This is a genomic window from Pseudomonas sp. P42 (assembly GCF_017973755.1).
Classification (GTDB): domain Bacteria; phylum Pseudomonadota; class Gammaproteobacteria; order Pseudomonadales; family Pseudomonadaceae; genus Aquipseudomonas; species Aquipseudomonas iridis.
In genome coordinates, this window is the sequence record NZ_JACOPU010000001.1 from 739,591 (window position 1) to 797,261 (window position 57,671).

A 57,671-nucleotide genomic window follows, 5' to 3' on the forward strand; every position below is an offset into this window, starting at 1 on the left:
GAGGACATTTGCCGTCAGCATCGGGTGGCAGCGGTGTATTGCACGCCAACGATCCAGAATCCTACAGCCGCTGTGATGTCCATCCCGCGGCGCGAAGCGATTGCCGAGGTGTGCCGCCAGCACAATCTGCTGATTATCGAAGACGAAGCCCATGCTGTGCTCGACCACCAGCGCCCGCTGCCATTGAGCTATTTCGCTCCTGAGCGTGCGGTGCTGATCGGCAGTCTCAGCAAGGCCGTTTCGGCGGGTCTGCGGGTCGGTTATCTGCATGCGCCGCAGGCTCTGATCGGGCGTATCAGTTCAGCCATTCGTGCGACGTGCTGGATGGCCAATCCGCTGTCGATGGAGGTGGCGAGCCTGTGGATCGAAAACGGCATGGCCGAACGTTTACTGGATGAGCAGATCACGGAGATTGGCCGCCGCAAGGCATTGGTTTCGGGTGTACTGGACGGCTTGAGCTACAAGACGCACACCTACAGTCCGCACTTTTGGGTAGAGGTGCCCGAGTTGTGGCGAGCGTCGCAGATTGCTGCGGAGTTGAAAGAAAACAACTATCTGGTGGCGACCGCCGAGGCGTTCGCGGTAGGACATGCGGCGGTGCCGCAGTTTATTCGGGTAGGCGTGTGTAACTCAGTCGGGGATGACAGCATGTTGCTCGCAGGCTTTGAGGCTATGAAGCACGCCTTGACGGAACTCAATCCCGTGTAGGAGCTGCCGAAGGCTGCGATCTTTTGATGTTGATGTTTAAAAACAAGATCAACAGATCGCAGCCTTCGGCAGCTCCTACAGGGGGCATGCGGGGTTACTTGAACCGCCGCTCGACGCCTTTCTCCACCAGAATCTTCGCCGAGATCTCTTCCACCGAAAAATGTGTGGAGTTGATGTTCGGAATGTTTTCGCGGCGGAACAGGTTTTCCACTTCGCGCACTTCGAATTCGCACTGGGCATAGCTCGAATAGCGGCTGTTGGGTTTGCGCTCGTTGCGGATCGCGGTGAGGCGGTCCGGGTCGATGGTCAGGCCGAACAGCTTGTGCTGATGAGCGCGCAGGGCGGGCGGCAATTGCAGGCGCTCCATGTCGTCTTCGGTCAGCGGGTAGTTGGCCGCGCGGATACCAAATTGCATGGCCATGTACAGACACGTCGGCGTCTTACCACATCGCGACACGCCCACTAGAATCAGATCGGCCTTGTCGTAATAGTGCGTGCGGGCACCGTCATCGTTGTCGAGGGCGAAATTCACAGCCTCGATCCGCTCCATGTAATTGGAGTTGTGCCCGATCGAATGCGACTTGCCCACGGTGTAGGAAGAATGCTCGGTCAGTTCCTGCTCAAGCGGGGCGAGGAAGGTCGAGAAAATATCGATCATGAAACCATTGGACGTTGCGAGAATCTCACGAATGTCCTGATTGACGATGGTGTCGAAGATGATCGGGCGAAAGCCGTCGGTTTCGGCGGCTTTATTGATTTGTTGTACCATGGCCCGCGCTTTATCCACGCTGTCGATGTACGGTCGCGTGAATTTGCTGAAGGTAATGTTTTCGAACTGCGCCAGGAGGCTTTGACCCAGGGTTTCGGCGGTAATGCCGGTGCCATCGGAGATAAAGAAAGCAGATCGTTTCATTTGCACCTTGGGCCTTAAGCTAATAACGAATCTTGGATATGATAGGCGCGATTTGCCGGCCGCCATTGGCCTGCATTCTCACTTATTTTCCAGGTCCAGGCCATACAACCGGCCAACGCTCCCCCGAGCAGCCGGTTTCTGAGCTTTTCCAACACAGTTAGTGGAGAGATCACCTTGGTAGAGTACGTAGTTTCCCTCGATAAGCTCGGCAAACACGATGTTGAGCATGTGGGGGGCAAGAACGCATCCCTGGGCGAGATGATCAGCAACCTGGCGGGTGCCGGTGTGTCGGTCCCCGGCGGCTTCGCCACCACCGCTCAGGCCTATCGCGACTTCCTCGAACTGAGTGGCCTCAACGACCAGATCCACCAGGCCCTTGACGCGCTCGACGTTGATGACGTCAACGCACTGGCCAGGACCGGCGCGCAGATTCGTCAATGGATCATGGACGCCGAATTCCCGGAAAAACTCAACGCCGAGATCCGCACCGCGTTCGCCACGCTGTCGGCCGGCAACCCTGATATGGCCGTGGCCGTGCGTTCTTCAGCCACTGCCGAAGACTTGCCGGACGCATCCTTCGCCGGTCAGCAGGAAACCTTCCTGAACATCCGTGGCGTGGAGAACGTTATCCGCGCTGCCAAGGAGGTTTTCGCCTCTTTGTTCAACGACCGTGCGATTTCCTACCGCGTGCATCAGGGCTTCGACCACAAACTGGTCGCCCTGTCTGCCGGCGTGCAGCGCATGGTACGTTCGGAAACCGGCACCGCCGGCGTGATGTTCACCCTCGACACCGAGTCCGGTTTCCGTGACGTGGTGTTTATCACCGGCGCTTACGGTCTGGGCGAAACCGTCGTTCAAGGCGCGGTGAACCCGGACGAATTCTATGTCCACAAGGGCACGCTGGAGGCCGGTCGTCCGGCGATCCTGCGTCGCAACCTGGGCAGCAAAGCCATCAAGATGATCTACGGCGAAGTCGCCACGGCCGGCAAGTCGGTCAAGACCATCGACGTCGACAAGGCTGATCGCGCGCGCTTCTGCCTGTCCGACGCCGAAGTCAGCGAGCTGGCCAAGCAAGCGATGATCATCGAGAAGCACTATCAGTGCCCGATGGACATCGAGTGGGCCAAGGACGGTGACGACGGCAAGCTGTATATCGTGCAGGCGCGTCCGGAAACCGTGAAGAGCCGTACCCAGGCCAACGTCATGGAACGTTACCTGTTGAAAGAAACCGGCACCGTGCTGGTTGAAGGTCGTGCCATCGGCCAGCGTATTGGTGCCGGTAAAGTGCGGATCATCAAGGACGTGTCCGAGATGGACAAAGTCCAGCCGGGCGACGTACTGGTTTCCGACATGACCGACCCGGACTGGGAACCGGTAATGAAGCGCGCCAGCGCCATCGTGACCAACCGGGGCGGGCGTACCTGCCACGCGGCGATCATCGCCCGTGAGCTGGGCATTCCAGCCGTTGTCGGTTGCGGCAACGCCACCCAGTTGCTTAAGGATGGCCAGGGCGTGACCGTGTCCTGCGCTGAAGGCGACACCGGTTACATCTTCGAAGGTGAACTGGGCTTCGACATCAAGAAGAACTCCGTGGACGCCATGCCTGATCTGCCGTTCAAGATCATGATGAACGTCGGCAACCCGGACCGCGCCTTCGACTTCGCGCAACTGCCGAACGCCGGTGTGGGCCTGGCCCGTCTGGAATTCATCATCAACCGCATGATCGGCGTGCACCCTAAAGCGCTGCTGAACTACGATGGCCTGCCGCAGGAAATCAAGGACAGCGTCGACAAGCGTATTGCCGGCTACGACGATCCGGTTGGCTTCTATGTCGACAAACTGGTCGAAGGCATCAGCACCCTGGCAGCAGCGTTCACACCGAAGAAGGTCATCGTGCGTCTGTCGGACTTCAAGTCCAACGAATACGCCAACCTGATCGGCGGCAAGCTGTACGAGCCGGAAGAAGAAAACCCGATGCTGGGCTTCCGTGGCGCTTCGCGTTACATCAGCGAATCGTTCCGCGATTGCTTCGAACTCGAATGCCGCGCGCTGAAACGCGTGCGCAACGAGATGGGCCTGACCAACGTCGAAATCATGGTGCCGTTCGTGCGCACCCTCGGCGAAGCCAGTCAGGTTGTTGATCTGCTCGCAGAGAACGGCCTGAAGCGTGGCGAGAACGGTCTGCGCGTGATCATGATGTGCGAATTGCCATCCAACGCGATTCTGGCTGAAGAGTTCCTCGAATTCTTCGACGGTTTCTCGATCGGTTCCAACGACCTGACTCAGCTGACGCTGGGCCTGGACCGTGACTCCGGGATCATTGCGCACCTGTTCGACGAGCGTAATCCGGCCGTCAAGAAGCTGCTGTCGAACGCGATTCAGGCATGCAACAAGGCTGGTAAATACATCGGTATCTGCGGTCAGGGCCCTTCCGATCACCCGGATCTGGCTCGCTGGCTGATGGAGCAGGGCATCGAAAGCGTGTCGCTGAACCCGGACACCGTGCTGGAAACCTGGTTCTTCCTCGCGGAAGGCCAAGCGCAGGCTTAACCAATATGTGAACGGTCCGCGTCCCCTGTGGGAGCGAGCCTGCTCGCGAAATCGGATTAACATTCGATATGAATGTTGGCAGATACACCGCTTTCGCGAGCAGGCTCGTGCCCGCACGACTCGGTTCTTTAGGTGATTCAAACAGGGCGAGCGCCTCCGGATGCCGCCCTTTTTTGTGCAAGAGCATTATGCAAAGCAGCAGCAACCTATTTCCTGTCGCCCTGATCAGCGCCGAGCGGCGCGGCGATCTGAGCGAAGACGTTTATCGTCTCAAACCCGGCAACAGCCCGGACTGGTCCGTAGAAATCGCCGTCACTCGTTTGGGTATGGCCGATGAACCGGCGGTGCGCGGTGTGCCGGTCATCCTGTTGCACGGCAGTTTTTCCAACCGACGCTTCTGGTTCTCGCCCAAAGGTCTGGGGCTCGGCGCTTATCTGGCGCGGCTGGGTTTCGACGTGTGGATTCCGGAGATGCGCGGTCACGGATTATCGCAGCGCAACGAGGAATACCGCAGAAACCGTGTCGCCGACTACGCCAGGTACGATTTGCCGGCAATCGCCGCATTCGTGCGTGAGCAGAGCGGGCAGGTGCCGCACTGGATCGGCCATTCGCTGGGCGGCATTACCCTGGCGGCGGCACTCGGGGGCGAGTATCTGGGCGAACCCGCCGTGGCGTCGGCGGCGTTTTTTGGCACTCAGGTCAGCCGTACTTACTGGCCGCTGAAGATTCCGCCGGTTGAATGGAGCGGTCGCTTCATTCTCAAGCGTTTCGCGCAGTTGTCGGGCTCACGTCTCAAGCGCGGACCGGAAGACGAGCCCATCGGCCTGGCCATCGAGAGCATGCGCTGGTACGGCTTGTTCGGCCGGTTTGGTGACAAGGACAAAGATTGGTGGGCCGGTCTGGCTAATGTTCAGGTGCCAGTGCTGGCGGTGAGTGCGGCCGGGGATCATCAGGATCCTGAGTGGGCTTGTCGCAAACTGTTCGAGCAGATTGGCTCTGAGCACAAGCAGTTCATCAATCTGGGGCGCGAGCAGGGCTTCAACGAGAATTTCGGCCATGTCGAAATGTTGGTAAGCAAGGCTGCACAGGCGCAAGTATGGCCACTGGTGGCGCGCTGGTTGAACGATCAGCAGACCCCGTTGCTGGGCGAGAAGCCGGATCTGGCGGCTGCAGTCTGAGTCGCGAGGCGCTGAAGAGGCCATTTCGTTCGGGGCGGCTTGCGGCTAAGATATGACGCATTGTGCGGTTCTGGTCATATTTAGTGGCTGATTTGCTATTAAGTATTCAGCGTTTGTTCAGGTTCGCTCAGCGAGCATTGTATGAACTAAGGTAAACAGCGACTGCCGGAACTCGTCTCACAAGAGTGCGTCATCCTTGATCGTCTTCCTTTTTACAGGAGTTTTTCGATGAACCATTACCTCACGCCTGACCTGTGCGATGCCTATCCGGAGCTGGTCCAGGTGCTGGAACCGATGTTCAGCAATTTCGGCGGACGTGATTCGTTCGGCGGCGAAATCGTGACCATCAAATGTTTCGAAGACAACTCGCTGGTCAAGGAGCAAGCCGAACTCAAGGGCAACGGCAAGGTACTCGTGGTCGACGGTGGCGGATCGCTGCGCCGTGCGCTGCTCGGAGACATGATCGCCGAGAAAGCCGCGAAAAACGGCTGGGAAGGGATGGTCATCTACGGTTGCATCCGTGACGTCGATGTCATCGCCCAGACCGATCTTGGCGTCCAGGCACTGGCCAGCCATCCGATGAAAACCGACAAGCGCGGCATCGGCGATCTCAACGTCGCGGTGACTTTCGCCGGAGTGACGTTCCACCCGGGCCACTACATTTATGCGGACAACAACGGCGTAATCATCTCGCCGAGTCCGCTGAAGATGCCTGAATAAGCTTTTGACAAAGGGATGAGGATGTTCGAGGAAGAAAACGCGCAATGGGGGCTGGTGCATGCCCTGGTGCTGGACGGTAGAGGCGGTGCGCGTTCGATAGCCCGGACTGAGCTCGACGATTTGCAGCTACAGGCTCATGAAAGTCTGTGGCTGCACTGGGATCGCAGTCATCCGCAAACGCAGACCTGGCTGCGCAAATCCAGTGGCCTGAACGAATTCACCTGCGACTTGCTGCTGGAAGAGAACACTCGACCGCGCCTGTTGCCGTTGCCGGATTCCGAGTTGCTGCTGTTTTTGCGCGGCGTCAACCTCAATCCGGGTGCCGAACCGGAAGACATGGTCTCGGTGCGGATTTTCGCGTCTGCCCAGCGCGTTATTTCCCTGCGTTTGCGCCCGTTGCGCGCCACGGATGAACTGCTGACGATTCTGGCGGAGGGCAAAGGCCCGAAAACGTCCTCTGAGCTGATCCTTTATCTGGCGCAATTCCTCACTAATAAAGTGCAGGACCTGGTCACTTGCCTCTCGGAAATCGCCGATGAGGAAGAAGAAAAAATGGATGCCGACGAACGGTATACCCCAGAGCACGGATCGATTTTGCACATCCGCCGAAGGGCGGCCGGACTGAAGCGGTTTCTCGCTCCACAGCGGGATATTTTCGGCCAGATGACGCGGATAAAACTGCCGTGGTTTGTCGATGATGATGCCGATTACTGGAACGAGTTGAACAACAGCCTGACCCGCTATCTGGAAGAACTCGAATTGACCCGAGAGCGCGTGGGACTTGTCCTGGAGGCAGAAGACCGGCGTTTGAGCGTGCGCATGAATCGCACGATGTACCGCTTCGGGATCATCACCTGCATCTTTTTGCCGATGAGTTTTATCACGGGGCTGTTGGGTATAAATGTTGGCGGAATTCCGTTCGCGAGCAGCCCTTATGGTTTCCTGATCGCCTGCTTGACGGTGCTCGCCATGGCCTTCGGCCAATGGTGGTTATTCCGTCGTTTGCGCTGGGTTTGAACATGGCGCATGTGACCCGACCAAATTTGCCCGCGTCTTTCACAGACATCACGAGAGGTGCGTATGCACGATCCGTTTGAACAGTCTTTGCGCGACATGCTCAACGCCTCGCCGTCCAGCCGCGACGACGATGCGTGTCTGGGCCGCGTACTCAAAACCGCCAACCGCCAGGTCGGCGCCGGCGATCTGTTCAGCCTGCTGGGCCGCTGGCTGCCCGCGCTGATGATCGCCCTGAATAACGGATCGGCCCATGTCTCGCCGGTTTCCCGTCTTCGTAAACCTACCGCTCGCACTGCTGATAAGGCTGATTGAATATGGAACTTGATCTCTGGACTCAGAGCCTCGTCACTGCAATGACTGCGTTGTGGACCAAAGTCGCCAACTTCATACCGAACCTGTTCGGCGCACTGGTGGTGCTGCTGTTGGGTTTCGTCGTGGCCAAGCTGCTCGATACCTTGCTGTCCAAACTGCTCGCTAAATTGGGCCTCGATCGCCTGATGGGCGGCACCGGACTGACTAAATTGCTGTCGCGCGCCGGGCTTCAGGTTCCGATCTCGACACTGATCGGCAAGATCGTTTACTGGTTCGTTCTGCTTATTTTTCTGGTTTCTGCAGCAGAATCCCTTGGCCTTGAGAGAGTTTCAGCTACGCTCGATATGCTGGCGCTGTATTTGCCAAAAGTATTTGGCGCAGCCTTGGTGTTGTTGGTGGGTGTTTTGCTCGCGCAACTGGCCAATGGGCTGGTGCGTGGGGCGGCAGAAGGTGTGGGCCTGGACTACGCTTCGGGGCTGGGGCGAATCGCTCAGGGGCTGGTGATTATCATCAGCATCTCGGTCGCGATCAGTCAGCTTGAGGTCAAGACCGACCTGCTGAATCATGTGATTGTCATCGTATTAATTACCGTTGGTCTGGCGGTTGCGCTGGCCATGGGGTTGGGAAGCCGGGAAATTGCCGGTCAGATTCTTGCGGGAATCTATGTGCGTGAGTTGTACCAGGTTGGGCAACAAGTGCGTGTTGGCGAGGTCGAAGGCCAGATCGAAGAGATCGGCACGGTTAAAACCACATTGCTGACCGATGAGGGTGAGCTAGTCTCTCTTTCCAATCGGATCCTGCTGGAACAGCATGTGAGTAGCCGCTAATCCGGCAAACCCTGCTAATGTATGCCGCCGCGAAATGCCAGCTGAAGCTGGTTGCGGCGGACATTGACCTGACTGTCGGCACGACTTGTTTTGAATAAAGCCCAAACGCTATCTACGCGCTACGACCCCCGCGAGCTCTCTGATGAGGAGTTGGTCGCGCGCTCGCATACCGAGCTGTTTCACGTGACGCGCGCCTATGAAGAGCTGATGCGGCGTTACCAGCGAACATTATTTAACGTCTGCGCGAGATATCTTGGGAACGATCGCGATGCAGACGATGTCTGTCAGGAAGTGATGTTGAAGGTGTTGTATGGCTTGAAGAATTTCGAGGGGAAATCGAAGTTCAAAACCTGGCTGTACAGCATCACTTACAACGAATGCATCACGCAGTATCGGAAGGAACGGCGAAAGCGTCGCTTGATGGACGCATTGAGTCTTGACCCCCTCGAGGAAGCGTCCGAAGAAAAGGCGCCAAAACCCGAGGACAAGGGCGGGCTTGATCGCTGGCTGGTGTATGTGAACCCGATTGACCGCGAAATTCTGGTGCTACGATTTGTCGCAGAGCTGGAGTTTCAGGAAATCGCAGACATCATGCACATGGGTTTGAGTGCTACAAAAATGCGGTACAAACGCGCTCTAGATAAATTGCGTGAGAAATTTGCAGGCATTGCTGAAACTTAGTTCAGCGCAAATATCTCTTACGTGTAGGCAAGTTCTGATAGACTTGCCGCCGAGTTGTCCCCCGGTTTGCGGGACTGCTTCACAATCACCAGATGGGGATTTAACGGATGAAACTGAAAAACACCTTGGGCTTGGCCATTGGTTCTCTTATTGCTGCCACTTCGTTCGGCGCTCTGGCACAAGGCCAAGGCGCAGTTGAAATCGAAGGCTTCGCTAAGAAAGAACAATTCGACAGCGCTCGTAACTTCAAGAACAACGGCAACCTGTTCGGCGGCTCGATCGGTTACTTCCTGACCGACGATGTTGAACTGCGTCTGGGCTACGACGAAGTGCACAACGTACGTGCCGACGACGGCAAGAACGTAAAAGGCGCTAACACCGCTCTGGACGCTCTGTACCACTTCAACAACCCGGGCGACATGCTGCGTCCGTACGTTTCGGCCGGTTTCTCTGACCAGAGCATCGACCAGAACGGTTCGAACGGTCGTAACCGTTCCACCTTCGCCAACGTTGGCGGCGGTGCCAAGCTGTACTTCACTGACAACTTCTACGCCCGTGCTGGCGTTGAAGCTCAGTACAACATCGACCAAGGCGACACCGAGTGGGCTCCAAGCGTCGGTATCGGTGTGAACTTCGGTGGCGGCTCCAAGCCTGCTGCTGCTCCAGTTCCAGCACCAGCTGAAGTCTGCTCCGACAGCGACAACGATGGCGTTTGCGACAACGTTGACAAGTGCCCAGACACCCCAGCCAACGTAACTGTTGACGCTGACGGCTGCCCGGCAGTTGCTGAAGTTGTTCGTGTTGAGCTGGACGTTAAATTTGACTTCGACAAATCTGTTGTTAAAACCAACAGCTACGGCGATATCAAAAACCTGGCTGACTTCATGAAGCAGTACCCATCCACCACCACTACTGTTGAAGGTCACACTGACTCCGTCGGTCCTGACGCTTACAACCAGAAACTGTCCGAGCGTCGTGCAAACGCCGTTAAGCAAGTTCTGACCAACCAGTACGGTGTTGAATCGTCCCGCGTTCAGTCTGTTGGCTACGGCGAATCCCGCCCAGTTGCTGACAACAAAACTGAAGCTGGCCGCGCTGTAAACCGTCGCGTAGAAGCGCAGGTTGAAGCTCAAGCTAAGTAATTAGCTGCCGCTCCGAGAAAAGCCCGGCTTAGGCCGGGCTTTTCTTTGTCTGCGATTTGGTAAGGCGCCAGCGCTTACAAGGCGCAAGCACTTCCAATGTAGGAGCTGCCGCAGGCTGCGATCTCTTGATCTTGCGCAACAGCAGCAACAGCACCAATCACCAGGATGGCCGGACTTTTCAGCTCAAACGCAGAGGCATCCAGCTCCATCGCCATCAGATCACTGCGGCACTCGCGCTGATGTGGCAACGAGGCGTTTTCGATCATCGCTACCGGCGTATCCTTCGCCATTCCCCCCGCCAACAATTGCTCACGAATCTCGCCAAGCTTGGCCACACCCATGTAGATCACCAGCGTCGTCCCGCCTTGCGCCAGTGCCTGCCAATTCAATTGGCTGTCATCCTGCGTATGCGCAGTCACCAGCGTCACGCCGCGCGCGACACCGCGCAGGGTCAGGGGGATATCGCATTGCGTCGCACCGGCCAGCCCGGCAGTGATGCCGTTGACCAACTCGACCTCGACGCCACGCTCGCGTAACCATTGAGCCTCTTCACCGCCACGACCGAAGATGCACGGATCGCCGCCCTTGAGCCGCACCACGCATTTGCCGTGACGGGCGTAGCGCAGCATCAGACGATGGATGAAGGCCTGCGGCGTCGAGCGGCAGCCACCGCGCTTGCCCACCGCAATGATTCGCGCGGCGGGGCAGTGTTCCAGCACGGCGTCGTTGACCAGGTCATCAATCATCACCACATCGGCTTCACGCAAGGCGCGCACGGCTTTGAGGGTCAACAGTTCCGGATCACCAGGGCCAGCGCCCACCAACCAGACTTTCGCATTCATGGTGTCTTCCCTCATCAAATGACGGCAACCGGCTGCACGTTGGCGGCCAGCAAGCGCTTTATTTCCGGGATGCACGAGCCGCATTGCGTGCCGCATCCCAGTTGATTTTTCAAACCCTGCAGGTCAAGTCCTTGGCCAATACCGGCGCAGACTGCGCTGAGGCTGACGTTGTTGCAGTTGCACAAGGTTTTATCGCGACTGACCTGCGCCCCGGCGTTGCCCGGCGGCGCGCTCATTGGCGCCAGCAGCCAGCGTCGCAGTTGTTCATCCGCGCGACCTTCCAGCCACAAACCTTGCAGCCAGTGTTGCGCGAGGGTTTCGCCAGCCAGGCGAATGGCGGTAATCCGGCCGTTTTCAATGCGTACACGCTTGCCGATGGCCCGGCGCGGGTCGTCATAGGCCAGTACGGGGCCATTGATCAGCGACAGACATTCGTCGATCTCGCCAAGCAACTGCGGGTCCGGTGCTGCGCCGCTGGCAGCGCGTATCAGCAATGCCGGGCGTTCACGTCCGACGAGGCTCAGACTCACGTAGGAAAACGCCTCGCACAGTGGTCGTAGCGTCTGGATGTGCCGTTGAACATCACCTTCGATCAGTGCGAAGAGTTGCCAAGGCAGATTGACCGACTCCAAACGCACACCGCTGTGCTTGAGTTCAGGCTGCTTGGACAAAGGGTCGAAGGCCGGCAGCGTCACGCTGTTCACGCCACCCTTGAGAAAACGATCGCCCCAGTGCATCGGCAGAAAAGCCTGGCCCGGACGCACGCTGTCATCGCTGCCAACCGCAACGATCACGGCGCCGCGACGACTTTTAAGATTGACCAGATCGCCCGGCTGCAAACGGTGCCGGCGCAGTTCGTCCGGGTGCAGGCTCAATACCGCTTCGCTGACATGCCCGAACAGTTGCGCCGCCGTGCCGGTGCGGCTCATGCCGTGCCATTGATCGCGCAGGCGGCCGGTGATCAGCGTCAGCGGGAAGCGCGCATCACGCTGCTCCTTGGCGGCGCGGTAAGGCTCGGCAATGAACTGCGCGCGGCCATTAGCGGTAGGAAAAATCCCGTCGCTGTACAACCGCGCTGTTCCTTGCCGGGCGCCAGCGGGGAAGGGCCATTGCTGCGGCCCGATCTGGTCGAGCAGTGCATGACTGATACCGCAGAGATCCAGATCACGCCCGCGGGTAAGCAACTTGAATTCATCGAATAGCTGCGAAGGTTGATCGAAGGCAAACAGGCTCGGGTGCTGCGGGCGCAGACGTTTCTCCAGACGCTGTGCGAAATCCACCGTAATTGCCCAGTCTGGCCGCGCTTCACCCGGTGCGAGAATGGCTTTGCGTACGTGGGAAATGCGCCGCTCGGAATTGGTGACCGTGCCTTCCTTTTCGCCCCAACTGGCGGCGGGCAGTAACAGGTCGGCGAATGCAGCTGTTTCGGTGGTGCGGAAGGCTTCCTGCAATACCACGAACGGACACACCTGCAGTGCCGCGCGCACCGAGTGTTGATCCGGCATCGATTGCGCGGGGTTGGTGCAGGCTATCCACAACGCCTTTATCTTGCCGCTACGCACCTGTTCGAACAGTTCGATAGCACTGAGCCCGGTGCTTTCCGGTAACCGATCAACGCCCCAGTAAGCCGCGACTTCAGCACGGTGCTCGGGGTTGGCGGCATCACGATGGCCGGGCAGCAGATTGGACAGACTTCCGGTTTCCCGCCCGCCCATGGCATTTGGCTGACCGGTGAGAGAGAAAGGTCCTGCCCCCGGACGACCGATTTGTCCGGTAGCCAGGTGCAGGTTAATCAGTGCGCTGTTTTTTGCGCTGCCGGCGGTGGACTGGTTCAAGCCCATGCACCACAGCGACAGAAAACTCGGCGCAGTGCCCACCCATTCAGCGCATTGCTGCAGTTGCTCGACACTGATCCCGCACAGCTGCGACACCATCTGTGGCGTGTAATCACGTACCAGGCTTTTCAGCTCGGCCAGACCTTCGGTGTGGGCGTTGATGAAGTCGCGGTCGATCCATTCTTCCCACAACAGCAGGTGCAAAATCCCATGGAACAAAGCGACATCGGTGCCAGGCAGAATCGCCAGATGCAGATCGGCCAGCTCGCAGGTGTCGGTGCGCCGTGGGTCGATGACGATGACTTTCATCTGCGGACGGCGCGATTTAGCCTCTTCGAGCCGACGAAAAAGTACCGGATGGGCGTAGGCCATGTTACTGCCGACGATCATCACGCAATCACTGAGCTCCAGATCTTCATAGCTGCATGGCGGTGCATCGGCGCCGAGACTGCGTTTGTAGCCGACCACGGCCGAAGACATGCACAGGCGTGAATTGCTGTCGATGTTGTTGGTGCCGACCAGCGCCCGCGCCAGTTTGTTGAAGGCGTAATAGTCCTCGGTCAGCAGCTGTCCGGAAATGTAGAACGCGACGCTGTCCGGGCCGTGCTCGGCGATGGTCTGGGCGAACACATTGGCAGCATGGTCCAGCGCCGTGTCCCAATCGGCGCGGCTGCGCGCCAGACCTTTGCCCAGGCGCAGTTCTGGGTATAACGCTCGGGCTGCGAGGTCGCCGGTCAGGTGCAGGGTCGAGCCTTTGCTACAGAGTTTGCCGAGGTTGGCCGGATGCGTCGGATCGCCACTGACGCCGAGGATGCGCTCGCCGTCATGCTCGATCAGTACGCCGCAGCCGACCCCGCAATAACAGCAGGTCGAGGCGGTCGTCTGGCGGTTCATCAGATAGCGTCCCGCAGGGCCAATTGCACCCGGCCATTTTCAACCCGCGCCGCGTGATGGTGGGCGCATCCGATATCAGGCGCCTGGGCTTCACCGGATTGCAGGTCGATCTGCCAGTTGTGCAGCGGGCAGGCCACGCGTTTGCCGTAAATCAAACCTTGTGACAGCGGGCCGCCCTTGTGCGGGCAGCGGTCGTCGAGGGCGAATACTTCGTCGTCACTTGTACGAAAAATCGCGATGTCACCTTTGGGACCGGCAATGATCCGCGAACCGAGGGTATTGATCTCTTCCAGGGCACAGATATCGAGCCAGTTCATGCCGGCACCTCCAGGTTTTTCACAGGGATCACGTCAAATTCTTTCTTCAATTGCGGCTGCGCCAGTCGCTCTTTCCACGGATCCTGCTCAAACGACAGGGAGAATTGCAGGCGCTCGTTCAACGCTTTGCGACGCTCGGGGTCTTCAAGCACGGCTTTCTTGATGTGCTCCATGCCGACCCGTTGCAGGTAGTGCACGGTGCGCTCGAGGTAAAAGGCTTCTTCGCGATAGAGCTGCAGGAACGCGCCGTTGTATTCGCGAACTTCTTCGGCGGTTTTCAGCTTGACGAAGAATTCGGCGACTTCAGTTTTGATCCCGCCGTTGCCACCGATGTACATCTCCCATCCGGAATCGACGCCGATAATTCCTACGTCTTTGATCCCCGCTTCCGAGCAGTTGCGTGGGCAACCGGAGACAGCCAGTTTGACTTTGTGCGGCGACCACATATTGAACAGGTCATGTTCAAGCTCGATGCCCAGTTGCGTCGAATTCTGCGTGCCGAAGCGGCAGAACTCGCTGCCGACACAGGTTTTCACCGTGCGAATCGATTTGCCGTAGGCGTGGCCGGAGGGCATGTCGAGATCCTTCCAGACGCCGGGCAAATCCTGTTTCTTGATGCCCAGCAGGTCGATGCGTTGACCGCCGGTGACCTTGACCATCGGCACGTTGTACTTGTCGGCGACGTCGGCAATTCGGCGCAATTCCGAAGGGTTGGTCACACCGCCCCACATTCGTGGCACCACCGAGTAGGTGCCATCCTTCTGGATATTGGCGTGGGCGCGCTCGTTGATCAGGCGCGATTGCGGATCGTCCCTGGCCTCGCCCGGCCAGGTGGAAATCAGGTAGTAGTTGAGCGCCGGGCGGCATGTCGCGCAGCCGTTTGGCGTGCGCCAGTTGAGGTAGCTCATGGTGCCGGCGATGGTCAGTAGATGTTGCTCGCGGATCGCCTGGCGGATCTGGCCGTGATTGAGGTCGCTGCAACCGCAGATGGCCTTTTCGCTTTTCGGTTTGACGTCTGCTGCACCGCCGACGGTGTTGATCAGGATCTGCTCGACCAGCCCCGCGCAGGAGCCACAGGAACTGGCCGCTTTGGTGTGTTTCTTCACGTCATCGACGCTGAACAGGCCGTGTTCCTGAATGGCTTTGACGATGGTGCCCTTGCACACACCGTTGCAGCCGCAGACTTCGGCGGTGTCGGCCATGACCATTGCTTTGTCCTGGCCCTGATGTCCTACGTCGCCGAGGGCGTTTTCGCCAAACATCAGGTGATCGCGGATCTCGCCGATTACGTGATTCTCACGAATCTGTCGGAAATACCAACCGCCATCTGCCGTATCGCCGTACAGACAGGCGCCAACCAAAACGTCATCCTTGATCACCAGTTTTTTGTACACCCCGCCGATCGGATCAGAAAGGGTGATGGTTTCGGTGCCTTCGCCGCCCATGAAGTCGCCGGCGGAAAACAGGTCGATGCCGGTGACTTTCAATTTGGTCGATGTAACCGAGCCCTGATAGCGGGCGAAACCCAATTGCGCGAGGTGGTTGGCGCAGACCTTGGCCTGTTCGAACAACGGTGCGACCAGCCCATAAGCGATGCCGCGATGGCTGGCGCATTCGCCGATGGCATAGATGCGCGGGTCATAGGTTTGCAGGGTGTCGTTGACCAGAATGCCGCGATTGCACGGAATGCCGGCCTTTTCCGCGAGTTCGGTGTTGGGGCGTATGCCAGCGGCCATGACCACCATATCGGCAGGGATGATGTCGCCGTTCTTGAATTGCACCGAGCCGACCCGACCGTTTCCGGCATCGTGTAGGGCCTGGGTTTGTTCGCACAGACGGAAATGCAGGCCACGGGATTCCAGAGCGCTTTGCAGCAGTTGGCCGCTGGTCTTGTCCAGTTGCCGCTCCAGCAACCACTCACCGAGATGCACGACGGTGACGTGCATGCCGCGCAGCATCAGGCCGTTGGCAGCTTCGAGGCCGAGCAGGCCACCGCCGATCACGACGGCGTGTTTGTGGGTTTTGGCGGTGTCGATCATTGCCTGGGTGTCGGCAATGTCGCGGTAGCCGATCACGCCGTGCAAGGTATTGCCGGGAATTGGCAGAATGAACGGCGTCGAGCCGGTGGCGATCAGCAGTCTGTCGTACTCGGCTTCAGTGCCGTCCTCGGCAATCACCCGGCGCTTGATCCGGTCGATTTCCACCACTTTGCGATTGAGCAGCAGCTTGATGTTGTTTTCCAGGTACCAGTCGAGGTCGTTGAGCACGATCTCTTCGAAGGTTTGCTCACCGGCCAGCACCGGCGACAACAGGATGCGGTTGTAATTGGTATGCGGCTCGGCGCCGAAGACCGTGATGTCGTACAGCTCGTTGCTCAGCTTGAGCAGTTCTTCGAGGGTGCGGACTCCGGCCATGCCGTTGCCGATCATCACCAGTTTGAGTTTTTTCATCAGGTTCTCCGGGGAGCTGCGGCTGGCCTCTTGTGGGCTTCAGGCCTTGCTCGAGAAATTTTGCGCAAACAAAAAAAGGCGTCCCGCTAGTTGCCTAGCGAGGACGCCTTTGTCCTGGTCCCGTTCTCTCGGGGAGCACAACCCTCGTCGTTGAGGGTTGGGCTTTATGTGTGTGTTGAAAGGATTAATGCAGTGGTTGTGCCAAGTATTCCCAATCCGGTGATTACGGTACTTTTCTGGCAGGAATGGAATTTTTCTGCACTGTCTGGAGGCGTGTTGCGCGATTTTGAGGCGCAACGTCAAAAGATCGCAGCCTTCGGCATCTCCTACAGGGGAATCGTGCACATCCTTTAGGCGCTGCCGAAGGCTGCGATCTTTTCAAGGCTGATGAAACAACAAAACCAGTAGCACCAGATTCCCCAGCAATGCCACCAGCGCCATCGTCCGCCAAACCTTTACCGGCTCGCGCTCCAGTAGTGGTCTGAGGCGCACGCTCAAGCTGCGCCGCTCACCCTGTTCCAAAACCAGCAACCATTCTTCTGCCGTTTCAAAACGCTGTTGCGGATCGGCAGCAACGCCGCGCTCCAGGCTCTGCGCCAGCCACTCCGGCAGATCGGGGCGGTAGCGACTGGCACTGACCGGCAAGCCAAATCGCGGCCGTTGAAAGGCTTCGATCTCGCCATAGGGAAAATGCCCTGTGAGCAGAAAATACAGGGTCACGCCCAGCGCATACAGATCCTGTTGTGCGCCGGGCGGGTCACCGCGAAAGGCTTCCGGGGCGATATAGCTTGGGGTTCCCGGCAATGTCGAAACAGCGTCTTCGGACAGGCCAGGACAGTAGGCCAGACCAAAATCCAGCAGGCGCAACTCACCATCGTCACCCAGCAGCAGGTTCTCCGGTTTGATATCCCGGTGCAGAATCTGCCGCCGATGCAGCAAGCCCACCGCACGCAGCAGTCGCTCAGCCAGTTCATGCCACTTTGCCAATGGTAACGGCCCGCTTCGCTGGAAAAGCTGCGCCAGGGTCGTCCCCGAATATTCCCGCATCACGTAGTACAAATGCTGACGCTGAAGGCACGCATGGACTTCAGGAAAATGCCGACCGGCCACGCGCTTCAAAAACCACTCCTCCGAAAGAAGCGCTTGCCCGGTCTGTGGATCATCTGCAAGTCGTGCGGGCAGGGTTTTCAGCAACCATGGCTGACCTTGGTCGTCGTGCACGCGATAGAGCAGTGATTGCTGACTCTGGCTGACAACCTCTTGCACCTGCCAGCCTTCGAAAGACTGACCGGATTTCAGCGGCGGGGGCAGCGGCCACTGCTGAAGATGCATCAGCGCATCGCCGATGTTCGCTTCACCGACGGCATCTACCCGCACCAGCAAGGCGCTGGCGTTGTCCTGACTGCCGGCCAGATGCGCGGCGTTCACCAGAGTGTTTGCCGCGCTTTGCAGATCCGGCTGGTCGCGCAGGGTCGTTGCAATGGCGGTATCGCCCAACGTCGACCACACGCCGTCGCTGAGCAGCACGAAACACTCACCCGTGCGCAATTCGCCGTCGAGAAAATCCAGCACCAGATGCTGATCAAGCCCTAACGCACGCTTGAGCACATGCTGCATGCCCGGCTGCTCCCAGACATGATCGTTGGATATCCGCTGCAAGCTGTCGGCATGCCAACGATAGACCCGGCAATCGCCTACGTGGGCCAGGGTAAAGCGCCTGCCGCGCATGACCAAAGCGCTGACAGTGGTGAGCAACGGTTGCCCACCGCCATTGGCCTGCAACCAGCGATTTTGCGCCAGCAGCAAGCGATCCAGTGCCTGGGCCACGCTCCAGGTTTCCGGGGTGGCGTAGTAGTCGAGGGCCAGCGCCTGCAAGGTAGAGCGCGCCGCCAGTCCGCCATCGGCGCACTGGCTGACACCGTCAGCGATGGCGAACAGGTAACCCTTGCTAGCCGCCAGCGCCGGGGCGGGCGTGACCAGACGCAGGGCGTCCTGATTCTCCGCGCGCGGGCCGGTGGCGCTGGCTTCGGCGAAACTCAGTTGCAGGGCCATTCAGTCCTCAGACTCGAGCCGCAGTCACGGCAGCCGAACCCCAAGTGGTTCTCCAGCGCCGCTTGACGCCGTGCAGGCCGAACCACGCCAACACGCCAAGGCTGGCGAACAACCACAGGGCCAGTTGATAGCTGCCGGTGCTCTGTTTGATCGCGCCCATGCCTGCCGCCAGCGCGAAACCGCCGATGCCGCCAGCCATGCCGATCAGCCCGGTCATCACGCCGATCTCAAGACGAAAGCGCTGCGGCACCAGTTGGAAAACTGCCCCGTTGCCTGCCCCCAAACCGAGCATGGTGCAGACGAAAAGTGCCAGCGCCGCGTAGGAACTCGGCAGATTGAAGCCGACCGCTGCGATGCAGATAGCCGCCACGGTGTACATCGCCAGCAAGGTGCGAATGCCGCCGAAGCGATCCGCCAGTGCGCCCCCCAATGGCCGCATCAGGCTGCCACCGAATACGCAGGCAGCGGTGTAGTAACCGGCGGTGACCGGGCTCAAGCCGTATTGATCGTTGAAGTAGCCGGGCAGGGCGCTGGCCAGGCCGATAAAGCCGCCGAAGGTGACGCTGTAGAAAAACATGAACCACCAACTGTCGCGGTCACCGAGGGCTTTGAAGTAGTCGGCCATGGACTTGGCTTTCGGACGTTGCGGGGCATTTTTTGCCATCCAGGCGAACAGCACCAGCGTGAGGATCAATGGAATCACTGCGAAGCCGAAGACGTTGCTCCAGCCGAAGGATGCGGCCAGTACCGGCGCGAGCAGTGCAGCGAACACGGTGCCCGAGTTGCCCGCGCCGGCAATGCCCATGGCTTTGCCCTGGTGCTCAGGCGGGTACCACTGCGACGCCAGCGGCAGCGCCACGGCGAACGACGCGCCGGCCATGCCGAGGAACAGACCGAGGATCAGCGCCTGTTCGTAACTGTGAATGCCGAGTTTCCAGGCGCCGAACAGCGCGCAGATGACAATGACCTGGCCGATCAGCCCGGCGGTTTTCGGTGACAGCCGATCCGCCAGCATGCCCATCGCGAAGCGCAGCACGGCGCCGGCAAGGATTGGCGTGGCGACCACGAGCCCGCGCTGCTGCGTGGTCAGGTGCAGGTCGGCCGCGATCTGCACCGCCAGCGGGCCGAGCAGGTACCAGACCATGAAACTCAGGTCGAAGTAGAGGAAGGCCGCGAACAGGGTCGGGGTATGGCCGGATTTCCAGAAGCTTTTATTCATCGCGCACCTCAGCTGTAAAGAGTCTCGAGAAGGAGTCATGAGTCAGCAAAGTGGGGCGCCGCCACGGCCGCACCACCGGCCCCGGGCTGTGGGGCCAAAAACGCAAAAACGCCGCTACCTGATTCGCCGGGTGGGGCGAGCGGGTCAGCGACGTCTTTGTCGTAGGTGGGGCAACCGCCGTTGGTTACCTGTGTGGAATGTGTAGCGAGATTTGTGCCAAGGCTTAAAGATCGCTGCCTCGTTGCACTCGAAAGCTCCTACAGGGGGAGCATCGAACTCCTGTAGGCGCTGCCGAAGGCTGCGATCTTTTGATCTTGCTGGTTATTCAGCCGAGCAATTCACTCATCGCAATAATCTGCTCCGCCACCTGAATCAGCTTCTGCTGGCGGCTCATGGCCTGGCGCCGCATCAGGGTGTAGGCCTCTTCCTCATTGCAGTCCTTCATCTTCATCAACAAGCCTTTGGCCAGTTCGATGCGTTTGCGCTCAGCCAGCTGCTGGTCGCGGGCGTGCAACTGCGCACGCAACGCCTGATCACTCTCGAACCGCGCCATGGCCACATCGAGAATCGGCTGCAAACGTTGTGCGTGAATGCCTTCAACGATGTAGGCACTGACCCCGGACTTTATCGCCTGACGCATCACGCCGGGGTCATGCTCGTCGGTAAACATCACGATGGGGCGTGGCTGATCGCGGCTGACCAGCACCACTTGCTCCATTACATCGCGGCTCGGTGACTCGGTATCGATCAGGATGACGTCCGGGCGCACCGTTTCGACGCGTGCGGGCAGGTCGATAGTCAGACCAGACTCGTCAATCACCTCAAAACCGGCCTCGGTCAGCGCCGCTTTCAGGCGTCCGACTTTTTTCGCTGTGTCGTTGATCAGCAGAATGCGCAGCATGTTGGCGGTCTCCTGTCAGCGGCGGGCGAGAAGGGGAGCATCGTCGCTCAGGGTGTGCAGCTTGAAACTGCGCGCGTAACCGGCCGGATCACTGCCATCCCAGATTTTGCCGTCGAGCAACTGACTGCTGCGCATGTCCGTGCCCCGCGCGGTGACGCCAACAGCAGTCGCCGCGTCGCGATAGAGGCCCAATTGCTGAACCTGACGCGCCACGGCGAGGTAATCCGGGTCTTCTCGCAGCAAGCCCCAGCGGCGGAACTGGGTCATGAACCACATGCCGTCGGAGAGATACGGCAGATTGACTTCGCCGTTGCCGTGAAAGCGCAAGGCGTGAGGATCCTGCCAGCGATGACCGAGGCCGTCGGTGTACTCACCGAGAAAGCGCGGTTCGATGCACGAAACCGGCGTATCGAGATAATCCGGGGCGCTCAGCAGTTGTGCGGTGCTGCGGCGATTCTCCTGGCTTTCTTCGATAAATCGGCTGGCTTCGAGGATGGCCATCACCAGCGCGCGCGCGGTGTTCGGGTATTGCTCGACGAAAGCGCGGGTGCAGCCGAGGACTTTTTCCGGGTGATCGGGCCAGATCGTCTGGCTGGTGGCCAGCGTAAAGCCGAGATCCTGCTGTACCGCGCTGGCGGCCCACGGTTCGCCGACGCAAAAGCCGTCGATTCGTCCCGCTTGCAGGTGCGCAACCATTTGCGGCGGCGGCACGACCACGCTGTCGACATCCTGTAACGGATGAATGCCTTGGCTCGCCAGCCAGTAATAAAGCCACATCGCGTGCGTGCCGGTCGGGAAGGTCTGGGCAAAGGTCAATTTTGCGCGGGATTGGTGCACGTGGCGATCCAGCGCTTCAGGACTGTTCACACCGAGGGCTTGCAGACCGTGGGAGAGGTTGAGGCTCTGACCGTTTTGGTTGAGGCCCATCAACACGGCCATATCGGTAGATGCGATGCCGCCGATGCCCAGATGCACGGCGTAGATCAAACCGTACAGGCTGTGGGCGGCATCGAGTTCGCCGCTGACCAGTTTGTCGCGCAGGTTGGCCCATGAAGTCTGACGCTTGAGGTTCAGGGTCAGGCCATAAGGCTGAGCGAAACCCTGAGTGGCGGCCACCACCACCGAGGCGCAATCGCTCAGGGCCATGAAACCAAGGTTGATCGCAGTCTTTTCCGGAGCATCGCTGCCGTTGACCCAGGCCAGCGGCCCGACGGAGGGTTCATTCATCGCATGCACCTGCAAAAGCCGCCTTCAAAAAAAACGCCGCCATCGATTTTGCGCAGGCAAAACCCCATGACGACGCCATTGTCCTTGCCTGTACGCCGCCATTGGCGTGCGGGCTGATGGCAAGCAGGGTGCAAGGCATATGCCAGTCGCGTCGATTTGCGCGTGCGCCTCGCGCGGGGGGCGATGCCCGGCTATAATCGCCGCCTCTTTTCGCCGCCCGAGTCATCGCCGCCCATGTACACCCTGGCCCGTCAGCTGTTGTTCAAACTTTCCCCGGAAACCTCCCACGATCTGTCGCTGGATCTGATCGGCGCGGGTGGACGTTTGGGCCTCAACGGTCTGCTGTGTAAGGCGCCAGCGAAGTTGCCGGTGACGGTCATGGGCCTGGAGTTCCCCAACCCGGTGGGTCTGGCGGCGGGTCTGGACAAGAACGGCGCGGCCATCGACGGCTTCGCGCAGTTGGGTTTCGGTTTTGTCGAAATCGGCACCGTGACCCCGCGTCCGCAGCCGGGCAACCCGAAACCACGGATTTTCCGCCTGCCGGAAGCCGAGGCGATCATCAATCGGATGGGCTTCAACAATCTGGGTGTGGATAACCTGCTGACGCGGGTCGCAGCGGCCAAATACAAGGGCGTGCTGGGCATCAACATCGGCAAGAATTTCGATACCCCGGTTGAACGCGCGGTTGACGATTACCTGATCTGCCTGGACAAGGTCTACGCCCACGCCAGTTACATCACCGTCAACGTCAGCTCGCCGAACACCCCGGGCCTGCGCAGCTTGCAGTTCGGCGATTCGCTCAAGCAGTTGCTGGCGGACCTGGCCACGCGCCGCGCCGAACTGGCCCTGCGCCATGGCAAGCATGTGCCGCTGGCGATCAAGATTGCCCCGGACATGACCGACGAAGAAACCGCGCAGGTCGCGCAAGCGCTGATCGAAACCGGGATGGACGCGGTCATTGCCACCAACACCACGCTGAGCCGGGTTGGCGTTGAAGGCATGGTGCATGGTGACGAGGCGGGCGGCCTGTCCGGTGCGCCGGTGCGAGACAAGAGCACCCACACCGTGAAAGTACTGGCGGCTGAGCTGGGTGGGCGCTTGCCGATCATCGCAGCGGGCGGCATCACTGAAGGCAAGCATGCTGCTGAGAAGATCACTGCGGGTGCCAGTCTGGTGCAGATTTACTCGGGCTTCATCTATAAGGGCCCGGCGCTGATTCGTGAATCGGTGGATGCGATCGCCGCATTGCGCAAATAACCCAGGCTGTCCCGGTCAATGTAGGAGCTGCCGAAGGCTGCGATCTTTTGATCTTGATGTTGATTTTAAAAAAACAGGATCAAAAGATCGCAGCCTGCGGCAGCTCCTACAGGGGTGTTCGGCAGATTCGAAAGGCGGGCGTCAGTCAAATCGACCGGGCATAAAAAAGGGCTCCTCGAAGGAGCCCTTGGGCCGTAGCCCGCCGTCCGGGAGGGACGTGCGTGGTTAATGCGTTGCAAATTCAGATTGTCGTGTCGGAATAAATGCCCTGTGTCAGCCGACGGCGTGAAGTTCGTTGAGTCTGTGGATTCCCGCAGTGCCGGTCATACCGTCCCAGTTGTCGCCGCGTCCTTCTCGCCAGCCGTTAATCCAGGCTTGACGTACCGACGGTAGAGTAAATGGGCAAAGCTCACGGGATTTGCCACCAACGCCATATTGATATCCGCGCAAAAATGCTCTTTCCAACGGATCACGCTTAAGTCTTCTCATAGGGTGTTTCCCTCACTTGTTGACTGTATGTGTCGCGTTGACCTCAACCGAGGTCTGGCAGAAAAACTCTGCCGGGGGCGGCTCGCTGCCGGCGTGGCGAGCCAAGGTGTTGACGCCGTTGCGACGTCAACCTGTGCTCAGTTCTAACCAATGAGTCACACCGATGGAATGACCGATTTGTCATAAGAACGTAACGAATAGGATGCTATGGCAATAAGTAACTGCGTATTTGTTCAATGTTTATTGAGCAAACCCCGGTATGATCGGCACCGCGCTGCATGATGGGCTTAATCCTTTAGTGAGAATGACCCACGGTTGCACTGGGGTACTATTCGACGAAGGGTTGTTTTGAGTCATTTTGTTGCTTCAACTTTTTTCTCTGTCCTTGCATCTAAGCTCTTTTAACCCGAGCAGCAGGGATGGGACGGCACACCTTCGTGCCACGCGGGCGTTCTTTTAGAAAAGCGCCTGATTGAAAACCGGATCGGCAATGCGTTGTCGGTTCACATAGCCAAAGGCTCTGGAAATACCATGTCCGACCAATTCGAACTCTTCCTCACTTGCCCCAAAGGTCTTGAAGGCCTGCTTATCGAGGAAGCCGTCGGGCTTGGCCTTGAAGAAGCCCGCGAGCACACCTCAGCCGTGCGTGGCATGGCAACCATGGAAACCGCCTATCGTCTGTGCCTGTGGTCGCGCCTGGCCAACCGCGTGTTGCTGGTGCTCAAGCGTTTCCCGATGAAGGACGCTGAAGACCTGTACCACGGCGTGCTCGACGTCGAGTGGCAAGACCACATGCTCAGCGATGGCACCCTGGCCGTTGAATTCAGCGGCCACGGCTCGGGCATCGACAACACTCACTTCGGCGCGTTGAAGGTCAAGGACGCCATCGTCGACAAACTGCGTACCCCGCAGGGCGACCGTCCGTCGATCGACAAGCTCAACCCGGATCTGCGCATTCACCTGCGTCTGGATCGCGGCGAAGCGATTCTCTCCCTCGACCTATCCGGCCACAGCCTGCACCAGCGCGGCTACCGCTTGCAACAAGGTGCAGCGCCGCTGAAGGAAAACCTCGCGGCAGCAATCCTGATCCGTTCAGGCTGGCCGCGCATTGCTGCCGATGGCGGCGCGCTGGCTGACCCGATGTGCGGTGTCGGTACGTTCCTGGTCGAAGCGGGGATGATCGCCGCCGACATGGCGCCGAACCTGCGTCGTGAGCAGTGGGGCTTCACCGCATGGCTGGGCCACGTGCCGGCGCTGTGGAAAAAGCTCCACGAAGAGGCGACCGAACGTGCGGCCGCCGGTCTGGCCAAACCGCCGCTGTGGATTCGTGGTTACGAAGCTGACCCGCGCTTGATCCAGCCGGGCCGCAACAACGTTGAACGTGCCGGCCTGAGTGAGTGGATCAAGATCTACCAGGGCGAAGTGGCGACGTTCGAGCCGCGCCCGGATCAGAACCAGAAAGGTCTGGTGATCTGCAACCCGCCGTACGGCGAGCGTCTGGGCGACGAAGCCAGCCTGCTTTATCTCTACCAGAACCTCGGCGAGCGTCTGCGTCAGGCCTGCCTGAACTGGGAAGCGGCGGTGTTCACCGGTGCGCCGGATCTGGGCAAGCGCATGGGCATCCGCAGCCACAAACAGTATTCGTTCTGGAACGGCGCACTGCCGTGCAAGCTGCTGCTGATCAAAGTCACTCCGGATCAATTCGTCACGGGCGAGCGTCGCACCCCGGAACAGCGTCAGGTCGAGCGTGAGCAAGCAGCTTACGACCAGACGCCGGACGAGCCACAAGAACGCAAGTTCAACAAGAACGGCAACCCGATCAAACCTGAGCCAGCCCCGGCTCCGGTGGTCGAGCAGGCGCGCTTGAGCGAAGGCGGGCAGATGTTTGCCAACCGTCTGCAGAAAAACCTCAAGGCACTGGGCAAGTGGGTCAAGCGCGAAGGCATCGATTGCTACCGCGTTTACGATGCGGACATGCCGGAATACGCGATGGCCATCGACCTGTACCACGACTGGGTGCACGTTCAGGAATACGCCGCGCCGAAATCGATCGACCCGCAAAAAGCTTCGATCCGCATGTTCGATGCGTTGGCAGCGATTCCGCAGGCGCTGAACATCGACAAGAGCCGCGTGGTGGTCAAACGCCGCGAGCGCCAGAGTGGCACCAAGCAGTACGAACGTCAGGCTGCGCAGGGCAAGTTCAATGAAGTGACCGAGGGCGGCGTCAAGTTGCTGGTCAACCTCACCGACTACCTCGACACCGGGCTGTTCCTGGATCACCGGGCGATGCGCCTGCGCATTCAGAAAGAAGCCGCCGGCAAGCGCTTCCTCAATCTGTATTGCTACACCGCGACCGCCAGCGTGCACGCGGCCAAGGGTGGTGCGCGCAGCACCACCAGCGTCGACCTGTCGAAAACCTACCTCGACTGGGCGCGCCGAAACCTGTCGCTGAACGGCTTCTCGGACAAGAACCGTCTGGAGCAGGGCGACGTGATGGCGTGGCTGGAAAGTTGCCGCGAAGAGTACGACCTGATCTTCATCGATCCGCCGACCTTCTCCAACTCCAAGCGCATGGAAGGCATTTTCGACGTGCAGCGTGATCAGGTGCAGTTGATCGACCTGGCCATGGCGCGCCTGGCGCCGGGCGGCGTGTTGTATTTCTCCAACAACTTCCGCAAGTTCCAGTTGGAAGAGAACCTGGCCGAGCGTTACGCGATTGAGGAAATCAGCGCGCAGACCATTGATCCGGATTTTGCGCGTAACACCAAGATTCACCGCGCCTGGAAAATCACGGCTCGTTGACGCTGCAAAGGATTGGATCCACAGAGCCTTGATTTTAAAGGCTCTTGGATCTGATCAACGCTAGCCAAATTGATGGCTAATAGCTATAAACTCACTCATGGCCAATGGGGGTTCCCCCGCAATGCTGGCGTAGTGAGTTGCCCTTATGTCGTTGCACCCCGTGCGCCCGAAGATTCTGGGTTTCATCAGCGAAGACGTCTCGGCCTGGCTGGTCGCGATGCTGGTATTGCTCGCCGGCGGGATACTCACGGGGCTGCTCGCCTGGGCCACTTTCAGCCAGTTTGAACAACAACTGCGTCAGCGCTTTCAGTTGCTGGCCAATGAGCGTTACAGCCGCATCGAAGAGCGATTTCAGGACCAGGAGCAACGCCTCGACGGCCTGCGCCGCTTCTTCACCAATTCCCAATCGGTGTCTCGCGCCGAGTTCGATGGTTACACCCGACCCTTATTACTGCGCACTCAGGCCTATTCGTTTGCCCTCAGGGTCAGTGCTGCCGAGCGCGCCGTATTTGAGCAGCGCGTGCGTGCAGAAGGCCTGAGCACGTTTACGATTCGCGAACTTAATGAACAGAGCGAGTTGCAACTGGCGGGCGCCCGAGATGAATACGTGCCGGTGTTATACAGCCAGACCCAAAGTCGTCTGGGCTCGCCGCTGGGCTACGATTTGCTCGCACAACCGCTGCGCCGCGACGTCCTGCAGCGCGCCGATGAGCTGCGTAACCTGGTCGTTTCGCAACCGATGCATCTGGTCAGTGTCGAGCCAGCCTATGCCCGCGGGGTCTTGCTGGTGGCGCCAGTCATTCGAGAGGGGCAGCCAAAGCCTTTCGGCTATGTGATGGCCGTGATCAGCATGCGCCAGTTGCTGGCGGATGGTTTGCCGGACGCGCTCCATGACTACCTTTCGGTGCGCATTCTCGACCTGTCGATCCCTGATCAGCACGAGGTACTCTACGAATCGGCCAACGATCCGGCACCCAGCGCTCTGGCCACCACGCGGCTGGTACGCATGGCCGATCACGACTATCAGGTGGATATCCTGCCGAGCGACGCTTTCGTGCAGGCCAACGACTCCTCAGTGGGGAGTGTGCTGATTCTCGGTGGATTACTCAGTCTGCTGCTGAGTGCGTTGTTATATGTGCTGGTCAGCCAGCGCCAGCGAGCCTTGCATCTGGTCGAGCAGCGCACGCAAGAGTTGCACGACAGCGAACAGGAACTGCGCGGCACTCACGGCCAGTTGCGCGGCGTGCTGAATGCCGCAACGCAGGTGGCAATCATCGCCACCGATCTGCGCGGGGTGATCAGCACTTTCAACCCCGGCGCCGAACAGATGCTTGGCTACCGCAGCGACGAGGTGGTCGGCCGCATGACCCTGGAGAACCTGCACTTTCCGCGCGAACTGATGGCCCGCGCGGCGGAATTGAGTGCGCGTTACGGCAAGGCGATCCCGACCTGTCAGGCGATGCTGGTCGAGGGCGGCGAAGTCGGCGGGCACGAGGCGCGCGAGTGGACCCTGATCTGCCAGGACGGCAGTCACCTGCCGGTGAACATGCTCGCCACCCCTGTGCTTGATGAGCAGGGCCTGTGGGTCGGGCATCTGGCGATCTGCATCGACATCACTGAGCGCAAGCGTGTGCACGAGGCACTGGCGGCGCGTGATGTGCTGCTGAAAAAGCTCAGCGCTCACGTGCCCGGCGGCATTTACCAGTTCAAGATGGAATTCGACGGTCGCTTCAGTGTGATCTACGCCAGCGACGGCATCCGCGAGATCTACGAACTCGAACCGGATGTGCTGCTGCTCGATGCCGAGGCCATTTTCTCCCGTATCTATCCGCAGGACGTGATCCGCGTGCGCACCTCGATTCGGGCATCAGCGCAAAACCTCAGCCCTTGGCGCGAGGAATATCGCGTGCAGTTGCCCGTACGCGGTCTGCGCTGGGTGCGCGGCGAGGCGACGCCGGAGGAGCTGCCCGGCGGTGGCGTGCTGTGGCATGGCTATATCTCGGACATTTCAGATTTGAAGCGCGTGGAGGAGGAACTCCGGGCGCTGTCGATCACTGATTCGTTGACCGGTATCCACAACCGTCGCTATTTCCAGGAGCGCCTGACCACCGAAATGGCCCGGGTCGAGCGCGGTGGCGGTGAACTGTCGGTGATCATGCTCGACATCGACCATTTCAAACGGATCAACGACCAGCACGGTCATGCCGTGGGCGACCGGGTGCTGCAAGCTGTGTGCGAGCGCATCGGCCATCGCTTGCGTCGCACGGATGTGTTCTGTCGCTTGGGTGGCGAGGAGTTCATGGTGCTCTGCCCCGACATCGACGGCGACCACGCCTACATGCTCGCTGTGGAGTTGTGGCAGGGGTTGCGCAGTGCGCCAGTTGATGTGGTCGGCGTGGTGACCGCAAGTTTCGGTATCGCCAGTTGGCGACCGGGGGAGGGCGCTGATTCGTTGTTGCTGCGCGCGGACTACGGGGTGTACGCGGCGAAGCAGGGCGGGCGGGATCGGGTTGAGCGGCAGATGAATTGATATTGAACACAGCGCAAGCCCTGTGGGAGCCGGGCTTGCCCGGCGATAGCGGAGGGTCAGTCAGAATCTTTGCTGACTGACCCTCCGCTATCGCTGGCAAGCCAGCTCCCACAGGGTTTTAGGGTGTTGGCGGGACTGGATTACAAGACGGAAGCCGTCTGCGGCAGCTTCGGCTGGCGATACAGATCCAGCAGTACCTGATCCAGCACCGACGATGCACCAAACGGCGCTTTATCGTTGAGGATCGCCACCACCGCCCAAGTGTTGCCGTTGACGTCGCGGCTGAAACCGGCAATCGCTCGCACGGTGTTCAGGGTGCCGGTCTTGACGTGGGCTTCGCCGCGCATGGCGGTGGTCTTCAGGCGTTTGCGCATGGTGCCGTCGGTGCCGGCAATCGGCAACGAGCTGATGTACTCGGCGGCATACGGGCTGTGCCAGGCGGCTTGCAGCATGTTCGCCATCTCACGGGCGCTAACCCGTTCGGCACGGGACAGGCCGGAACCGTTCTCCATCACCAGGTGCGGTGCGGTAATGCCTTTTTTCGCCAGCCACTGACGGACTACGCGCTGCGCTGCCCTGGCGTCGTCACCGTCGGCGTCGTTGCGGAACCTCTGACCCAGGCTCAGAAACAGCTGCTGAGCCATGGTGTTGTTGCTGTATTTGTTGATGTCGCGGATGATTTCCGCCAGATCCGGCGAGAATGCGCGAGCCAGCAATTTGGCGTTGCTCGGGGTCGGCGCGAGACGATCCCTGCCCTGAATGCTGCCCCCCAACTCCTTCCAGATCGCGCGAACGGCGCCCGCGGTGTAGGTCGCGTGGTCGAGCAACGACAGGTAGGTCTGCGAGCTGCAACCTTCACCCAACTGGCCGCCCACCGTCACGGTCACGCTGCCATCGGGCTGTGGCACCGGGTTGTAGCGCACACCGCCGGTGCATTGCTTGGAGGGGAGCGCTTTAACGGTATTTTCGATGCGGATGCTGGCGATCGGCGGTTCCACCGAGATCAGCACTCGGCCACCGTCATTGCGGGCGACGAAGCGCAGGGCCTTGAGGTTGACCAGCAGCGAGTCGGGTTTGACCAGAAACGGCTTATTCTGGTCATTGCCGTCATCGTTGAATTCCGGCAGCTGTGGCTGCACGAAGAAGTTGCGGTCCAGCACCAGATCACCGGTGATCTGCGTGACGCCGTTGGCGCGCAGATCGCGCATCAACAGCCAGAGTTTTTCCATGTTCAGCTTCGGATCGCCGCCACCCTTGAGGTAGAGGTTACCGTTGAGGATACCGCCGCTCAGGGTGCCATCGGTGTAGAACTCGGTTTTCCACTGGTGGTTGGGGCCGAGCATTTCCAGGGCCGCGTAGGTGGTCACCAGTTTCATGGTCGAGGCCGGGTTGACCGATACATCGGCGTTGAACACGGTGGCTGTGCCTGGGCCATCGAGCGGCACCATCACCAGCGACAGGGCGTTAGGCTGCAGTTTGCTCGCCTTGAGGGCTTTTTCGACATTGGGGGTGAGGGCAGTATTGATAGGGGCAGCAGAGGCAGGCAGGGCCAGAGGAAGAAATAGGCCGGCGAAAAAAAGTGGACGCAACGATTTGATCATGTGAAATAAAACCCTGCAAAAGAGGGGGAGAAAAACGAGGACATGGATGAAAAAGCCCTCAGTGGTCACGAAAGTGTCGGCATTATGCCCCAAGGTGGAACCGCTTGTGCCGCCCCCGGGGTGGCTAATCAGTGATTTTTTTACAGGCGGTCGGCCGCAGTGTCCAGAGAGTCGGGCAAATGACGTCTTAAACTGGTAAAGTGCCGGCCGTTATTACTTAAGAGGATTGTTCCAATGGCGACTAACCGTTCCCAGCGTCTGCGCAAAAAACTGTGCGTTGATGAATTTCAAGAGCTGGGTTTCGAGCTGAACCTGGACTTCAAAGAAGACTTGTCCGAAGAAGCCATTGACGCTTTCCTCGAAGCCTTCATCAAAGAAGCCATGGAAGCCAATGGTCTGGGTTATGTTGGCGGCGACGACTTCGGTCTGGTATGCCTGCAGAAGCGTGGCTCGGTCAACGAAGAGCAGCGCGCTGCTGTTGAAGCCTGGCTGAAAACCCGTAGCGAACTGACCGGTGCAACCGTCAGCCCGCTGCTGGATGTTTGGTATCCGGAAAAGCCGATCAACGCGGCTAAGTGATACTGAAAAAAACGGCGACCTGAGGGTCGCCGTTTTTTTTCGTGGATCAAAAGATCGCAGCCTTCGGCAGCTCACAGGATCTACGCGTAGCCCTGTAGGAGCTGCCGAAGGCTGCGATCTTTTGATCTTACGCTTTACGCCAATTTAAAATCACCAGCGTCACAACCCCCGCGACAATCCCCCAAAACGCCGATCCGATGGAGAACAGCGTCAACCCCGACGCCGTCACCATAAACGTGATCAGCGCCGCTTCGCGTTCCTTCACTTCGGTCATTGCGATGCTCAAGCCATTGATGATCGAGCCAAACAGCGCAAGCGCCGCAATTGACAGCACCAGTTCCTTCGGCAGCGCGGCAAACAGTGCCGCCAACGTTGCGCCGAACACCCCGGCGATCCCGTAGAAAATCCCGCACCACACTGCTGCGGTGTAGCGTTTGTTGCGATCTTCGTGGGCATGCGGCCCGGTGCAGATTGCCGCGCTGATGGCGGCGAGGTTGATGCCGTGTGAACCGAACGGCGCCAGTAACAACGAAGCGATGCCGGTAGTGGTGATCAGCGGCGAGGCCGGGACGGTGTAGCCGTCGGCGCGCAGCACGGCGATGCCGGGCATGTTCTGCGAAGTCATGGCTACGACGAACAGCGGAATGCCGATGCTGATGGTTGCCGCCAGCGAAAAGTGCGGCGTGGTCCACACCGGCGTTGCCACTTCCAGATGAAAACCGCTGAAGTCCAGCAGCCCCATGAAGCCCGACAGCGCGGTGCCGATCAGCAGTGCGGCGAGCACGGCATAGCGGGGCGACAGGCGTTTGACCAATAAATAGGTGAAGAACATGCCCAATACCAGACCGGTGCGGTGTTGCGCGGCGACGAAGATTTCGCTGCCGATCTTGAACAGAATCCCCGCCAGCAAGGCTGCCGCCAGCGATGCCGGGATCTTTTTCATCAGCCGTTCGAAACTACCGGTCAGCCCGCAGATCGTCACCAGCACCGCGCAGGTGATGTAGGCGCCGATGGCTTCGCCGTAACTCACGCCGCCAAGACTGGTGATCAACAGCGCCGCGCCGGGTGTCGACCAGGCAATGGTGATGGGCGTGCGATAGCGCAGGGACAGGCCGATCGAGCACACTGCCATGCCAATCGAAATCGCCCAGATCCACGAAGAAATCTGCCCGCTGGTCAGGCCCGCCGCTTGCCCGGCCTGGAACATCAGGACCAGGGAGCTGGTGTAACCGGTCATCATCGCAATGAAACCGGCGACGATGGCCGAGGGTGATGTGTCCGCTATGGGGCGCAGTCGGGTATGGGTGATGTCATTCATGACAGCGGTGTTCCTTGTTCTGATGGTGTTCTCCTGTAGGAGCTGCCGAAGGCTGCGATCCTTTGATCCTGTTTTTTAGCAGCAAGATCAAAAGATCGCAGCCTTCGGCAGCGCCAACACAGAGCCAAGCGGCGGATTCTGCGATCAAGCCTAAACTCAATCGTAACGAACCGTTGCAATACAGCCGTGGTCACAAACAGCCATACAGTCGTGTTGCCACCATCCATTGTGTACAATCGCGCTGTTTTTTACGCGATACTTGCCAGCGACCTACTGTGCCGTATTACAGTCACGGTCTATTCGCCGCAGTTCTCCCGACTCGAGTGCCCATGAACGAACAGTTGCAACCCCTCAAGAAACAACCGCGAGCAGGCAAAGCCGGCCGCAGCGGAACCCAGGACGATATTGTCTACGCGCACATCTTCGAGGCCATCCTCGAACAGCGTCTGGCGCCCGGCACCAAGTTGAGCGAAGAAGCGCTGGGGGAAATCTTTGGGGTCAGTCGCACCATCATTCGCCGCGCGCTGTCGCGTCTGGCCCATGAAGGTGTGGTGCTGTTGCGGCCGAACCGTGGCGCCGTCGTTGCCAGCCCGAGCGTGGAAGAAGCGCGTCAGGTGTTCATGGCCCGCCGTCTGGTCGAACGCGCGATCACTGAACTGGCCGTGCTGCACGCCACCGCCGAGCAAATCGCCGAATTGCGCCAAATGGTCAACGACGAGCGCGACAGCTTCTCGCGCGGTGATCGCGGCGCCGGTATTCGTCTGTCGGGCGAGTTCCATCTGAAACTGGCGGAAGCGGCGAAAAATGCACCGCTGGTCAGCTTTCAGCGCAGCCTGGTCTCGCAGACCTCGCTGATCATTGCCCAATATGAAAGCGGCAACCGCTCGCACTGTTCCTACGACGAGCACACCCAACTGATCGACGCCATTGAAGCGCGTAACGGTGAGTTGGCGGTGGATCTGATGATGCATCACATGGATCACATCGACAGCAAGCTCAACCTCGATGAGGAAGGCGCGTCGGATGATCTGCATGCAGTGTTCTCGCATTTGTTGCAGACCAAAAAGCCGGGGCGTCCTGCGGCCAAGCTTTGAGCTGATACCGAGTCGACCCTAATTGCTGGCAAGCCAACTCCCACAGGATTTTGTGGGGTTAGCAAATCTGCGATTCACCGAGAAACCTGTGGGAGCTGGCTTGCCAGCGATGCAATCTGACAGGCAACAAAAATCCCCCGGGGCTGAACACCACCGGGGGATTTTTTTTGCCTGTGAAAACTTAGCGCTGATGCACCAGCGCACCCGCCGCATAAGTCTGCTGCACCGTCCGGTCATCTCCCAGCGTCATCAACACAAACAACGTTTCGGCAATGTTATTCGCCTGTTTCAAGCGATAGCTCAGCAACGGCGTGGCGTTGTAATCCAGCACCAGGAAGTCAGCGTCGCTGCCCGGTTGCAGGTTGCCGATCTTGTCTTCCAGACGCAGCGCCCGCGCGCCACCCAAAGTCGCCAGATACAACGACTTGAACGGGCTCAAGCGCGCGCCCTGCAACTGCATCACTTTGTAGGCTTCGTTCAGTGTTTGCAGCAACGAGAAACTGGTGCCGCCACCCACGTCAGTGCCCAGCCCCACGTTCAACTTGTGCTTCTCGGCCATTGGCAGATTGAACAAACCGCTGCCCAGGAAGAGGTTCGACGTCGGGCAGAACGAAACGGCGGAGCCAGTTTGCGCCAATCGCGCACATTCGTCGTCGCACAGGTGCACGCCGTGGGCGAATACCGAGCGCTCGCCGAGCAGCTGGTAGTGATCGTAAACGTCCAGGTAGCCCTTGCGCTCCGGGAACAGTTCCTTGACCCACTCGATTTCCTTGAGGTTCTCGCTGATGTGGGTCTGCATGTACAGATCCGGATATTCAGTCAGCAATTGCCCGGCGAGGGTCAATTGCTCCGGGGTGCTGGTCGGCGCGAAACGCGGGGTGACTGCATAGTGCAGGCGTCCCTTGCCGTGCCAGCGCTCGATCAGCGCCTTGCTCTCGACGTAGCTGGATTCGGCGGTGTCGGTGAGGTAGTCCGGCGCGTTGCGGTCCATCATCACTTTACCGGCGATCATCCGCAGATCGAGTTTCTCGGCCGCTTCAAAGAACGAGTTCACCGACTGCGGGTGAACGCTGCCGAACACCAGCGCCGTGGTGGTGCCGTTGCGCAGCAGTTCCTTGACGAAAATGTCAGCGACTTCATCGGCGTGCGCCTTGTCACCGAACTGGCTTTCGCACGGGAACGTGTAAGTATTGAGCCAGTCGAGCAGTTGCTCGCCATAGGCGCCGACCATGCCGGTTTGTGGCAGGTGAATGTGGGTGTCGATAAAGCCCGGGGTGATCAGGGCATCCTGATAGTGGTTGATTTCGATGTCTGCCGGCAGCGTCGGCAGCAAGTCGCTGGCGTGGCCGACGGCGCTGATCTTGCCGCCATCGACCACCAGCAGGCCGTCCTCGAAATATTCGTAGGAGGCTTCGATACCGACTTCGGCAGGGTCGGCAATGCTGTGCAGGATGGCGGCGCGGTAGGCTTTGCGAGTCAGAGGCATGAGGTTTCTCTAATCAATTTGAGGCTTTGAGTTTGGCGGCCTGACTGCGGCGTGAAAGCGGCAGCAGTTTGGCAATCGGTTCGGCGCTGGCAGTGTGCTGGCCGAAATTGGCGTTATAAGTGGCGATGATTTCGCCGGCGATGGAGATGGCGATTTCCACAGGCAACTTGCCTTTGACTTCGCCGATACCCATCGGGCAGCGCATGCGTTGCACGACGCTGGCGTCGAAGCCGCGGTCACGCAGACGGTGTTCGAACTTGGCGCGTTTGGTCTTCGAGCCGATCAGGCCGAACCAGGTGAAATCGTTGCGCTTGAGGATCGCGGCGGTGAGTTCCAGATCCAGCTGATGATTGTGGGTCATGACGATGCAATAGCTGCCGGCGGGCAGGTCATCGATTTCATCCACAGGCTCTTCGGCGACGATTTTACGGACGCCGTGGGGAATCTGTGCGGGGAATTCTTCTTCCCGGGAATCGATCCAGCGCACTCGGCAGGGCAGGCTGGCGAGCAGCGGCACCAGGGCGCGACCGACGTGGCCGGCGCCGAACACGGCGATCTGCGCTTGCACCTGGCCCATCGGTTCGAATAGCAACACCGTGGCGCCGCCGCAGCACTGGCCCAGACTGGCACCGAGGCTGAAGCGCTCCAGATGAGTGTCCTGCTTGCCGCTGGCGAGCATCTCGCGAGCGATCTGCATGGCTTTGTATTCCAGGTGCCCGCCACCGATGGTGTCGAAGATCTGGCGAGCACTGACGACCATTTTCGAGCCGGCATTGCGTGGCGTCGAGCCGAGCTCTTCGATGATCGTCACCAGCACACAGGGCTCGCCCTGGTTCTGCAGGTCGGCGAGGGCGTCGATCCAGTTGTACATATTCACCTCGACATCTTTGTTGTCTGTTCGGGCCTCTTCGCGAGCAGGCTCGCTCCCACATTGGAATTGCACAGTCCAACGGTCAGCACAAAACCCTGTGGGAGCTGGCTTGCCAGCGATGGCCGCGCCTCGGTCTTAAAGCGAAGCCAGCTCGGTTTCAGCTTCGACGGCCTTCACCGCTTTAAGCTGACGCAGCTGCTCACAGCCCCACAACACCCGCTCCGGGGTCGCCGGGGCGTCGATCTTCGGCTGATGCTTGTAGTCACCGAGGCTTGCCACAGCGTCCTTGATCGCACACCACGCGGCAATGCCGAGCATGAACGGCGGCTCACCAACGGCCTTGGAGTGGAACACGGTGTCTTCCGGGTTCTTGCGGTTTTCTACCAGTTTCACTCGCAGATCCAGCGGCATGTCCGCCACGGCCGGGATCTTGTAGCTGGCCGGGCCGTTGGTCATCAGCTTGCCCTTGTTGTTCCAGACCAGCTCTTCCATGGTCAGCCAGCCCATGCCCTGGACGAAGCCACCTTCAACCTGACCGATGTCGATGGACGGGTTCAGCGAGGCGCCGACGTCGTGGAGAATATCGGTACGCAGCATCTTGTATTCGCCGGTCAGGGTGTCGACGATGACTTCGCAGCACGCCGCGCCGAAGGCGAAATAATAGAACGGACGGCCACGGGCCTGGCTGCGGTCGTAGTAGATTTTCGGGGTCTTGTAGAAGCCTGTGCTCGACAGCGAGACCTGATTGAAATACGCCTGCTGGATCAGCGATTCAAAGGTCAGGATGTGATCACGAACGCGTACATGGCCGTTATGGAATTCGACGTCTTCCTCGCTGACTTTGAAGTGCCGTGCGGCGAACTCAACCAAGCGTTGCTTGATGATCTCGGCGGCGTTCTGGGCGGCTTTACCGTTGAGGTCGGCACCGCTGGAAGCAGCGGTCGGCGAGGTGTTTGGCACCTTGTCGGTATTGGTCGCGGTGATCTGCACGCGATCGATTTCGACCTGGAACACTTCGGCCACGACCTGCGCGACTTTGGTGTTCAGACCCTGGCCCATTTCCGTGCCGCCATGGTTCAGGTGGATGCTGCCGTCGGTGTAGATGTGGATCAGCGCGCCGGCCTGGTTCAAGAAGCTGGCGGTGAAGGAAATGCCGAACTTCACCGGGGTCAGCGCCAGGCCTTTTTTCAGGATCGGGCTGTTGGCGTTGTAGCGACGGATCGCTTCGCGGCGCTCGTGGTACTGGCTGCTTTCTTCCAGTTCGGCAGTCATTTCCTCGAGCATGTTGTGCTCGACGGTCTGGTAGTAGTGGGTGACGTTGCGCTCGGTCTTGCCGTAGTAGTTGGCCTTGCGCACCGCGAGTGGGTCGAGGTTCAGGTGACGGGCAATCGCGTCCATCACTTCTTCGATCGCGACCATCCCTTGCGGGCCGCCGAAACCCCGGTAGGCGGTGTTCGAGGCGGTGTTGGTCTTGCAGCGGTGACCGTTGATGGTCGCATCGCCCAGGTAATACGAGTTGTCCGAGTGGAACATTGCGCGGTCGACAATCGACGCCGACAAGTCTGGTGAGCAACCGCAGTTGCCGGCCAGGTCCATGTTGATCCCGTGCAGGCGCCCGGTGCTGTCGAAGCCGACGTCGTACTCGACGTAGAACGGGTGACGCTTGCCGGTCATGAGCATGTCTTCGACACGCGGCAGGCGCATCTTGGTCGGCTGGCCGGTGAGATGCGCAACCACTGCGCACAGGCAAGCGGGGCTTGCCGCCTGAGTTTCCTTGCCACCGAAACCACCGCCCATGCGGCGCATGTCGACGACGATTTTGTTCATCGACACGTCGAGCACTTCAGCGACCAGTTTCTGCACTTCGGTCGGGTTCTGCGTCGAGCAATAAACAATCATGCCGCCGTCTTCGGTGGGCATGACCGAGGAGATTTGCGTCTCCAGGTAGAAGTGTTCCTGACCGCCAATGTGCAGCGTGCCTTGAATGCGATGATCGGCCGTCGTCAGTGCGGAGACCGAATCGCCACGCTGATGGGTGTGGCTGTCGAGGACGAAGTGGCGCTTGCGCAGCGCTTCGACCACATCCAGTACCGGCTCGAGGTCTTCGTATTCGATGATCGCGGCCATCGCTGCCTTGCGTGCGGTTTCCAGATCTTTCGCCGCCACGGCGAGCACCGGTTGCCCGACAAATTGCACATCATCGATGGCCAGCAACGGGTCGCCCGGCATCAGCGGGCCGATGTCTTTCAGGCCCGGGACGTCTTCGTGGGTGATGGCGATGCTTACGCCTTCGAAGGCATAGCAAGGACTTGTATCAATGCTGATGATCTTCGCGTGGGCGCGGTCCGACAGGCGTGCGTACAGGTGCAACTGGTTCGGAAATTCCAGGCGATCATCGATGTACTGCGCTTCACCGGACACATGTTTGGCGGCGCTGTCGTGCTTGACGCTGCGGCCGACACCGGTGGTCAGGTCTTGGGCGAACAATTCGGCCAGTTCAGCCTGGGTCTTCTCTACGGCGTGATGGTTAGACATAAGCGGTCACCCGAGTCTCGATGTGCGGTGTTTGCAGTTCGATGAAGTATTTGCGCAGCAGGTTCTGCGCGCTGAGCAGGCGATATTCCTTGCTGGCGCGGAAGTCCGAGAGCGGCGTGAAGTCTTCGGCCAGGGCAGCGCAGGCGCGTTCGATCACGGCATTGTTGAACGGTTGGCCGATCAGCGCGGCTTCGCAAGCGGCGGCGCGCTTGGGGATCGCGGCCATGCCGCCGAAGGCGACGCGGGCATCGCTGATCACACCATTTTCGATGCGCAGATTGAACGCGGCGCAGACGGCGGAGATGTCGTCGTCCAGACGCTTTGAGACTTTATAGGCGCGGAACAACTGCTCGGCGCTGGCACGCGGGACGATGATCTTCTCGATGAATTCGCTTTCCTGGCGGGCAGTGACGCGGTAATCGATGAAGTAGTCTTCAAGGTTCAGGGTGCGCCGGGTTTCGCCTTTGCACAGCACGATCTGCGCGCCGAGGGCGATCAGCAGGGGCGGCGAGTCACCGATGGGCGAAGCGTTGCCGATGTTGCCGCCGAGGGTGCCCTGGTTGCGGATTTGCAGGGAAGCGAAGCGGTGCAGCAGTTCGCCGAAATCCGGGTACTCGGCGTTCAACGCTTCGTAGCAGTCAGAGAGACTGGTGGCGGCGCCGATTTCGATGCGGTCATCGAAACTGTCGATGCGCTTCATTTCGGCGACGTTGCCGACGTAGATCATCACCGGCAGCGTGCGGTGGAACTGAGTGACTTCCAGCGCCAGATCGGTGCCGCCCGCCAGCAGGCGTGCCTGTGGGTAAGCATCGTAGAGATCGGCCAGATCGGCGACAGTCAGCGGCACCAGGCAGCGCTTGTCGCCGCTGTTGAGTTCGCCGATATCGGTGGGGGCAATGGCTTTGAGTCGGGCGATGGTGTCAGCTTCGCGGGCGTCGAACTGATCCGGTTGCTTGCCGCAGCACGACTGCTCGGCAGCGGCCAGAATCGGCCGGTAGCCGGTGCAACGGCAGAGGTTGCCGGCCAGCGCTTCGTGGGCCTTGGCGTTATCCGGCGCATCGCTGTTCTTTTGCAGAGCGAACAGCGACATGACGAAACCGGGGGTGCAGAAACCGCACTGCGAACCGTGGCACTCGACCATGGCTTTCTGCACGCTGTGCAATTCGCCTTTGTGCTTGAGGTCTTCAACGCTGATCAGTTGCTTGCCGTGCAAGGACGACACGAACGTCAGGCACGAATTGAGGCTGCGATAGCGAATATGTTCGCGACCGTCGTCATCCGTCTGCAACTCGCCGACCACTACGGTGCAGGCGCCGCAGTCACCGCTGGCGCAACCTTCTTTGGTGCCGGATTTGCCGACGTGTTCACGCAGGTAATTGAGCACAGTCAGATTCGGGTCCAGGGCGTGCTCGCTACGGAGTTCCTGGTTAAGTAAAAACTGGATCACGGAAGGCCTCGCAGACTCATTATTGTTGTTAAGCGACTTGAGCCGAATTTAGCAGCTCTGACTTTTCGGTCAATGGTTTTCTGACTTAAAGGTCAAGAAAATGCATTTCGTCGATCAACAACTTGTCTATTCAGTATTGACCCTCATCGAGTCCCCTGCCTTTTTGCGCGAATCGTGCCAAAAACCGCTGAGTGGGCACTCCGCCATGACCTTGCATTTGCGCTACACTGCGCCGCTTGTGCAGATCGATAGAATTTGAAGGACACCATGACGTTCAAGGCCCCGGACAGCCTCGCCGAGCAAATTGCTCACCACCTCGCCGAACGCATCATTCGTGGCGAAATGAAGCCGGGAGAGCGCATCCAGGAACAGAAGGTCACGCTGGCGCTCAACGTCAGCCGCGGTTCGGTCCGCGAAGCCTTGCTGATCCTCGAGCGTCGCCACCTGATCGCGATCCTGCCGCGCCGTGGCGCGCATGTCACCGAACTGACGGCGCACAAGGTGCAGAGCCTGTGCACGCTGATGAGCGAGCTGTACATCCTGCTCGGCAATTCGGTGGCCAATGGCTGGCAGGTCCAGTCGGACATGGCGCCGTTCGTGCAGATCCAGCAGCGCCTGACCGCCAGCTACGAGCGTCAGGACATCCGCACGTTCGTCGATGACAGTTTCAACGTCATGCGCGCCGCCTATCCGTTCGCCAACAACCCGTACCTGCAAGAAACTGTCGAGAACCTGCAGCCGGCCATGAGCCGCGCTTACTTCCTCGCCCTCGAACAGCGCAAGGCCGAAATGAGCGAGTTCCTCGAACTGTTCGAGCGCTTGCTGGCTGCCGTGCTTGCCCGTGACCTGCCGCAGATCCGCATTGTGCTGACGGCTTACGCCCAGCGCAGCTGCGATCTGGTGGTGTCTGCCCTGACGGTTGCCTAAGCGTGCGGCTCAAGTGCATCAAACTGGCGGGATTCAAATCCTTCGTCGACCCGACCACGGTTAACTTCCCCAGTAACATGGCGGCGGTCGTCGGGCCGAACGGTTGCGGCAAGTCGAACATCATCGACGCCGTACGCTGGGTGATGGGCGAAAGTTCGGCGAAAAACCTGCGTGGCGAGTCGATGACCGACGTCATCTTCAACGGTTCGACCAGCCGCAAGCCGGTGAGTCAGGCCAGTATCGAACTGGTGTTCGACAACTCCGACGGCACGCTGCTGGGCGAATACGCGGCGTACGCGGAGATTTCGATTCGCCGCAAAGTGACCCGCGACAGCCAGACCACTTATTACCTCAACGGCACCAAATGCCGTCGCCGTGACATCACCGATATCTTCCTCGGCACCGGTCTGGGCCCGCGCAGCTACTCGATCATCGAGCAGGGGATGATCTCCAAGCTGATCGAGTCCAAGCCTGAAGACCTGCGTAACTTCATCGAAGAAGCGGCGGGCATCTCCAAGTACAAGGAGCGCCGGCGCGAGACCGAAAACCGCATCCGCCGCACCCATGAAAACCTCGCCCGTCTGACCGACCTGCGCGATGAGCTCGAACGTCAGCTCGAACGCTTGCACCGCCAGGCCGAGGCCGCCAAGAAGTATCAGGAATTCAAAGCCGAGGAGCGTCAGCTCAAGGCGCAACTGTCTGCCCTGCGCTGGCAGGATCTGAACGATCAGGTCGGCCAGCGCGAGTCGATCATCGGCACTCAGGAAATCAGTTTCGAAGCGCTGGTCGCCGAGCAACGTAACGCCGATGCGGCGATTGAACGCTTGCGCGACGGGCATCACGACCTGTCCGAGCGCTTCAATCTGGTGCAGGGGCGCTTCTATTCGGTCGGCGGCGACATCGCCCGGGTCGAGCAGAGCATCCAGCATGGCCAGCAACGTTTGCGTCAGTTGCAGGACGACTTGAAAGAAGCCGAGCGCGCGCGACTGGAGACCGAGTCGCATCTGGGCCACGACCGCACGTTGCTGTTGACCCTCGGCGAAGAGCTGGACATGCTCACCCCCGAGCAGGAAATCACCAGCACTGCCGCCGAAGAAGCCGCCGCTGCACTCGAAGATTCCGAAAGCGTCATGCACGGTTGGCAGGAGCAGTGGGACGCCTTCAACCTCACTGCTGCCGAACCGCGGCGTCAGGCCGAAGTGCAGCAGTCGCGCATTCAGCAGCTCGAAACCAGCATGGAACGTTTGGCCGATCGCCAAAAGCGCCTCGGCGAAGAGCGTGCGTTGCTCTCGGCGGACCCCGAAGACGCGGCGATCATGGAGCTCAACGAGCAGCTCGCCGAGTCCGAAGCGACCCTTGAAGATTTGCAGACCAGCGAAGAAGCCCAAGTTGAAAAGCTTGAGCAACTGCGTCAGGAACTCCAGCAAGCGCTGACCGCGCAGCAACAGGCGCAGGGCGATTTGCAGCGCCTCAATGGTCGCCTGGCCTCGCTTGAAGCCTTGCAGCAAGCCGCGCTCGATCCGGGCACCGGCACCGCTGAATGGCTGAAGGAACACAACCTCGCCGAGCGCCCGCGTCTGGCTGAAGGCCTGAAGGTCGAGGCCGGTTGGGAGCTGGCGGTAGAAACCGTGCTCGGCGCCGATCTGCAAGCGGTGCTGGTCGATGATTTCAGCGGCTTCGATCTGTCCGGTTTTACTCAGGGCGATTTGCGCCTGCTCAGCCCTGGCACCGACGGCGTGCGGGTGGCGGGCAGTCTGCTGGACAAAGTCGAGGCGCAGATCGATCTGTCGCCGTGGCTCGGTCAGGTCAAACCGGTCGACAGTCTGGAGCAGGCATTGGCCCTGCGCGGCCAGTTGGGCGCCGGGCAGAGCGTGATCAGCCGCGACGGCTATTGGGTCGGCCGGCACTTTCTGCGCGTACGACGGGCCAGTGAAGCGGAAAGCGGCATGCTCGCCCGTGGCCAGGAAATCGAAGCGTTGCATCTTGAACGCGAAGAGCGTGAAGCCACGGTCGAAGCCATGGACAACCGTTTGCAAACCCTGCGCGCGCAGCAGCGTCAGCAGGAAAACGGTCGTGAGCATCTGCGTCGTTTGCTGCAAGACGAAGCGCGTCAGCAAGGTGAGCTGAAAGCGCAATTGTCCGCCGGTAAAGCCAAGGCCGAACAGCTGACATTGCGTCGTACTCGTCTGGATGAAGAGCTGGTCGAGCTCGGCGAACAACGTGCGCTGGAGCACGAACACATCGGCGAAGCGCGCATGCACTTGCAGGAAGCCCTCGATGCGATGGCGCTGGACACCGAGCAGCGCGAGTTGCTGCTGGCCCAGCGCGACAGCCTGCGCGAACGCCTCGACCGCGTGCGTCAGGAAGCGCGGCAGCACAAGGATCACGCGCACCAATTGGCCGTGCGTCTGGGCTCGCTGCGCGCGCAGCACGACTCCACGCGTCAGGCGTTGGAACGTCTGGAAATGCAGTCCGAGCGTCTGACCGAAAAGCGTGAACAGCTGAGTCTGAATCTGGAGGAGGGCGAAGCACCGCTGGAAGAACTGCGCCTGAAACTCGAAGAGCTGCTCGACAAGCGCATGACCGTCGATGAAGAACTCAAGACTGCGCAGATCGCTCTCGAAGATGCCGACCGCGAACTGCGCGACGCGGAAAAACGCCGCACGCAAGCCGAGCAGCAATCGCAACTGATCCGTGGCCAGCTCGAACAGCAGCGCATGGAGTGGCAGGCCCTGACCGTGCGCCGCAAGGCCCTGCAGGATCAACTGCTCGAAGACGGCTACGATCTCAACGGCGTGCTCGCCACATTGACGGCGCAAGCCAGTGAACGCGAAGCCGAAGAAGAACTCGAACGGATCAACGCGCGGATTCAGCGTCTGGGCGCGATCAACCTCGCGGCCATCGACGAATACACGCAACAATCCGAGCGTAAACGTTATCTGGATGCGCAGGACGCCGATCTGGTCGAAGCGCTGGAAACCCTGGAAAACGTTATCCGCAAGATCGACAAGGAAACCCGTAACCGTTTCAAGGATACCTTTGATCAGATCAATGGCGGATTACAGGCGCTTTTCCCAAAAGTTTTCGGTGGTGGACGCGCGTATTTGGAACTGACGGGCGAAGATCTACTCGATACAGGGGTAACGATCATGGCGCAGCCGCCAGGGAAGAAGAACAGCACCATCCATTTGCTCTCCGGCGGGGAAAAAGCCCTGACCGCGCTGGCACTGGTTTTTGCGATCTTCAAGTTGAACCCTGCGCCGTTCTGCATGCTCGATGAAGTTGACGCGCCGCTGGATGACGCTAACGTTGGACGCTACGCACGCTTGGTCAAAGAGATGTCGCAGACCGTGCAATTCATCTATATCACCCACAACAAGATCGCTATGGAAATGGCCGAACAGTTGATGGGCGTAACGATGCATGAACCGGGTTGTTCGCGACTGGTAGCGGTGGATGTCGAGGAGGCGATGGCGATGGTGGATGCCTGATTCGGCATCTTGTGGGAAAGGTATTAGGGGTTTGTAGGACTTTTTTACCGGGCTCGACTTGCTGGCCAATCGACATATTCGCGCAAGCCGATGAGACAGACGGTGTAAAGTTGTCTATGGTCGTGCTAGTTTAATGTCAATTTTTCGTATACGTGGGCAAAACGCCTGTCAGAACATAGAGTTGGCGCCACGTTTTAAAGCGGTTTGCACAGTGTAAACCCCTTATTTTTCAGCATTTTTTATAGAGGCACGGGATTACATGGAAATCGGTCTGCGCGAGTGGCTGATCGTCATCGGCATCATTGTGATAGCCGGTATTCTTTTCGATGGCTGGCGCCGTATGCGCGGCGGCAAGGGAAAACTGAAATTCCGTCTTGATCGAAGTTTGTCCAACCTGCCGGACGAGGACACTAGCCCTGAGCTGTTGGGCCCGGCCCGCGTACTGGACACACACAAGGAACCGCAACTGGACGAGCACGATCTGCCGTCGGTGAGCATGTCGGCCCGCGAAGCACGCGAGCCTCGCGAATCCGGCGCCAAACGTGGCAAGCGCGGCAACAACGGTCCGGCCCAGGGCGACCTGAACCTTGATCTGGATCTGGACGGCGGCCCGAGCTTCAGCAGCCGTGACGACTTCGTAGAAGACGCCAAGCCAGCGCCTGCAGCGGTCGAAAAGGATCAACCGCAAGCCGAAGAAGTCCTGGTGATCAGTGTGATCTGCCGCGACGCTGCCGGCTTCAAAGGCCCGGCGCTGTTGCAGAACATTCTGGAAAGCGGGCTGCGTTTTGGCGAGATGGATATTTTCCACCGCCACGAAAGCATGGCCGGCAATGGTGAAGTGCTGTTCTCCATGGCCAACGCGGTCAAGCCAGGCATCTTTGATCTGGACGACATCGACCATTTCAGCACCCCGGCGGTGAGCTTCTTCCTTGGCCTGCCAGGTCCGCGTCATCCGAAGCAAGCCTTCGACGTGATGGTGGCCGCAGCCCGCAAGCTGTCGCAGGAATTGAACGGCGAGCTGAAAGATGACCAGCGCAGCGTTCTGACCGCGCAGACCATTGAGCACTACCGTCAGCGCATCGTCGAATTCGAGCGCCGCGCCCTGACCCACAAGCGTTAAGGCTCAAAGGTCAAAAGATCGCAGCCTCGTTTTACTCGACAGCTCCTACAGTTTTTTTGATTTCTGTAGGAGCTGCCGAAGGCTGCGATCTTTTGATTCTGCTGCCAATGATGTATTGAAATGGAGCAGCCTCGGCTGCTCTTTTGCTTTATGAGAGAACACCCATGACCGCCGCCAAAAACCGCATTCTAGAGCTGCGCGCTGAACTCGATCAGCACAACTACCGTTATCACGTCCTCGACGAGCCGAGCATTCCGGACGCCGAGTACGACCGGTTGTTTCACGAGCTCAAGGCGCTGGAAGCGGCCAACCCCGACCTGATCACCAGCGATTCGCCGACCCAGCGCGTCGGCAGCGTGGCGCTCACCGCGTTCACGCAGGTACGTCACGAAGTGCCGATGCTCAGCCTCGGCAACGCGTTTGAAGAAACCGATATGCGCGAGTTCGACCGTCGGGTGACCGAAGGTCTGGATCTGCCGGCCGGCGATCTGTTCGGTGGCAGTTCGGTGGTGGAATACAGCTGCGAGCCGAAGCTCGATGGCCTGGCGGTCAGCCTGCTGTATCAGGATGGCGTACTGGTGCGCGGCGCCACGCGCGGTGACGGCACCACTGGCGAAGACATCAGCGTCAACGTGCGTACGGTGCGCAATATTCCACTGAAGCTGCACGGCGAAGGCTGGCCGGCGACCCTGGAAGTGCGTGGTGAAGTGTTCATGTCCAAAGCCGGGTTCGAGCGCCTCAACGCCTCGCAACTGGAGGTCGGTGGCAAGACCTTCGCCAACCCGCGTAACGCGGCCGCCGGCAGTCTGCGTCAGCTCGACTCAAAGATCACCGCCAACCGTCCGCTGGAATTCTGCTGCTACGGCATCGGTCAGGTCTCTCACGATATTTCCGACACGCACATCGGCAACCTCAAGCAGTTGCAGAAGTGGGGCATGCCGATCAGTCATGAACTGAAACTGGCCAAAGGCATTGCCGAGTGCCTGGATTACTACCGCGACATCGGCGCACGGCGTAACTCGCTGGCCTACGAAATCGATGGCGTGGTGTTCAAGGTCAACAGCATTGCCGATCAGCGTGAACTGGGCTTCCGCGCTCGTGAACCACGTTGGGCGATCGCGCATAAATTCCCGGCGATGGAAGAACTCACCGAGTTGCTCGACGTGGAATTCCAGGTTGGCCGCACCGGTGCCGTCACCCCGGTCGCACGTTTGAAACCAGTCAAGGTTGCGGGCGTTACCGTGGCCAATGCCACGCTGCACAACATGGATGAAGTCGCACGGCTGGGACTGATGATCGGCGACACCGTGATCATTCGCCGTGCCGGTGACGTGATCCCGCAAGTGGTGCAAGTGGTCACCGAACGCCGTCCGGAAAATGCGCGGCCGGTAGCGATCCCGGAAAACTGCCCGGTCTGTGGTTCGCACGTCGAGCGCACGCAACTGATCAAGCGCAGCAAAGGCAAGGAAACCGTCAGCGAGGGCGCGGTGTACCGCTGCGTCGGGCGACTGGCCTGTGGCGCGCAACTGAAGCAGGCGATCATCCACTTCGTCTCGCGTCGTGCGATGGACATCGAAGGTCTGGGCGACAAGAGCGTCGAGCAATTGGTCGACGAAGGTCTGGTCAGTTCGCCGGCGGATCTGTACGCACTGAAGTTTGAAGACATCGTCGATCTGGAAGGCTTTGCCGAGGTCTCCAGCAACAAATTGCTCACAGCCATTGCCGACAGCAAGCAGCCGGGGCTGGCGCGCTTCATCTATGCGCTGGGCATTCCCGATGTCGGCGAAGAGACCGCCAAGGTGCTCGCGCGCTCGCTCGGTTCGCTGGAGCGCGTGCAGCAGGCTTTGCCGCAAGTGTTGACCTACCTGCCGGATGTTGGTCTGGAAGTGGCACACGAGATTCACAGCTTCTTTGAGGACGCGCATAACCAGCAGGTGATCAGCGAATTGCTGGGCCATGGTTTGCAGGTTCAGGATCAGGGCGAGTTGGGCGCCGAGTTTGCCGCCAGTACCACGCTCGGTGGCTTTCTCGACAAGCTGCACATCCCCTCGGTCGGCCCGGGCGGGGCGCAAAAACTGGCGGACAAGTTCGGTTCGCTGGAAGCGGTGATGAGCGCCGACTGGCTGGACATGCGCCAGGCGTTGCCGGAGAAGCAGGCGAATTCGGTTCGCGAGTTTTTCGCCGTGCCGCAGCATCGTCAGCTTGCCTTGGACGCCGAGAAACAGCTGCGTGATTTCGGCATGCATTGGGAGAGCGAGAAGAAAGTCGTCGAAGGCTTGCCGCTGTCCGGCGAGACCTGGGTGCTGACCGGCAAGGTCGAGTTGATGAGTCGCGATGTCGCTAAAGATCACCTCGAAAGCCTGGGCGCGAAAGTGGCTGGCTCCGTGTCGGCGAAAACCCACTGCGTGGTTGCGGGGCCGGGTGCCGGTTCGAAACTGACCAAGGCCAATGAACTGGGCGTGAAGGTGATGGATGAAGAGGCGTTTATCGCCTTCCTCAAAACCCATGGATTGAACGTTTAAGATCAAAACATCGCAGCCTGGGGGGGGCAGTGTTTCGCCACGTTTATGTGACCGTACACTGATCCCCTGTAGGAGCTGCCGAAGGCTGCGATCTTTTAATGTTCCCCAAGTGAAGCGCGGAACGATGTTGTCATGGGAATGATCTAGTCTTGGCAAGCCCCAGGGAGAGATCGCCATGTACCGCTTTTTCGAGCAGCTCAGTTCTCGCATCGTCGCGCCGTTCATGGCCGAGTCTTCACGCAACAGCAAAGTCTGGCCGTGCCGCTGCGGTCAGTCGCTGTTCTTTCGCAACAGCCAGTGTCTGGCCTGCAACGCCTTGCTCGGTTATCAACCCGAAGAAAGTCGCCTGACCTCGCTGCAACCGGGCCCGTACGAGGGCACCTGGGCGCTCGATGCCGACCCCGAAGCCGGCCTGTTCCGTCGCTGCGCCAATCTCGACACGCCCGCCGCGTGCAACTGGTTGCTGGCGGCCAACGATCACGACACCCTGTGCGTTGCCTGCAGCCTCAATCGCACCATCCCCGACCTGTCCGTTCCGGAAAACCCCGAGCGCTGGCGCAAGGTCGAAATCGCCAAACGTCGCTTGGTCGCGCAGCTGATCACCCTCGGTCTGCAGGTCATCCCGAAAACCGTGGATGAAGACGCCGGGCTGGCCTTCGACTTCATCGGCGTCGACCTCGAAGGCAACGCGCCCATGACCGGCCACGCCAACGGCCTGATCACCCTCGACATCAAAGAAGCCGACGACGCCCACCGCGAGCAGGTGAGGGCGCAGATGCACGAGCCGTATCGCACGCTGCTCGGGCATTTTCGTCATGAGGTCGGACACTATTACTGGGACAGGCTGATCGCCAACGGCCCGTGGCTCGACTCTTTTCGTAACCTGTTCGGCGACGAGCGCGCCAGCTACGCCGAGGCACTCGACCGCCACTATCAGCAGGGCGCGCCGCTGGACTGGCCGCAGCACTACGTCAGCGCCTACGCGACCATGCACCCATGGGAAGACTGGGCGGAAACCTGGGCGCATTACCTCCACATGATGGACGCGGTCGATACCGCGCTGGGTTTCGGCATGAGCGCGCGTGAGATGGACTTCGACTATCAGCCTTTTCCGACCAGTACGTTGTACGACCCGGGACATCCGGGTGGGGAGGCGTTCCTGTCATTCGTCAACGCGTGGATCGAACTGGCAGGCATGCTCAATGAGCTGTCACGCAGCATGGGTCAGCCGGATTTCTATCCGTTCGTGCTGCCGGCGCCGGCGATTGCCAAGCTGCATTTCATTCATCTGGTCATTCAGCAGGCGGGCGGCAGGGCGGACGATGTTCTTCAGGCGCAATAAAGTCAAAAGATCGCAGCCTTCGGCAGCTCTTGCAGGGGTATGCGCCTCATGTAGGAGCTGCCGAAGGCTGCGATCTTTATGTCCTTGAACAGACTCATATTTTTTTATCCGCCCGAACGGTTGTAACTTCGTCTCAGATAGGTACAATGGCGCGGCTCGCCGATAGGCAAGCGTCGTTATGGTGACCCCATCGGTCCCCCCGCAACGATTACCCGTGAACCTGGTCAGAGCCGGAAGGCAGCAGCCACAGCGGGAACATTGTGTGCCGGGGTGTGGCTGGTGGGGTTACCACCTATCTATAAGTCCTTGATTCTACAAGGATTTGTCAGTCAAAAAACTCGAAGTGTGACAGCGTTTAGGTACACCTAAGTGGTGCACCATCCCGTGCATTCTAGTTGATCTCCGCTTTTCCCCCTAGCTCTCTCTTCGCCGCTCTGATGCGGTATAGCACTGCTTACCTCGCACGGAAAATCTGCGTGCAGAATCTTCTCTCCAATGCGTTGGTTTTCTAGCATGCCAAGGTATAGTGGCTATAGAAAAACTCGTCCCTCTTTGAGGTGACGAAGAAGATGCAGAGTAGCTACAGTCCACGCTCACGCTCACGCTCACGCTAATGCTTAGGCGAGACTTGCTGTAGCTCCAAAAGCTTAAGTATATCGAGAGTAACTTGTTAGTAATAAACCCAAAAAGAGTCAATGAAGAGATTGAAGAGAAGCCGTACTGGTATAATTACTATGCTGGATATTCACACTCGTTTGCAAAAAATATTATTGAATCAGCCGGTCTAAAGGAATCTTCGATCATTCTAGACCCATGGAACGGGGCTGGAACTACCACTCTCATGTCTTCTGTGAATGGTCATAATTCAGTCGGTGTTGATTTGAATCCAGTGATGAAGATAATCGCTAGGGCAAAGCAGGCCACTCGAAGTGATGTTGGGGTTATTGAGTCAAAGTTATTGGGGTTGTCAGCGGTTCGCGTACAAAAAGTGCGTAGCGATGATCCACTTTTTATGTGGTTTCGAGACTCTGGTGTCACAGCTATTAGGAGGGTCGAGCGTGCTATTATTCAGTCCAATAAGTTTATCTCAGTATCTGCCAAGGTCGATTCGTTAGAAGCAAGTGAATGTGTCTTGTATACAGCCCTCTTTAACTGCATTCGAACATATCTTAAAGACTTTATTCCATCCAATCCTACTTGGATAAAGAAGCCGAAAATTGATGCTGATAAAATTGATGTCGGATGGAAGGAGTTTAAGAGTCGTTATACGTCTCTCGTTTTAGAGATGCTTAATGGGTTGAGGGTAGAGGAGCACATTTGGCCTGCGGATCGTGCGCTATTAAAGGTCGCGTCGTCCACTAGTTTGCCTTTGCCAGATGATTACGTTGACTTGGTTCTTAGTTCGCCCCCTTATTGCACGCGGATTGATTATGGAATTGCGACGTTGCCTGAGCTGGCAGTTATATCAATAATTGGAACGAGTGACATTGATGATGTAAGAAGATCATTAATGGGTACTACTACCGTTCCAAAAAAAATTGATAGTCCGACGGCTGGTGAAATGGGTGAGTTATGCTTTAAGTTTCTAGAGGATGTCAAGGCTCACTCCTCTAAAGCATCGGGTACGTATTATTATAAAAATTTATTGCAGTATTTTACCGGCTTAAGTAGGTCGATCTCAGAGATCAATAGAGTTATGAGGCCGAAAGCTTCATTCGTATGTGTGGTGCAGGATTCGTTTTACAAAGATTTGCATTGCGATCTCCCCTCAATGATAGTTGAGTTGGGCAGCATGGCGGGGCTAAGACTGGATCAAAGACATGATTTTGAAAGCAAGCAAAGTATGGTAAATCTAAATGCTCGAAGCAAAAGTTATAGAAAAGTAACTACTGCTTACGAGTGTGTCTTAATTTTTGTAAAGTAAGGAGGGTGTATGACTCAGGATGACTTAATACTTGCGTTGGAATCCAAGGTCGAGAAGGTGCATACGCAAAGCCTTGACCTGTCATTTAACGAACTGCTGGATATGTCTAAAGATGGAGAGTTAGATATAAACCCGGACTATCAGCGGCTATTCCGCTGGAGTCAAGGGGCTCAGTCTAGATTCATTGAGTCATTACTCTTGGAGATGCCTGTTCCTCCGCTTTATGTTGTAGAGGATGACAACGGAAAGTATCAACTCATTGACGGACTCCAAAGATTTTCATCTTACCTTCACCTACGTGGAGAACTGGACGCCCCTCATTTGTCGGATCCAGTAAAAAAAGGAGATTATCTTGAGTTGCAAGAATGTGACATCGTCGAGGATTTAAATGGCTTAACTTATGATGACCTGCCAACGGCTTTGAAAATTAGGTTGAAGCGAGCATTTGTAAGGGTTGAGGTCGTAAGGAAGGGTAGCGATAATAAATTTCGTTATCATATGTTTAAGCGTTTAAATACCGGAGGCGAGGCGCTTACCAGTCAACAGCTTCGTAATTGTACGATTCGTATGTTGGATTCAAAGTTTATTGATTTTGTAATTGCTCTAAGTAAGAAGCCGGATTTTGAAACTTGTATTAGTAAGATATCGGATCAGCAAAAACTCGGTTCCTTTGATCAAGAGTTGGTATTGCGTTTCTTTGCTTTAAAAAATTATAAAGCCAAATTTGTACATGATGTATCTGACTTTTTAACAGAGTATATGGAGAAGGTAACTGATCCTGAAGCTGCGGATGTAGTATTTGATTATGAGGTTCAGGAGCGTAGTTTTGATAAGACATTCGATATACTAAATAAAACTCTAGGAGAGAGGAGTTTTGGTAGAGGGGCGAAAGGTGGTGTGCAGGCGAACTTTGCTGTCTATCACTTTGAGGCAATTTGCATTGGGTTGCAACCGTATTTAGATGTTATAGATCCGTCTAATGTTGCGCATATCGACGCACTTCGGGAGAAACTTCTTGAAATTAAGGCGGATGCTGAATTCGTTAACCACACAACCGGTGGTGGAAAAAACTCTCCAGGACAGCTTACGAATCGAATAGGTGTGGTTAGTAATAAGCTTGCTGAGCTAAAGTTATGACTTTGGCTGTATTTCAAGAGCAGTTGGAACTCGAGCGAGAGTGGCGAGAGGCCGAGGTTAGATTTTTGAATAATCTACAAGCCGGTTTGGGTGATGTAGAGAGGTACAAGGTTCGGCGCTCCATAGTCTGTTTGCTCTATGCGCATGTTGAGGGGTTTGTTAAATTTTCCTTTTCTTTGTACGTAGATCAAATCAATAAGAAGGGTCTATTCTGTAAAGATGTTAATGCTGCTATTGCCGCTGCGGCTTTCTCTAAGGAGTTTAGTGCGCTGAAAGATATTAAAAGGAAGAGTAGTTTTTTTATTAACTCATTGCCTGAAGATAAGCACTTGCATGGTTTTGCTAGGGAAGTTGATTTTGTTTCCCGTATCGGAAATTTTTATGATCATCCTGTGCTTATAGGTGAAGATTATATAAATACAGAGAATAATGTTGGTCGAGAGGTTCTGGAGAAGATGTTGTTTCAAGTTGGTTTGGAATATACGGATTTGAAGGACGTTTATGCGCCACTAAATAGGCTGTTGAATGTTCGAAACGACATTGCACATGGAAAACGAAAGCAAGGTGTAGAGGATGCGGATTACAGTGTTTTTCTAAACTGTTGCCGAACTATAATGGATACTGTCTCTCGCCGGTTAACTAATGCATTTGGTCAAGAAAAATACTTGAAAGTTAACTAGTTTAATTGCTGGGTTGGCTATCGGTTCCTTCGCCACTCTTTTGGGGCGACCGCTGCTAGGTTTGCTAAGGGAGGAACTCCGGGGGGGGGGCGGCAGCTTTTCATGCATAGGAAGTTTCCTCTGTGAGGCGACCGATGACAGATACTGCATCCGAACTAATCGACCTATTGAGCCACTGACCGCGTGTTTACCCGCCGTAGTAGTTCCGCTCAACCAAGTAGGGTCGCACTGTTTCCGTCACTTCGCGCGCCTCAGTTCCGAGAGTGCCTCCTCGACCACTGGTTCGAGTGCCTCGGCAAAGGAGGAGAAGGGGCAGGCAGCGATAACGCGAGCGCTGGAATACCAAGAGCTCTGCACTCCGATGACACTGTATTTCCAAGTGTCGTCAGCCTTCCACAACATGAAGATTGGCCCACCGCTCATGCCATCGATGTCTTTGACGACTTCCTCTGATCCGTCCGCAAGCTTCGCATAGAACTGGTTTTCTGCCTTCTGTGCTGTGAGAGGTGGCGGTTCCGCTGACACGAGAGGAACCATCACGACTTTCGCGGTAATCTGGGTGGTGTCATCGTAGGAGATTGACTCACTTGGAATGCCATATAGGACCCAATGATCGTGCTCGGTAACATAGTCCCCCCAGGCTTGCTTGGTGATCGGAACAACGCCGCCAGCTTCGAGCTGCTGACGATAGAGCCCACCCAAGTGCACTGCCGCATAGTCAAGTCCGACGGATGCGTCTTCAAGCACGCACCAGTGCTCAATCTGGAAATCGTAGGGCACGGCAATGTTGTTGAATCGTTTGCCAGCTGTTTGGTCGTCAAGTCGCCACAAATCAAAGGTAGATCCACCGTTGATTGCACTACTTACGTCTCTCAAGATGTGCCCGGCTGTCACATAGAACCATTCACCCATGATGTCTACCACGAAGCCAGAGAAGAGGTGAATCCGCACGCCCTTGGGTGTAAGGGAATGCTGGACACAAGACAGTGTCACGAAGTGACGGCCGATGCTGCTTGCAAATCGCTCGGTAAAATTTTTCATGCGTTCCAATAGGCAGGCTGGATCGTGGTAATTGTGCGACTTAACCCTAATAGATGACACGCCATCTCGCGATGGCCGGTCGTACAGCGCTGCTTGTCGTCATGTAAGTACTTGCCCATCTTAGACGAGACTGCTGCAAACGTGAGATGGCCAAAAGAGCGACGCGGAAACGGTGGCGGCAAGCCTTACTACTTTCTAGATTCGAACGTAGCGTCGGTGATGCTGCCCATTTGCCAACATTGAAATCACCTTCCGATTCTGGCCGTTCTCTGTCGGTCGTAAGCCACTCTTTAAAATCCGCTGATACCCAAATTTTCAAAATCGACATTAGCCCTTGGCCGAATATTGCCTGTGAATCTGTGGCGGAATATCGGTAGGAGATATCTGGAGATTCTCTAAAATCCTGCTCAGTGAAGGGCTTGCTCAAACCCGTACCTGCTCACACGAGCTTTCGGAGATCGGCAAAAAACAGAATATCGTATGGGCGCGTAGGCCATCCATATAACGTTGCTGTAATCGCTTCCTACGAGCCTACAGAGGCTGCTTTCGCCTTGTTCAACTCCAGTCCGAGACGCTGCATCACACGTATCACTGCGGTGGGAGAAAATTGACCACCACGGGGGGGGGCGGAAAAATAAACCTTTCCCGGCACTTGGATCGCTTCGTAGGCGGCTACGGTGGCGGGGGAACTGTCTGATTCTATGAACGCCGTAGCCGCATAATGGCGTCTGTGATTGCTTGGGCATTTGTGTCTAGTGGTTCCATGGCCTCTATTGCGTTAGCAGCAACACTCCCTATTCCATTTTCAGAGAGCCATTTGGTGATTTCTTCTATAGCGGCGCCTAAGGCGTGCTGGTTATGCAAAAGCAACGTGAGCGCGTCCGCCGTTGCGATCTTGCTTTCTTGACTATCTGACATGGGTATCGTCCTTGAGTGGTGGTTCGGGATTCTTGGTTCATCTAGCTGCTGGCAGAATTTGGGGTGGGAGGGTAACTGCACGGGCCTGTCCCAACATTTGCAATTGATCTGATCAGTCCTTTGGATCTAATTCGACCAGCATGCTTCTTTACAATGACTGGCAGAAGACGACTCAAAGCTCCCGGTGGCGACAGGCAGAAACACGCCAACACTACTGTAGCGTAAGCCCGAATTTGATCAATATCGGCCAATCGCAACGCCCACGAAACCAGCGAGGATTTATGCCATCTGCCATGAATATTTTTTGAGGCAGATGGCAGCATCACGCAATTAGAATTTAACGTTAGTGGAAGATTATTATCGGGCTTTCAATTTGATAATATTATCTATTATGCGAGTTAGTGAGTCGAATCCTAGGGTGCCGCATCCACCAATTTTTTCCACTATGACAGGGGTGGCTGGGTAGCTGATGCAGAGGTTGAATGCACTCTGTAGGTGTTCAATTCTTGCCTTGTGAGGTATCGCTGGATACAGTTTTCGTTCAACTTGTTGTTTGTACTGTTGTGCATTTCCACCAATGTCTGCTGATTCTTTGTGCAAATGGCAATCCACCAATAGCGAGCAAACAGAAAGATATGCGTCCATATACTCCGTGTCGATATATCTAGCGTGCAGTCTCTTAAAGATCTCTGAAATACCACTGAGAAGGTATACTACCTCTTCAAACTCATAAGGCATATACTCGCAATCATCACTAAGCGAAAACAGAGATAGTGCAGCTCCTTGAATAGGACTATCCTCGCTCTCAGCTACACCCCAGCTAAAGTAAAAGCTTCGTTTGTTTCTGCCAAGCTCATCCCTGTAGTTCCTAAATAAATCAACTGCGCCTCTAGAGCGATTGTCTGTTCTCAGTAGTTTTGCTAAATATGTAATCATGTATACGTCAGATGAAGATGCTTTGAGAATCTCTTCCGATATTTCAATAGCAAAATTTGTATCACCTACAGTCATGAAGTGGCCTGACAGTTTGAATCGCCACGACTCAAGATCTCGTAGATAAAATCCGGATTTTGCGAGTTGCGATGCTGAGCGTACCAGATCTAAGTATCTCTCTTTTAGATCCGATGCAAGCTCCGCAGAAAGAACTTTTAATATCTCCTTTGCTATGTATTTGTGCCTTGTTAAAACATAGTTGGAGGTTTGACTTGCTGCTGCCTCTTCTCCTAATGGCCGAATGACACGTGCTTGAAATTTCCCTTGATCAATGTTGAGTGCATGCTGGAGGACTTCTTTGCTTAGATATGTATGGTCTATCGCATGCATTATAGCGACGTAAGTTATTGCGTCCTTAAGTGTTCTGTCATCACTAATCGGAATGGTGTCGAGTTTCTCTACAAGCATTTTTGCGTGATCGTAAAGATCATCGCCATGGCGAACAAGTAGTAAAGCCCCAAACAATGCTCCGCTTTCTCCTTTTCGAACCTCTTCATCAGCATACTGTTTCAGTATTTCTGCACGGCGCGTTTTAGCTGTATTGGCAAGAGCCCCTAGTCCTTCATCTCCATAGGCGGCCCAAGCGCTAACAATCGATTCTGCATCGGTAGTCGTAATTCCCGATAGCTTTTCATTGCGGAAGTCTGTAATTGACCAGCGAAGTTGCGAGCCTGAGGAGATCCAAGTTGAGTCTCTACAAGCTATGAGAAAGTGAATGCGTCCTTGGATTAAGCTAATGTTCTTCTCAATAAAGTCGAGGATCGCATCTGCCTCTTGTACCTCATCCAGAACGATGAGCCATTGGTCGGCACCTTCGGTCAAATCGAGTATTGTTTTTTCATCAAATGGCCTATTGTCATTGAAACGGCGTAAAATTTTTAGTTTCGGATGCGTTTTCACCACCTCATATGCAGCTTGTAAAAGAGCCGTACTTTTACCTTCGCATCCTGCGGAGGTTATGCAGACAACTATAGGCCTTTCTGCTGTTAAAATGTTACGGAATACGTTTGCGGCTTTGCCTACAATTCTACGAGAATTGATTGAGGATGAAATTGCAATTCGCCAAGTAGGAACAGCGCCGTTGAAAAAATTTATCGCCTCCTGCGGCGGCAGCTCAGCATGATTACCCTTTAGAGAATCGAAAGATTGAATCTCCCATCCCCCAGGCAACGCTTTGGGTTCGTTTACTTTTAGATTGAATATTGCACTTTGACGTTTTGGTGTTAATGTTTTCCACCACTGCCCAGCTCTGCTGCCTTCGGGTAGTGCTTGTTCATTAATTTTCCACTCTTGCAGCTCGTAATTCCATTGCCATGGCTGCACGCTCAAAGTTTGCTTGTCAAAATCTACCTCCCCCCACACTAATCCATTTTTATCTATGCCTCCTTCCTTGGCTTGATAGGATGCCCCGCATTGGACATTTAAGTATGGATTGACTCCCGTATATGAGGGTGCCACCCAAGGAGTGTGCATGTGGCCATGTAGGTAGATAACGTGATGGGAGCCAAAGATCTGCCCTATCGGTTGAGCATGCTCTCTTGAAATCCAGTCCATTGGGTGATGCCCAAGCACGATAGTGAGATCCGCTCCGCTAACCTTGGCCAGCGCTTCCGTTACAATTGCCTTCCCCGGTGTTATTGCTCTAAAGTCTTTGTCGTCTCTGCATAGCCAAGAAGTATTAATTCCGACTACTGCAATCTTTTGATTACCATGAGTAAACTCCTTGGTGTAAGCACCTTCAGGCTGATTGAAGAATTCGGCATATCCGGTAATGTCATTTTC

42 protein-coding genes and 1 other RNA gene (2 of these 43 only partly in view) are annotated in these 57,671 nt (G+C 57.6%); 24 read left to right on the forward strand and 19 right to left on the reverse strand.

The window, feature by feature from the left end; all coding sequences use genetic code 11:
- On the forward strand, positions 1 to 708 hold the 3' portion of the coding sequence (locus H8B20_RS03495) for an aminotransferase-like domain-containing protein (RefSeq protein ID WP_210622352.1). Its footprint begins 708 nt before the window's first position; 708 of the gene's 1,416 nt are visible here — the last part of the coding sequence; its start codon lies off the left edge, out of view; the stop codon is at positions 706 to 708.
- Positions 709 to 802: 94 nt separating this feature from the next.
- On the opposite strand, the gene ppsR is transcribed toward H8B20_RS03495, so the two are convergent.
- Entirely contained in the window at positions 803 to 1,621 is an 819-nt protein-coding gene (ppsR, locus tag H8B20_RS03500) for a posphoenolpyruvate synthetase regulatory kinase/phosphorylase PpsR (RefSeq protein ID WP_042558495.1), read from the reverse strand.
- Between the two features lie 174 nt (positions 1,622 to 1,795).
- On the opposite strand from ppsR, the gene ppsA reads away from it, so the two are divergent.
- The 8 genes from ppsA (at position 1,796) to H8B20_RS03540 (ending at position 10,048) form a co-directional block, all read left to right on the forward strand.
- A complete protein-coding gene (gene ppsA, locus H8B20_RS03505) occupies positions 1,796 to 4,171 on the forward strand; it encodes a phosphoenolpyruvate synthase (protein WP_042558496.1) in 2,376 nt (791 codons plus the stop codon).
- Between the two features lie 188 nt (positions 4,172 to 4,359).
- Positions 4,360 to 5,349: an alpha/beta fold hydrolase gene (locus H8B20_RS03510; RefSeq protein ID WP_210622353.1), complete on the forward strand. Its 990-nt coding sequence runs from the start codon at positions 4,360 to 4,362 to the stop codon at positions 5,347 to 5,349.
- A 228-nt stretch (positions 5,350 to 5,577) separates the two neighbouring features.
- Complete coding sequence (gene rraA, locus H8B20_RS03515) at positions 5,578 to 6,069, forward strand: ribonuclease E activity regulator RraA (protein ID WP_015096067.1); 492 nt, start codon at positions 5,578 to 5,580, stop codon at positions 6,067 to 6,069.
- A 21-nt stretch (positions 6,070 to 6,090) separates the two neighbouring features.
- Positions 6,091 to 7,086, forward strand: a complete 996-nt coding sequence (locus H8B20_RS03520; protein WP_042558498.1) for a zinc transporter ZntB — start codon at positions 6,091 to 6,093, stop codon at positions 7,084 to 7,086.
- A gap of 63 nt (positions 7,087 to 7,149) precedes the next feature.
- Positions 7,150 to 7,398, forward strand: a complete 249-nt coding sequence (locus H8B20_RS03525) for a hypothetical protein (RefSeq protein WP_008076827.1) — start codon at positions 7,150 to 7,152, stop codon at positions 7,396 to 7,398.
- A gap of 2 nt (positions 7,399 to 7,400) precedes the next feature.
- Complete coding sequence (locus H8B20_RS03530) at positions 7,401 to 8,225, forward strand: mechanosensitive ion channel family protein (RefSeq protein ID WP_008048604.1); 825 nt, start codon at positions 7,401 to 7,403, stop codon at positions 8,223 to 8,225.
- Positions 8,226 to 8,315: 90 nt separating this feature from the next.
- Positions 8,316 to 8,906: an RNA polymerase sigma factor SigX gene (gene sigX / locus H8B20_RS03535; protein WP_042558499.1), complete on the forward strand. Its 591-nt coding sequence runs from the start codon at positions 8,316 to 8,318 to the stop codon at positions 8,904 to 8,906.
- Between the two features lie 107 nt (positions 8,907 to 9,013).
- On the forward strand, positions 9,014 to 10,048 hold the full coding sequence (locus tag H8B20_RS03540) for an OmpA family protein (RefSeq protein WP_042558500.1): 1,035 nt from the start codon (positions 9,014 to 9,016) through the stop codon (positions 10,046 to 10,048).
- Between the two features lie 74 nt (positions 10,049 to 10,122).
- Here H8B20_RS03540 and cobA read toward each other — a convergent pair whose 3' ends face one another.
- Genes cobA through nirB form a run of 4 tightly spaced genes read right to left on the reverse strand, consistent with a single transcriptional unit; the run spans position 10,123 to position 16,386 of the window.
- The gene (gene cobA, locus H8B20_RS03545; RefSeq protein ID WP_210622354.1) at positions 10,123 to 10,890 is read right to left on the reverse strand and encodes a uroporphyrinogen-III C-methyltransferase; all 768 of its coding nucleotides are present in this window, start codon (positions 10,888 to 10,890) and stop codon (positions 10,123 to 10,125) included.
- Between the two features lie 14 nt (positions 10,891 to 10,904).
- Complete coding sequence (locus H8B20_RS03550; protein WP_210622355.1) at positions 10,905 to 13,619, reverse strand: nitrate reductase; 2,715 nt, start codon at positions 13,617 to 13,619, stop codon at positions 10,905 to 10,907.
- Positions 13,619 to 13,936, reverse strand: coding sequence for a nitrite reductase small subunit NirD (gene nirD, locus H8B20_RS03555; RefSeq protein WP_042558503.1), 318 nt, complete (start codon positions 13,934 to 13,936; stop codon positions 13,619 to 13,621). The genes H8B20_RS03550 and nirD overlap by 1 nt, the downstream gene beginning before the upstream one ends.
- Complete coding sequence (gene nirB / locus H8B20_RS03560; protein WP_210622356.1) at positions 13,933 to 16,386, reverse strand: nitrite reductase large subunit NirB; 2,454 nt, start codon at positions 16,384 to 16,386, stop codon at positions 13,933 to 13,935. Before nirB ends, nirD begins: the two co-directional genes overlap by 4 nt.
- Positions 16,387 to 16,578: 192 nt before the next feature.
- On the opposite strand from nirB, the gene H8B20_RS03565 reads away from it, so the two are divergent.
- Complete coding sequence (locus H8B20_RS03565; RefSeq protein WP_210622357.1) at positions 16,579 to 16,740, forward strand: hypothetical protein; 162 nt, start codon at positions 16,579 to 16,581, stop codon at positions 16,738 to 16,740.
- Positions 16,741 to 16,764: 24 nt separating this feature from the next.
- Here H8B20_RS03565 and H8B20_RS03570 read toward each other — a convergent pair whose 3' ends face one another.
- The 4 genes from H8B20_RS03570 to H8B20_RS03585 all read right to left on the reverse strand — a co-directional run bounded on the left by H8B20_RS03570 (position 16,765) and on the right by H8B20_RS03585 (position 21,785).
- A complete protein-coding gene (locus H8B20_RS03570; protein WP_210622358.1) occupies positions 16,765 to 18,438 on the reverse strand; it encodes a bifunctional protein-serine/threonine kinase/phosphatase in 1,674 nt (557 codons plus the stop codon).
- 7 nt (positions 18,439 to 18,445) lie between these two features.
- Positions 18,446 to 19,657, reverse strand: a complete 1,212-nt coding sequence (locus tag H8B20_RS03575) for a nitrate/nitrite transporter (protein WP_042558506.1) — start codon at positions 19,655 to 19,657, stop codon at positions 18,446 to 18,448.
- A gap of 325 nt (positions 19,658 to 19,982) precedes the next feature.
- The gene (locus tag H8B20_RS03580) at positions 19,983 to 20,558 is read right to left on the reverse strand and encodes an ANTAR domain-containing response regulator (protein WP_042558507.1); all 576 of its coding nucleotides are present in this window, start codon (positions 20,556 to 20,558) and stop codon (positions 19,983 to 19,985) included.
- A 15-nt stretch (positions 20,559 to 20,573) separates the two neighbouring features.
- Entirely contained in the window at positions 20,574 to 21,785 is a 1,212-nt protein-coding gene (locus tag H8B20_RS03585; protein WP_210622359.1) for a CmpA/NrtA family ABC transporter substrate-binding protein, read from the reverse strand.
- A 234-nt stretch (positions 21,786 to 22,019) separates the two neighbouring features.
- Between H8B20_RS03585 and H8B20_RS03590 the strand changes: the two genes are divergently transcribed.
- Positions 22,020 to 23,042, forward strand: a complete 1,023-nt coding sequence (locus H8B20_RS03590; RefSeq protein ID WP_042558509.1) for a quinone-dependent dihydroorotate dehydrogenase — start codon at positions 22,020 to 22,022, stop codon at positions 23,040 to 23,042.
- 273 nt (positions 23,043 to 23,315) lie between these two features.
- On the opposite strand, the gene rmf is transcribed toward H8B20_RS03590, so the two are convergent.
- Positions 23,316 to 23,531 carry a ribosome modulation factor gene (gene rmf / locus H8B20_RS03595; protein WP_003223300.1) on the reverse strand — a complete coding sequence of 72 codons (216 nt, stop codon included), beginning with the start codon at positions 23,529 to 23,531 and terminating at the stop codon, positions 23,316 to 23,318.
- A 531-nt stretch (positions 23,532 to 24,062) separates the two neighbouring features.
- On the opposite strand from rmf, the gene rlmKL reads away from it, so the two are divergent.
- Entirely contained in the window at positions 24,063 to 26,333 is a 2,271-nt protein-coding gene (gene rlmKL / locus H8B20_RS03600; RefSeq protein ID WP_115147627.1) for a bifunctional 23S rRNA (guanine(2069)-N(7))-methyltransferase RlmK/23S rRNA (guanine(2445)-N(2))-methyltransferase RlmL, read from the forward strand.
- A gap of 145 nt (positions 26,334 to 26,478) precedes the next feature.
- On the forward strand, positions 26,479 to 28,863 hold the full coding sequence (locus tag H8B20_RS03605) for a sensor domain-containing diguanylate cyclase (protein ID WP_210622360.1): 2,385 nt from the start codon (positions 26,479 to 26,481) through the stop codon (positions 28,861 to 28,863).
- Positions 28,864 to 29,003: 140 nt separating this feature from the next.
- Here H8B20_RS03605 and dacB read toward each other — a convergent pair whose 3' ends face one another.
- Positions 29,004 to 30,464, reverse strand: a complete 1,461-nt coding sequence (gene dacB, locus H8B20_RS03610) for a D-alanyl-D-alanine carboxypeptidase/D-alanyl-D-alanine endopeptidase (protein WP_210622361.1) — start codon at positions 30,462 to 30,464, stop codon at positions 29,004 to 29,006.
- A gap of 234 nt (positions 30,465 to 30,698) precedes the next feature.
- Here dacB and H8B20_RS03615 point away from each other — a divergent pair, with 234 nt between their 5' ends.
- Entirely contained in the window at positions 30,699 to 31,043 is a 345-nt protein-coding gene (locus H8B20_RS03615) for a YggL family protein (protein WP_042558513.1), read from the forward strand.
- 127 nt (positions 31,044 to 31,170) lie between these two features.
- Here H8B20_RS03615 and H8B20_RS03620 read toward each other — a convergent pair whose 3' ends face one another.
- Positions 31,171 to 32,361, reverse strand: coding sequence for a benzoate/H(+) symporter BenE family transporter (locus tag H8B20_RS03620; RefSeq protein WP_210622362.1), 1,191 nt, complete (start codon positions 32,359 to 32,361; stop codon positions 31,171 to 31,173).
- 329 nt (positions 32,362 to 32,690) lie between these two features.
- On the opposite strand from H8B20_RS03620, the gene H8B20_RS03625 reads away from it, so the two are divergent.
- Positions 32,691 to 33,455, forward strand: coding sequence for a GntR family transcriptional regulator (locus H8B20_RS03625; protein ID WP_042558515.1), 765 nt, complete (start codon positions 32,691 to 32,693; stop codon positions 33,453 to 33,455).
- Between the two features lie 181 nt (positions 33,456 to 33,636).
- Here H8B20_RS03625 and guaD read toward each other — a convergent pair whose 3' ends face one another.
- The 4 genes from guaD to xdhA form a co-directional block, all read right to left on the reverse strand.
- Positions 33,637 to 34,941, reverse strand: a complete 1,305-nt coding sequence (gene guaD, locus H8B20_RS03630) for a guanine deaminase (protein ID WP_042558516.1) — start codon at positions 34,939 to 34,941, stop codon at positions 33,637 to 33,639.
- Between the two features lie 13 nt (positions 34,942 to 34,954).
- Positions 34,955 to 35,812: a xanthine dehydrogenase accessory protein XdhC gene (xdhC, locus tag H8B20_RS03635; protein ID WP_042558517.1), complete on the reverse strand. Its 858-nt coding sequence runs from the start codon at positions 35,810 to 35,812 to the stop codon at positions 34,955 to 34,957.
- Between the two features lie 135 nt (positions 35,813 to 35,947).
- The gene (xdhB, locus tag H8B20_RS03640; protein WP_210622363.1) at positions 35,948 to 38,347 is read right to left on the reverse strand and encodes a xanthine dehydrogenase molybdopterin binding subunit; all 2,400 of its coding nucleotides are present in this window, start codon (positions 38,345 to 38,347) and stop codon (positions 35,948 to 35,950) included.
- Positions 38,340 to 39,794: a xanthine dehydrogenase small subunit gene (gene xdhA / locus H8B20_RS03645; protein WP_210622364.1), complete on the reverse strand. Its 1,455-nt coding sequence runs from the start codon at positions 39,792 to 39,794 to the stop codon at positions 38,340 to 38,342. The genes xdhB and xdhA overlap by 8 nt, the downstream gene beginning before the upstream one ends.
- Before the next feature lie 267 nt (positions 39,795 to 40,061).
- On the opposite strand from xdhA, the gene H8B20_RS03650 reads away from it, so the two are divergent.
- From H8B20_RS03650 to H8B20_RS03690, 9 genes are all read left to right on the forward strand, one after another.
- Positions 40,062 to 40,721 carry a GntR family transcriptional regulator gene (locus H8B20_RS03650; protein ID WP_042558520.1) on the forward strand — a complete coding sequence of 220 codons (660 nt, stop codon included), beginning with the start codon at positions 40,062 to 40,064 and terminating at the stop codon, positions 40,719 to 40,721.
- Positions 40,722 to 40,723: 2 nt separating this feature from the next.
- Positions 40,724 to 44,212: a chromosome segregation protein SMC gene (smc, locus tag H8B20_RS03655; protein ID WP_210622365.1), complete on the forward strand. Its 3,489-nt coding sequence runs from the start codon at positions 40,724 to 40,726 to the stop codon at positions 44,210 to 44,212.
- A gap of 259 nt (positions 44,213 to 44,471) precedes the next feature.
- A complete protein-coding gene (gene zipA / locus H8B20_RS03660) occupies positions 44,472 to 45,332 on the forward strand; it encodes a cell division protein ZipA (RefSeq protein WP_210622366.1) in 861 nt (286 codons plus the stop codon).
- A 164-nt stretch (positions 45,333 to 45,496) separates the two neighbouring features.
- Positions 45,497 to 47,854 carry an NAD-dependent DNA ligase LigA gene (gene ligA, locus H8B20_RS03665; protein WP_210622367.1) on the forward strand — a complete coding sequence of 786 codons (2,358 nt, stop codon included), beginning with the start codon at positions 45,497 to 45,499 and terminating at the stop codon, positions 47,852 to 47,854.
- Positions 47,855 to 48,029: 175 nt separating this feature from the next.
- Positions 48,030 to 49,196 (forward strand): zinc-binding metallopeptidase family protein, encoded by a 1,167-nt coding sequence (locus tag H8B20_RS03670; protein ID WP_210622368.1) that lies wholly within the window; start codon positions 48,030 to 48,032, stop codon positions 49,194 to 49,196.
- Positions 49,197 to 49,384: 188 nt separating this feature from the next.
- An RNA gene (ffs, locus tag H8B20_RS03675) (signal recognition particle sRNA small type) lies at positions 49,385 to 49,481 on the forward strand.
- A 382-nt stretch (positions 49,482 to 49,863) separates the two neighbouring features.
- Complete coding sequence (locus H8B20_RS03680) at positions 49,864 to 51,120, forward strand: TRM11 family methyltransferase (RefSeq protein WP_210622369.1); 1,257 nt, start codon at positions 49,864 to 49,866, stop codon at positions 51,118 to 51,120.
- 9 nt (positions 51,121 to 51,129) lie between these two features.
- A complete protein-coding gene (locus tag H8B20_RS03685) occupies positions 51,130 to 52,257 on the forward strand; it encodes a GmrSD restriction endonuclease domain-containing protein (RefSeq protein ID WP_210622370.1) in 1,128 nt (375 codons plus the stop codon).
- On the forward strand, positions 52,254 to 52,937 hold the full coding sequence (locus H8B20_RS03690; protein WP_210622371.1) for an MAE_28990/MAE_18760 family HEPN-like nuclease: 684 nt from the start codon (positions 52,254 to 52,256) through the stop codon (positions 52,935 to 52,937). Before H8B20_RS03685 ends, H8B20_RS03690 begins: the two co-directional genes overlap by 4 nt.
- A 237-nt stretch (positions 52,938 to 53,174) precedes the next feature.
- On the opposite strand, the gene H8B20_RS03695 is transcribed toward H8B20_RS03690, so the two are convergent.
- From H8B20_RS03695 to H8B20_RS03705, 3 genes are all read right to left on the reverse strand, one after another.
- Positions 53,175 to 53,978, reverse strand: a complete 804-nt coding sequence (locus H8B20_RS03695) for a hypothetical protein (RefSeq protein ID WP_210622372.1) — start codon at positions 53,976 to 53,978, stop codon at positions 53,175 to 53,177.
- 699 nt (positions 53,979 to 54,677) lie between these two features.
- On the reverse strand, positions 54,678 to 54,896 hold the full coding sequence (locus tag H8B20_RS03700; RefSeq protein WP_210622373.1) for a hypothetical protein: 219 nt from the start codon (positions 54,894 to 54,896) through the stop codon (positions 54,678 to 54,680).
- Between the two features lie 357 nt (positions 54,897 to 55,253).
- A protein-coding gene (locus tag H8B20_RS03705) for a metallophosphoesterase family protein (RefSeq protein WP_210622374.1) crosses the window boundary here: on the reverse strand, positions 55,254 to 57,671 show its 3' portion. It continues 411 nt past the right edge of the window; the window shows 2,418 of its 2,829 coding nt (coding positions 412–2,829); its start codon lies beyond the right edge, outside the window; the stop codon is at positions 55,254 to 55,256.

What these genes read in the sequence shown, in the direction of transcription:
- ppsR (WP_042558495.1), bottom strand. Translation starts at nt 1,621, where the DNA reads ATGAAACGATCTGCTTTCTTTATCTCCGATGGCACCGGCATTACCGCC.
- H8B20_RS03510 (WP_210622353.1), top strand. Translation starts at nt 4,360, where the DNA reads ATGCAAAGCAGCAGCAACCTATTTCCTGTCGCCCTGATCAGCGCCGAG.
- rraA (WP_015096067.1), top strand. Translation starts at nt 5,578, where the DNA reads ATGAACCATTACCTCACGCCTGACCTGTGCGATGCCTATCCGGAGCTG.
- H8B20_RS03520 (WP_042558498.1), top strand. Translation starts at nt 6,091, where the DNA reads ATGTTCGAGGAAGAAAACGCGCAATGGGGGCTGGTGCATGCCCTGGTG.
- H8B20_RS03525 (WP_008076827.1), top strand. Translation starts at nt 7,150, where the DNA reads ATGCACGATCCGTTTGAACAGTCTTTGCGCGACATGCTCAACGCCTCG.
- H8B20_RS03530 (WP_008048604.1), top strand. Translation starts at nt 7,401, where the DNA reads ATGGAACTTGATCTCTGGACTCAGAGCCTCGTCACTGCAATGACTGCG.
- H8B20_RS03540 (WP_042558500.1), top strand. Translation starts at nt 9,014, where the DNA reads ATGAAACTGAAAAACACCTTGGGCTTGGCCATTGGTTCTCTTATTGCT.
- cobA (WP_210622354.1), bottom strand. Translation starts at nt 10,890, where the DNA reads ATGAATGCGAAAGTCTGGTTGGTGGGCGCTGGCCCTGGTGATCCGGAA.
- H8B20_RS03550 (WP_210622355.1), bottom strand. Translation starts at nt 13,619, where the DNA reads ATGAACCGCCAGACGACCGCCTCGACCTGCTGTTATTGCGGGGTCGGC.
- nirD (WP_042558503.1), bottom strand. Translation starts at nt 13,936, where the DNA reads ATGAACTGGCTCGATATCTGTGCCCTGGAAGAGATCAATACCCTCGGT.
- nirB (WP_210622356.1), bottom strand. Translation starts at nt 16,386, where the DNA reads ATGAAAAAACTCAAACTGGTGATGATCGGCAACGGCATGGCCGGAGTC.
- H8B20_RS03570 (WP_210622358.1), bottom strand. Translation starts at nt 18,438, where the DNA reads ATGGCCCTGCAACTGAGTTTCGCCGAAGCCAGCGCCACCGGCCCGCGC.
- H8B20_RS03575 (WP_042558506.1), bottom strand. Translation starts at nt 19,657, where the DNA reads ATGAATAAAAGCTTCTGGAAATCCGGCCATACCCCGACCCTGTTCGCG.
- H8B20_RS03580 (WP_042558507.1), bottom strand. Translation starts at nt 20,558, where the DNA reads ATGCTGCGCATTCTGCTGATCAACGACACAGCGAAAAAAGTCGGACGC.
- H8B20_RS03585 (WP_210622359.1), bottom strand. Translation starts at nt 21,785, where the DNA reads ATGAATGAACCCTCCGTCGGGCCGCTGGCCTGGGTCAACGGCAGCGAT.
- H8B20_RS03590 (WP_042558509.1), top strand. Translation starts at nt 22,020, where the DNA reads ATGTACACCCTGGCCCGTCAGCTGTTGTTCAAACTTTCCCCGGAAACC.
- rmf (WP_003223300.1), bottom strand. Translation starts at nt 23,531, where the DNA reads ATGAGAAGACTTAAGCGTGATCCGTTGGAAAGAGCATTTTTGCGCGGA.
- rlmKL (WP_115147627.1), top strand. Translation starts at nt 24,063, where the DNA reads ATGTCCGACCAATTCGAACTCTTCCTCACTTGCCCCAAAGGTCTTGAA.
- H8B20_RS03605 (WP_210622360.1), top strand. Translation starts at nt 26,479, where the DNA reads ATGTCGTTGCACCCCGTGCGCCCGAAGATTCTGGGTTTCATCAGCGAA.
- dacB (WP_210622361.1), bottom strand. Translation starts at nt 30,464, where the DNA reads ATGATCAAATCGTTGCGTCCACTTTTTTTCGCCGGCCTATTTCTTCCT.
- H8B20_RS03615 (WP_042558513.1), top strand. Translation starts at nt 30,699, where the DNA reads ATGGCGACTAACCGTTCCCAGCGTCTGCGCAAAAAACTGTGCGTTGAT.
- H8B20_RS03620 (WP_210622362.1), bottom strand. Translation starts at nt 32,361, where the DNA reads ATGAATGACATCACCCATACCCGACTGCGCCCCATAGCGGACACATCA.
- H8B20_RS03625 (WP_042558515.1), top strand. Translation starts at nt 32,691, where the DNA reads ATGAACGAACAGTTGCAACCCCTCAAGAAACAACCGCGAGCAGGCAAA.
- guaD (WP_042558516.1), bottom strand. Translation starts at nt 34,941, where the DNA reads ATGCCTCTGACTCGCAAAGCCTACCGCGCCGCCATCCTGCACAGCATT.
- xdhC (WP_042558517.1), bottom strand. Translation starts at nt 35,812, where the DNA reads ATGTACAACTGGATCGACGCCCTCGCCGACCTGCAGAACCAGGGCGAG.
- xdhB (WP_210622363.1), bottom strand. Translation starts at nt 38,347, where the DNA reads ATGTCTAACCATCACGCCGTAGAGAAGACCCAGGCTGAACTGGCCGAA.
- H8B20_RS03650 (WP_042558520.1), top strand. Translation starts at nt 40,062, where the DNA reads ATGACGTTCAAGGCCCCGGACAGCCTCGCCGAGCAAATTGCTCACCAC.
- zipA (WP_210622366.1), top strand. Translation starts at nt 44,472, where the DNA reads ATGGAAATCGGTCTGCGCGAGTGGCTGATCGTCATCGGCATCATTGTG.
- ligA (WP_210622367.1), top strand. Translation starts at nt 45,497, where the DNA reads ATGACCGCCGCCAAAAACCGCATTCTAGAGCTGCGCGCTGAACTCGAT.
- H8B20_RS03670 (WP_210622368.1), top strand. Translation starts at nt 48,030, where the DNA reads ATGTACCGCTTTTTCGAGCAGCTCAGTTCTCGCATCGTCGCGCCGTTC.
- H8B20_RS03685 (WP_210622370.1), top strand. Translation starts at nt 51,130, where the DNA reads ATGACTCAGGATGACTTAATACTTGCGTTGGAATCCAAGGTCGAGAAG.
- H8B20_RS03690 (WP_210622371.1), top strand. Translation starts at nt 52,254, where the DNA reads ATGACTTTGGCTGTATTTCAAGAGCAGTTGGAACTCGAGCGAGAGTGG.
- H8B20_RS03695 (WP_210622372.1), bottom strand. Translation starts at nt 53,978, where the DNA reads ATGAAAAATTTTACCGAGCGATTTGCAAGCAGCATCGGCCGTCACTTC.
- H8B20_RS03700 (WP_210622373.1), bottom strand. Translation starts at nt 54,896, where the DNA reads ATGTCAGATAGTCAAGAAAGCAAGATCGCAACGGCGGACGCGCTCACG.